Raw genomic sequence first — 57,671 nt, forward strand, 5'->3', positions numbered from 1 at the left:
GGCCACACCGCACTCGCCGGCGCCTGCCCCGCCGACCGCGTCACCAACCTCCGTGGTCAGTACAGCTAGCCGCGCCCCGTCGAGCCGACGGGGCGACGGGGTCGACGGGGGGCGGGGGGGGCACCTGGTCCCCCGGACCGCCCCGCGTGCCCCGCCGCCTCTCCTCGCCCGACCGGACGCCCCGACCGGACGCCCCGACCTTCGGTGGCCGCTCCGCCCCCGGCGGGCCCGCACGCCGCGGACCTGCCTAGGCTGCGCCGATCACCGTCGAGGGGGCCGGCGGCAGCGCCGGTGCGCGGCGGAGGAGCCACGAGGAGCAGGAGGTCCGCGGTGGACGTGCTCACGACGAGTGCCCCGGCCGACCATGCGCGCCCCGGCGCACCGGCAGGCCCCCCGGGTAGCACCCCGCCCCCGGCCGCGCCGCCCGGGGGCGCCTCCACCCACGCCCTGCGGCGCAGCGTGCAGGCCGAGCTCGACGCGACGCTGGAGCGGCAGCGGGCCGTCCTCGCCGAGGTGTCCCCGAGCAGCGAGCGGCTGGTCGACGCCGTGGCCGACCTCGTGCTCGGGGGCAAGCGCCTCCGTCCGGCGTTCTGCGCGTGGGGCTACCGCGGGGCCGGCGGCGAGGACCTGGCGGTCGAGGCGCGGGTGGGCGCGGCGCTGGAGCTGTTCCAGGCGGCGGCGCTCATCCACGACGACGTCATGGACGGCTCGGACACCCGCCGCGGCATGCCGGCCGTGCACCGCCGCTTCGCCGACCTGCACGCCGGACGTGGCTGGGCGGGCTCCTCGGAGCGCTTCGGCGAGGCAGCGGCCGTCCTGGCGGGAGACCTGTGCCTGTCGTGGAGCGACGAGGCCCTGACGTCGTGCGGCGCCGACGCCGAGCGCCTGGCCGCGGCCCGCCTCGTCTTCGACCGCATGCGCACCCAGCTCATGGCCGGCCAGTACCTCGACGTCCTGGAGCAGGCCTCGGGCGCCGACCCGCAGGGCGCCGACGAGCGCGCGCTGGCCGTCCTGCGGTGGAAGAGCGCGAAGTACACCGTCGAGCACCCGCTGCTCATCGGTGCGGCGCTCGCGGGGGCCGACGCCCCGCAGCGGGCGGCCCTGTCGGCGTACGGGCTGCCGCTCGGCGAGGCCTTCCAGCTGCGCGACGACGTGCTCGGGGTCTACGGCGACGCCGCGGTCACGGGCAAGCCGACCGGTGACGACCTGCGGGAGGGCAAGCGCACCATGCTCGTCGCGCTCGCCGCCCAGCGCGGGGCCGAGGCCGACCGCGCCCTGCTCGAGCGGCTGCTCGGCGCGCCGGACCTCGACGACGACGGGGTCGCGGCGCTGCAGGACCTCATCGACGCCACGGGAGCACGCGCCGCCGTCGAGCAGCTCATCGACGAGCTCGTCGAGAGGTCCCGCACCGCCCTGGCGCAGGCCCCCGTCACCGGGGAGGCCCGCGAGGCCCTCGGCGAGCTCGTGTCCATCGCGACGGCCCGCGCCGCCTGACCCCCGCTGTCCCGCACACGCACGCTCGGCACGGCAGCGCCCCACCGACATCCCGGAGAACCGATGAGCCCGCTCCTGACCAGCCGTGGCCGCACCGAGGGGGCAGGCGCCTCGGCCCGGCGCTGGGCCCGCTGGGCCGCGCAGGCGGCCGTCCCCGGCCGGGTGCGCACCACGTCGGGGCCCAGCGACCACGTCGTCGTCGTCGGCGCGGGCCTGGCCGGGCTGTCTGCGGCCATGCACCTGGCGGGCGCGGGGCGCCGTGTGACCCTGCTGGAGCGCGGCGCCAGCCCCGGTGGCCGCGCGGCCCGCCTGGAGCTCGAGGGCCCCACGGGCACCTACCGCTTCGACCCGGGGCCGACGGTCCTGACGATGCCGGACCTCATCGCCGACTGCTTCGACGCCCTCGGCGAGGAGATGACGGACTGGCTCACGCTCGACCCGGTCTCCCCGCTCTACCGCGCCCAGTACGCCGACGGCACCTCGATGGACGTCCACGCCGACCCGGCGGCCATGGCCGCCGAGGTGGAACGGGTCTGCGGCCCCGACGAGGCGCAGGGCTACCTGCGGTACGCCGACTACGTCGGCAAGCTCTACCGCGCGGAGATGCGCAGCTTCATCGACACCAACATCGACACCCCGCTGGACCTGGTCTCGCCCGACCTGGCCCGCCTGGCCGCCCTCGGCGGCTTCGGCAAGCTGGCCCCGCGCGTCGAGCGGTACCTGAAGGACAGCCGGACCCAGCGGGCGTTCTCCTTCCAGGCCCTCTACGCGGGCCTGTCGCCCTACGACGCGCTCGCGCTCTACGCCGTCATCGCCTACATGGACTCCGTCGCCGGCGTCTTCTTCCCCCGCGGCGGCGTCGCGGCCGTGCCGGAGGCGATGGCCGCCGCGCTGGAGAAGCACGGCGTCGACGTCCGCTGCTCCACCGAGGTGGCGCGGGTCGAGCACTCCGGCGGCCGGGCGAGCGCCGTCGTCACGACCGGCGGCGAGCGCATCGCCTGCGACGCCGTCGTGCTCAACCCCGACCTGCCGGTCGCCTTCCGCGAGCTGCTGGGCGTCGAGCACCGCTCGACCCGGCGCATCACCTACTCCCCGTCCTGCTACCTCATGCTGGCCGGCTCGACGGCGCACTACCCCGGCGCCGCGCACCACACGATCTCCTTCGGCCACGCGTGGGAGGAGGTCTTCACCGAGCTGGTGGGCGGGCGGCTCATGAGCGACCCGAGCGTGCTCGTCTCCACGCCGTCGCTGTCGGACCCGAGCGCCGCGCCGGAGGGCCGGCACACCTACTACGTCCTCTTCCCGACGCCCAACCTCCAGAGCGCGCCCGACCTGGACTGGGAGCGGACGGCGCCGCACTACCGCGAGCACGTGCTGCGCACCCTGGAGTCACGGGGCTTCCCCGGCTTCGGCGACGGCATCGAGGTCGAGGACGTGACGACGCCGCTGGACTGGCAGCGCCGCGGCATGGAGGCGGGCGCGCCGTTCGCCGCCTCGCACGCCTTCAGCCAGACGGGTCCCTTCCGCCCCGGCAACCTCTGGGGGGAGAACGTCGTCCTCACCGGCTCGGGCACCCAGCCGGGCGTGGGCGTGCCGATGGTGCTCGTCTCGGGGCGGCTGGCCGCCGAGCGCATCACGGGCAAGGTCCCCGGCTACCGGTCGCGGGCCTACCGGTGAGCGCTCCCGCCGCCGTCGCGCGCAGGACGCCCGCGCCGCGGCGCTACCGGGTCGGCGAGCGGTCCCTGGACGCAGCCGGGATCACCGACCCGGCGCTGCGCGCCGACTTCCAGGCCTGCCGGCACCTGCACGCCGAGCACGGCCGCACCTACTACCTGGCGACGGCGCTGCTGCCACCGGCCAAGCGGCCGTGGGTGTGGGCGCTCTACGGCTTCGCCCGGTACGCCGACGAGTTCGTCGACAGCCTCACCGACCCCGACCCGGCCGCGCTGCTCACCTTCGAGGAGGAGTTCTGGCGCGGGCTGGACGGCGCGCGCGCGGGCGGGACCGCGCCGGACGCCGTCAGCCGGGCCATGGCGCTGACGATGGAGCGGTGGGGCGTCCCGCGAGACCACGTCGGCGCGTTCCTGGAGTCCATGCGGATGGACATCACCGAGACCGGGTACGCCACGTGGGCCGACCTCGTGCACTACATGCACGGCTCGGCGGCCGTCATCGGGCTGCAGATGCTGCCCGTGCTGGAGCCGCTGCCCGGGCTGGAGGAGCCGGCGGCCCGCTGCGCCCGCACGCTCGGCGAGGCCTTCCAGATGTCGAACTTCATCCGCGACGTCGGCGAGGACCTCGAGCGCGGGCGGGTCTACCTGCCGGAGGAGGACCTGGTGGCCTGCGGCGTCGACCGCGACGAGCTCTGGCACTGCCGCCGCACGGCGTCGCTGACGCCGGGGGTGCGGACGCTGCTGGAGCTGGAGGTGGCGCGCACCCGCGAGCTGTACGCCCGCGCGCGCCCAGGGATCGGCATGCTGCACCCCACGAGCCGGGACGCCATCGCCTGCGCCGACGAGCTGTACGGCGGCATCCTGGGCGCCGTCGAGGACGCCGACCTGCGGGTCCTGCACCGCCGCGTCTCGGTGCCGACCCCGCGCCGGCTGCGGGTCGCCCTGCCGGCCCTGGCCCGCGCCCGTCGCGCCCGCGCCGACCAGCGCGCCTGGCGCACCACCTGACGCCGCCTCCGCCGCCCCCCTCCACGCGACGTGTGACCTTGACGCGCACCCCCTCCCGCCCACCCCTCGCTCGCGCGACCGTTCTCCGTCGTCGAGGGCCCGCCTCGCCCGCCTCGCCCGCCTCGCCTACGAGCGGACGTCGGAGGAGCGAGGCTCAGCGCCGGTGGACGGCGCCGCGGCCGTCGCGCAGCGGCCGCCCGTCGCCGCCGCGGCGCGCCGCGACCACCTCGGCGAGGACGGCGAGCGCCTGCTCGGCCGTCGTCCGCGCACCGAGGTCCAGACCGACGGGGCCGCGCACCCGCGCGGCGTCCTCAGCCGGCACGCCGAGGACGGCGAGACGCTCCAGGCGCCGGGCGTGCGTGGCCCGCGAGCCGAGAGCCCCGACGACACCGGCGCCACCGCGCAGCGCCGCGGCGACGGCCAGGGGGTCGAGGTCGTCGTCGTGGCTGAGGACGCAGACGACGGACCGCTCGTCGAGCGGGGCGCGCGCCAGCCACTCGTGCGCCAGCGCCAGCACGACGTCGGACGCCGCCGGCACCCGGGCGCCCACGGCGAAGCGCGCCCGGTGGTCGAGGACGACGACGCGGTAGCCCAGGCCCACCGCCCCCGCGGCGACCGCGGCACCCAGGTCACCGGCGCCGACGACGACGAAGAGCGGTGCGGCGTCACAGGTGTCGAGCAGGACGGGCAGCGACGCCCCGACGCCCGACCGGGTCTCGGGCTCCCCCTGCGCGCCGGCCGCGGCCGGCCGCGGGAGGTCGAGAAGACCGGGCGCCGTCCGCCCGCCCAGGTGGTCCCTGACGTCGGCGAGGTCCGCGCCCCAGGCCGACCGCAGCGCACCGGGCTCGACCTGACCGGCGGCGGCGGCGCCCTCGCCGGTCGCGACGAGGCCTCCCGCCAGCGTCGGGACCAGCGCGCCGGGCGACGCCGCCTCCGGGGCGAGCAGCACCGCGAGACCCGCGCGGCGACCGGCGGCCGCCGCCGCGAGCTCGGCCCGGGCCGCCGCGCCGTCGACGACGTGGACCAGCACCTCCACCGCGGCGTCGCAGCCGAGCGGGTGCCAGGCCCGCCCGCCCGCGGCCACCGGTGGGGCCGGCGCAGCGCCGGTCAGCGCCCGCAGGACCTGCTCGCACCGCTCCAGCGCGGCGCTCTCGACGCAGCCGGCCGACAGCCCGCCGACGACCTCACCACCCGCGGACAGCGCGAGCGACGTCGCCGGCGGCGGCCACGAGGTGCCTTCTGTCCGCAGCACCGTCGCGAGGACGAGCGGGCCCTGCGCGAGCAGCGGCAGCAGACGGCCGGCGACCTCGAGCACGCTCAGCCTCCCCGCCGCGCCGTGGGGGACGTCGACGGCGCGCCGTCGACGTCGAGCCCGCTCGCGAGGTCGCCGCACTCCACGCGCAGCACGTCGGCGCCGACGAGCAGCCGCCGCGCGCCCTCGTCCCCGGTCCCGGCGGCCGCCTGCCCCCACGACGCGCGGTCGAGCACGACGGGGTGCCCGGGGCGGCCGTCGTGCACCGCCCGCGCCAGCCCCACGCCGGGCCAGGCGCCCAGCACGCGCGCCACCTCGGCGGCGCCGAGGTCCGGCACGTCGACGGGCACGACGGCGGCGGCCGACCACCGGCCGACCACGGCCCCGCCGGCCAGCGCCGCCGCCCCGCCCCGCTCCAGGTCGCTCGCGGCGGCGAGCCCGGCGGACAGCGACGCCGACAGGCCCCTGGCCCAGCCCGGCGCGCGGACCACCTGGGCCCCCGCCGGGACGAGCGCCGCGACGTCCTCCCCCGCGGCGCCGACGACGACGAGCACCCGCGCGCAGCCTCCCTGGCCCAGCGCCCGGACCCGCGCGGCGACCCACGGCTCGCCGTCGCCGTCGCGGCGCAGCCCCTTCGGCCCGCCGGCACGGCGACCGGCCCCGGCGGCGAGGACGAGCCCGACGACGGCCCCGCGCCCGCCGTCGAGCGCGCCGTCGAGCCCGCCGTCGAGCCCGCCGTCGAGCACGGACGGCGTCAGAAGGCGAGGGCCTGGGCGCGGCGCCGGACCTCCGTCGTCCGGTGCTCGGCGCGCAGGGCCTCCACGGGCGTGCCGGGCAGGGACGGGTCGGCCGTGAAGAGCCAGCGGAGGGTCTCGGCCGGGGAGTAGCCGGCGTCCGCGAGCACCTGGGCCGTCCCGCGCAGCCTCGGCAGGGGCACGGGGACGACGAGCGCCGTCGGCACGCAGTCGGCGCGCGGGCGCCCGCGGCGGACGGCGACGAGGTCCCGGTCGGCCACGAGCCGCCGCACCTGGGACGGCGCGAGGTCCAGGTGCTCGGCGACCTGCGCGAGCGTCATCCACTCGCCGACCAGCTCCTCGAGGTCGGCCTCCGGCGACGGTGCGGCGTCGACCTGCGGCGCGGACGGCGAGGCGGGGTGCGGCTGGGAGTCAGGCGACGTGCTCACACCTCCGAGACTGCCACGCCCGTCCACCCTCGCCGGTCCTGGCCGGGCGAGTCGTCCTCCACCCGCCCACCACCGGCCTTCGCGGGGCGAGTCCTTGCCACGGCACCCCCGAGAACCCTCGCGCGCGACGACCTGACGGCGGCGCCGTCACCCACCGGGACGAGTTCCACCGCTGTAACTCACTCCGCCGCAGGAGGTGTGGGGTACGTTCCGTCACAGCAACATCACGAAGCACTCAAAGCACACCTGTCACACCACCTCCTGACCCTCCGGACCCCCGGCGCGCCCCTGCCGCCGGGTCCGGCTCCGGGCCCCGGCCCGGGACGAGACGCCGAGGACGCCATGTCGACGCCCGCCCCCGCCCCCGCACCCGACCCGACGCTCGCCGACCCGACGCCCTGGGGGCCGACCGTCCGCACCGCCCGCCCGGGCCCTGCGCGCCGTCCGCTCTCCCTGGCCCTCGCCGTCGCGCTCGGCGCCGGCACCCTGCTGCCGACGGCGGCCGCGGCCGCCGCGGCTCCCGAGCAGCGCGACGCCGGCGACGACCGGACGACCTCGTCCCGCCCGGCCGCCCCGACCTCGTCCCGCCCGGCCGCCCCGAGCCGGACCGCCCCGGGCACCTCGCCGGCGCCCGCCGTCCAGCTCGGCGCCCCCGTGGCCGTGGCCGCCGCCGCGGCCCGCAGCTACGTCGTCCAGCCCGGCGACACGGTCAGCGGCATCGCGCTGCGCAGCGGGCTGTCCCAGCAGGAGGTCATCACCGCGAACGGCCTGGACGCGCGCGGCTCGATCCGGGCCGGCCAGGTGCTCGTCCTCGACCGGGCCGCGGTGGCCGCCGCGAGCCCGGAGGGCACGTACACCGTCCAGCGCGGCGACACCGTCTCCGCCATCGCCGCCCGCACCGGCACCACCCAGCGCGCCATCGTCGAGGCCAACGGCCTCGACAGCCGCGGCTCCATCCGCGCCGGCCAGCAGCTGCGCCTCGGCGGCGCCGCCGCGCCGGCGGCCAGCCCCGCCGCGTCCTCGCGCCCCGCGCCGGCCGCCGGCGGCCCGGCGGCCACCTACACCGTCGCGCGCGGCGACACCGTCTCCGCCATCGCCGCCCGCACCGGCACCCCCCAGCGCGCCATCGTCGAGGCCAACGGCCTGGACTCCCGCGCCTTCATCCGCGAGGGCCAGGTCCTGCGCCTCGGCGGCGGCAGCGCCCCCGCCCCCAGCGCCCCGACCGCCGCTGCCCCGTCCGCCGGGAGCAGCGACGGCGCCGCGACCTACACCGTCCGCCGCGGAGACACCGTCTCGGCCATCGCCGCCCGCACCGGCACCACCCAGCGCGCCATCGTCGAGGCCAACGGCCTGGACTCGCGCGCCTTCATCCGCGAGGGCCAGGTCCTGCGCCTCGGCGGCGGCAGCGCCCCGGCGCCGGCCGCGGCACCGCAGCCTGCGCCGCAGCAGGCACCGGGCGGCAGCTACACCGTCCGCGCCGGTGACTCCCTCAGCGTCATCGCGGCGCGCCAGGGCACGACGGTCGCGGCGCTGCGGCAGGTCAACCCGGGCGTCGGCGCCGACGGCCTCATCCGCATCGGGCAGACCCTGTCCGTGCCGGGGGCCGGTGGGGCGCCCGCGAGCCCGGCGCCGTCCTCGGGCCGCGCGCCGGTGTCCTCGACCTTCCTCGGCCGCAGCTACCCGCGGTCGACGACGCAGTCGGCCACCGCCAACCGCGACACGCTGCTGGACCGGTCGGTGCCCGGGCGCGCCGAGATGCAGCAGATCGTCGTCGACACGGCCAACCGGTACGGCGTCGACCCGGCGCTCGCGCAGGCCGTCGCCTTCCAGGAGTCGGGCTTCAACATGCGGGCGGTCTCGCCCGCCAACGCCGTCGGCGTCATGCAGGTCATCCCGTCCTCGGGGCGGTGGGCCGCGGACCTCTCGGGCCAGGACATCGACCTGCTCGACCCGCAGGACAACGTGACGGCGGGCGTCGTCATCCTCCGCCAGCTGCTGCGCAGCGCCCCCGACGAGTCCAGCGCCATCGCCGGCTACTACCAGGGCCTGGGCTCCGTGCGCAGCCGCGGCATGTACAGCGACACGCGCCGCTACGTCGCCAGCGTCCAGACGCTGCGGGCCCAGTACCGGTAGGCCCCAGCACCGGTCGGCCCAGCACCGGTCGGCCCAGCACCGGTGGTCCGGGTCCGTCCGGCGCCGCGTCCCCCGGCGGGGCGCGGGGCTCCCGGGCCGGCGAGCGGCCGTCCCTACACTCCCCGCCATGGCGACCGAGGCGAGCGCGGGCGGCGACCCGCTCGTGGGCGTCGTCGTCGACGGCCGCTACCGGGTGGTCCGGCGCATCGCCCGCGGCGGCATGGCCACCGTGTACCTGGCCTCGGACACCCGGCTCGACCGGGACGTCGCGCTCAAGGTGATGCACCCCCACCTGGCGCAGGACCCGGACTTCGTCGCCCGCTTCCACCGGGAGGCCGTCGCCGCGGCCCGGGTCGCCCACCCGGGCGTCGTCGCCGTCTTCGACCAGGGACGTGACGACGGCGCCGGTCCCGACGGCCCGCGCCACGGCGTGGTCTACCTCGTGCTCGAGCACGTGCCGGGCTCGACCCTGCGGGACCTGCTCGCCGCCGAGGGCGCCCTGACGGCGGGGACGGCGCTGGCCGTCCTGGAGCCGGTGCTCGACGCGCTGGCCGCCGCGCACCGCGCCGGCGTCGTGCACCGCGACGTCAAGCCCGAGAACGTGCTGCTCACCGACGACGGGCGCGTCAAGGTCGCCGACTTCGGCCTCGCCCGCGCCGCGAGCTCCCAGACCTCCACGCACACGACGGGCGTCCTCATGGGGACGGTGGCCTACCTCTCCCCCGAGCTCGTCACCCGCGGCACCGCGGACGCGCGCAGCGACGTCTACGCCGCCGGCATCACCCTCTTCGAGATGCTCACGGGCTCCCAGCCCTTCACCGGCGAGGTGCCCATCCACGTGGCGCACCAGCACGTCACCCGCGACGTCCCGGTGCCGAGCACGCTGGTCGCGACCGTCCCGCAGGAGCTCGACGACCTCGTGCTCTGGATGACGGCGCGTGACCCGCAGGACCGCCCGACCGACGCCCGCGAGCTCGTCCACGAGGTGCGGGCGCTGCGCCGCGACCTGCCCGACGCCGTCCAGGACGCCGCGCCCCGACGCACCGGACGGGCGCCCGAGCGGGGCGCCGGCGGCGCGGTCGCCGCGGTGGCGGGGGGCGCGGCGGCAGCCGCCGTCGTGAGCCGGACGACGGCGCTGCCCGTGCGCCACGAGCACGTCGCCGCCCTGCCGGTGGGCGAGCAGGGCGCCCCGGCAGCAGGTGCCTGGGCCGGCGAGCCGGGTACCTCCTCGACGGCCGCCCTGCCCCGGCGCTCCTCGCCGACGCCGCCCGCCGGCCTCCCGGCTCCCCGGCGCCGCCGGCGTCGTGGCCGGCTCGTGGCGACCGTCGTCGGCGCCGTCGTCGTCGTCCTGCTCGCCGCCGGGGCCGCGTGGGCCGCGCTGCTCGGGCCGTGGTCGCAGGTCACGGTGCCCGCCACGCAGGGCATGGACCGTGCCAGCGCCGAGCAGGTGCTCCAGGACGAGGGGCTGGCCTCGGAGGTCTCCGAGCGCTTCGACGAGCAGGTCCCCGCCGGCACCGTCATCGGCACCAACCCGGCCGAGGGCGTCTCGGCCAGCCGCGACGCCGTCGTGCAGCTCTTCCTCTCGCGCGGGTCGGAGTTCTCCCTCGTCCCCGACCTCGTCGGCCGACCGGTGGGCGAGGCCCGCGGGGCCGTGGAGCAGGTGCAGCTCACCCTCGCCGAGCAGAGCGAGGCCTACGACGAGCAGGTGCCCGAGGGCGCCGTCGTCAGCCAGGAGCCGGCGGGCGGGCAGCAGCTGCGGCGCGGCGAGGCCGTCCAGGTGGTCGTGTCCCTGGGGCGTGAGCCGATCGACGTCCCCGACGTCGTCGGCCGCACGCGCGGCGAGGCCGTCTCGGCCCTCCAGGAGCGCGGTCTGCGCGCCGTCGTGACCGAGGAGTTCGACGACGACGTCGCGGCCGGCCGGGTCGTCCGCCAGGACCCGGACGACGACGAGACCCGCTTCCGGGGCGACGACGTCACGGTCGTCGTCTCCCTCGGGCCCGACCTCGTCGAGGTCCCCGACGTCATCGGCGACCAGGTCGACGACGCCACCGAGGAGCTGGAGGACGCCGGCTTCCAGGTCGAGGTGGACGAGGTGCTCGGGGGGCTCTTCGGCACCGTCCGCGACCAGAGCGTCGAGGCCGGGACGCAGGCCCGGCCCGGGACGACGATCACGCTCACGGTGGTCTGACCCGGGTCTGGCCCGCGTGACGCATGCCGCAGGCGGCGGGAGCGCTCAGCCGCGGCCGGGCTCCTCGGCCTCCTGGTAGGCGTAGCGCTCCTGGCGCCAGCAGTCGCCGACGGCGTGGTAGCCGCGGTCCTCCCAGAAGCCGCGCTTGACCTCGGTGAGGTACTCCCACCCGCGGAACCACTTCGGCCCCTTCCACGAGTACAGCTGGGGCAGCACGAGACGCACCGGGAAGCCGTGCTCGGGCGTCAGCGGCCGGCCGCCGCGGGAGGTGGCGAGGACGGCGCCGGGCGCGGTGAGGTCCTCCAGCCGCACCGTCGCCGAGTAGCCGTACTCGGCGTAGACGAGGGCGCACGTGACGTCTCCGGCGGGCGGGTGGGCCTCGACGAGGTCGCGGGCGAGCACGCCCTCCCACTCGTTGTCCAGCACGCTCCAGCGGGAGGCGCAGTGCAGGTCGGCCCGCACCGGCGTCGTCGGGAGCGCGCAGAAGGCCTCGTAGTCCAGGACGTGGCGCTCGCCGTCCCGGGTGGCGCCCTCGACGACGAGGGTCCAGCGCTCGGGGCGGAAGGTCGGCACGCGGCCGTAGTGCATGACGGGCAGCTCGGGCACCTCCCGCTGGCCGGGGGGCAGGGCCCGGGCGGCGCCCGGTGGCGGGACGACGTGCAGCCCCGGGCGGTCTGCGCCCCCGTCCCCCGGCGGGGCCACCCAGTCCCAGCCGTCGGGGCGACCCGCCTCGTCGGCTCCCCCGTGCGCGTCGTCGGCGGTCCCCCCTCCGCCTCCGGTCACGGCCGCTGCGCCCCCTCGCGCTCCTGCGGCAGCGCCGCGAGCAGCTCCCCGAGCACGCCCGCCGCGCGCTCGACGTCCCCGTCGTCGACGTCGAGGTGGGTGACCAGGCGCAGGACGCGCCGGCCGAGCGCCGAGACGCGCACCCCCCGGTCGGCGGCCGCGCCGGCGAGCGCCGGGGCGTCCGGGACGTCGAGCACGACGATGTTCGTGCTGACCGCCTCGGGGTCGACGCAGCCCGGGCGTGCGCGGGCGCAGGCGCGCGCGAGCGTCGCGGCGCGGGCGTGGTCCTGCGCGAGCCGCTCCACGTGGTGGTCGAGCGCGTGCAGCCCCGCGGCGGCGAGCATGCCGGTCTGCCGCATGCCACCGCCGAGGCGCTTGCGCAACACCCGGGCGCGCTCGATGCGCTCGGCGCTGCCGACGACGAGGGAGCCGACCGGCGCCCCGAGGCCCTTGGACAGGCACACGGACACCGTGTCGGCGCACGCGCCGTAGTCGGCCGGCGAGACGCCGTCGGCCACGGCGGCGTTCCACAGCCGGGCCCCGTCGAGGTGGAGCGCGACACCGGCCGCGCGCGTGCGCTCGCGCAGGTCCTGCAGGACGGCCAGCGGCTGGGTCGTGCCCCCGCCGAAGTTGTGCGTGTTCTCCACCGCGACCGCCGCGGTGGAGACGAGGTACGGGCCGGCGTCGGGCGTGAGCATGGCCTCGACGACGTCGGGGTCGACCCGGCCGACGGGGGCCCCCGGTCGGGCGAGCGCGGGCCACGTGCGCGTCGTCACGCCGCCGAGCGCGGCGTGCGCCCCCAGCTCGGCGCGCACGACGTGGGCCAGGCTGTCGCACAGCAGCTCCTCGCCCGGCTCGACGAGCAGCCGGACGCCGATGACGTTGGTCATCGACCCGCTGGGGCCGAAGAGCGCCGCCTCGTGGCCGAGCAGCTCGGCGACCCGGCGCTCCAGCGCCGTCGTCGTCGGGTCCTCGCCGTAGACGTCGTCGCCCACCTCGGCCGCCGCCATCGCCGCCCGCATCGCGGCCGTCGGGCGGGTCAGGGTGTCCGAGCGCAGGTCGACCGCGGCGTCGGGGCCTCCCGGCGCGCGCCCTGACCTCGTGGGAGCGGGGGCCGGGGCCTCGGCGGTCCGGGGAGGCCCGGCGCGCTCGCCGGCGCGAGGGGTGGGCGCACCGGCGCGCACCGCCGCCTCAGCGGCCACGGAGCATGTCCGCCGCGAGGAAGGCCAGCTCCAGGGACTGCTGGTGGTTCAGGCGCGGGTCGCACAGCGTCTCGTAGCGGGTGGCCAGGGCGGCGTCGTCGATGTCCTCGACGCCGCCGAGCACCTCCGTGACGTCGTCGCCCGTGAGCTCGATGTGCAGGCCGCCGGGCACCGTGCCGGCAGCGCGGTGGACCTCGAAGAAGCCGCGGACCTCGTCGACGACCTCGTCGAAGCGGCGGGTCTTGTAGCCCGACGCCGAGGTGAAGGTGTTGCCGTGCATGGGGTCGCACACCCACACGGGGGTGCGACCGGCGTCGGCGACCGCGCGGACGAGCCCCGGCAGCACCTCCCGGATCCGGGGGGCGCCCATCCGCGTGACGAAGGTGAGGCGGCCGGGCTCGCCGTCGGGGTCGAGGGCGTCGGCGAGCTCGAGCGCCTGCTCGGGCGTCGTCGTCGGGCCGAGCTTGACGCCGACGGGGTTGCGCACGCGCGAGAGCAGGTCGACGTGGGCGCCGTCGACGCCGCGGGTCCGCTCGCCGATCCAGAGGAAGTGGGCCGAGACGTCGTAGGGCAGCTGGGTGCGCGAGTCGATGCGGGTGAGCGCCCGCTCGTAGTCGAGCAGCAGCGCCTCGTGGGCGGCGTACATCTCCGTGGCCCGCAGCGCGTCGAAGTCGACGCCGCAGGCGGCCATGAACGCGAGGGCGCGGTCGATCTCGCCGGCGAGGTCGGCGTAGGCCGACGTCGCGCCGTTGCCGACGAAGCCGCGGTTCCACTCGTGCACGTGCCGCAGGTCGGCGAAGCCGCCGGTGGTGAAGGCCCGGATGAGGTTCAGCGTGCTCGCGGCCGTGTGGTAGGCGCGCACGAGCCGCTGCGGGTCCGGGGTGCGCGCCTCGGGCGTGAAGGCGAACCCGTTGACGGCGTCACCGCGGTAGGCGGGCAGCGTGACGTCGCCGCGGGTCTCGGTGTCGCTGCTGCGCGGCTTGGCGAACTGCCCGGCCATCCGGCCCATCTTCACGACGGGCGTGCTGGCGCCGTAGGTGAGGACGACCGCCATCTGCAGCACGGTCTTGACCCGCCGGCGGATGGCGTCGGCCGTCGCGTCGGCGAAGGTCTCGGCGCAGTCCCCGCCCTGCAGGACGAAGGCCCGGCCGGCGGCGGCCTCGGCGAGGCGGCTGCGCAGGCGGTCGACCTCACCCGCGAAGACCAGCGGCGGCAGGCTCGACAGCTCGGCGGTCGCCCGGTCGAGCGCCTGGGCGTCGGGCCAGGCGGGCTGCTGCACGCGCGGCAGGTCCCGGTGGGCGTCCAGGCCGCCGACGACGCGCGGGGCAGGCCCCTCGGTGCCGCCCGTGCCGTCGTCCTCGGGGCCCGGGTAGCCCCACGACCCGGCGGCGGCGACGGGGCGTGCGGACACGGGGGCGGACGTCGTGCTCACCCGACCAGGGTAGAGGCCCCCACCGACGGCTCCGTCCACGCCGGCGGGCGGCGCTCGCAGGGCTCGCCCCGGACGCGCGGCGGCCCCGGCGGGCGTCCCCGGAGGTCAGGGGGCGACGCGCCCATTGCGGTCGAAGGCCTCGGCGGTCACCGGCATGAGCCCCCGCCAGACCTCCTCCATGGCCTCGGCGCACATCTCGATCTCGCGCTGGGGGAAGGAGGGGAACGTCGAGCCGTCGCGCTGGGTCCGCAACGACAAGAAGTTCATGAGCGCCCGGGCGTTCATCGTCACGTACATGGAGGAGTACGTCGTCACCGGCAGGACGACGCGCGCCACCTCCCGCGCGACGCCGGCGTCGAGCATCGCCCGGTACGCCTCGTACGCGCGGGTGCTCGCCGCCCGCACCTCGCTCTCGACGAGCGCGTGCTGGTCCGCCGTGCCCGCCGTGAAGCGGTACGCGCCCGGCTTGCCCTCCTGGACGAGCCGCCGGTCGCGGGCGGGCACGTAGAACACCGGCCGCAGCTCGCGGTAGCGCCCGCTCTCCTCGTTGTAGGAGGCGATGCGGTGCCGCATGAACTCGCGGAAGACGAAGATCGGCGCCTGCACGTAGAAGGTCATCGACGTGTGCTCGAAGGGGCTGCCGTGCCGGTCGCGCATCAGGTAGTTGACGAGCCCGGCGGAGCGCCGCTGCTCGTCCTCGTCGGCCCCGGCGTCGGCGCGGCTCGCCTCGCCGCGGGTGGAGACCCGCGCGGCGAACAGGACGTCCGCGTCGCTCGCGCTGGCGCGCACGAGCTCGACGACGACGTCGCTGCGGAAGACCGGCTCGGCCACCGCGCCCGCTCCCCCGGCGCCGTCACCGGGCGCCGACACCGCAGGTCCCTGCGTCGCAGACCCGCTCTGCTGCACCGCTTCCTGGCGGGCGACCTCCTGCTCGGGGGTTCCTCCCGTGCCCACCGGCTCGGCCGCGCTCATGCCGCCACCACCGTGACGCCGTCCTCGGCGAGCAGCAGCCGCACCCGCGAGAGGTCCCGGACGACGACGTCCGCCGCCAGCTCTCCCGCCGGCGTCGTCGTCGTCACGCCGAGCGTCGCGCACCCGGCGGCCCGGGCCGCGGCGACCCCGGCGGGGGCGTCCTCCACGACGAGGCAGCGCGCCGGGTCGACGCCGAGCCGCTCGGCGGCCAGCAGGAAGGGCGCCGGGTCCGGCTTGCCGCGGACGACGTCGTCGACGGTGACGAGGACCTCCGGCGCCTGCACCTGGGCGGCCCGCAGCCGGGCCAGCGCCAGCGGCCGCGTGCAGGACGTCGCGATGGCCGCCCGGCCCGCGGGCAGGGCGGCGAGCGCCTCGAGCGCGCCGGGCAGGGGCACGATGCCGTCGGTGTCCTCCAGCTCCAGCGCGGCGATCCGGGCCGCCGCCGTCTCGACCTGCTCCGGCGGCACGAGGGCCTCGGCGATGGCGCGCGCCGGGACGCCGTGCCAACCCAGCAGCCGCTCGAGGTCGACGTCCATCTCCTGCGCCCACCGCCGCCAGCACCGCTCGACCGAGGGGGTGGAGTCCACGAGCGTGCCGTCCATGTCGAACAGGACGGCGGCGAAGGGCACCCGCCCGGGGTGCAGCACCTGCCCCGAGGGCACCGCCGGCTCCTGGGTCCCGGTCTTGTCCACGGGCTCGGGGGCCGTGCCGTCGGGCGAGCCGCCGGCCTGGTCGGTCGCCGTCGGCTGCTGAGGACCGGGAGGGGGAGGCACGGCTCGCCACCCTACGGGCGCCGGGGTGCCCGCCGGCGCCGCGCGGGCGACCGCTCCCGGCGCCCGCGCGTGCGAGCATCGCGCGGTGAGCGCCCCCTCCGCCCCGCCGGCCCGCGGTGCTCGGCTGCGCGGCCCGACCCGCCTCGTCGGCGTCGACGCGGCCCGTGGCGTCGCCCTGCTCGGGATGGTCGCCACGCACGTGCTGCCGCTCACCACCGTCGGCGCCGACGGCGCCGAGTCGGCCAGCGCGACGGCGCTCGTCGCCGCCGGCCGCGCGTCGGCGCTGTTCGCCGTGCTCGCCGGGGTCTCGCTCGCCCTGGCGGCCGGCGGCACCCGTCCGCCGACCGGCGAGGCCCTGTCCGCCGCCCGCCGCGGCGTGGCGGCCCGCGCCGCCGTCGTGGCGATCATCGGCCTGGTCCTCGGCGGCCTCGGGGCGCCCGTCGCCGTCATCCTCGTCAACTACGGGCTGCTCTTCCTCGTCGCGCTGCCCTTCCTCGGGCGCGGGCCGCGGCTGCTGGTCCCGCTGGGCGCCGCGTGGCTCGTCCTCGTGCCGGTGCTGCTGCACCCGCTGCGAGACGCCGTCGTCGGCGCCGGCGTGCTTGACGTCTCCCCCGGCTACAGCCCGACCTTCCTGGACCTGCGCGCCCCGGTCGAGCTCGTCGGGCACCTGCTGCTGACGGGCTACTACCCCGTCCTGTCGTGGGCCGGCCTCGTCCTGCTGGGGCTCGGCGTCGGGCGGCTCGACCTGCGCCGGGCGAGCACGGTCGTCGTCGTGGCGCTCGCCGGCCTGGCTGCCGCGCTGACCGCCCGCGGCGTCGCCGCAGCCCTGCTCCCCCTCGCCGCGCCCTCCCTCACGGTGCCGACCGGCTTCCCGGCGTCCGCCGACACGCTGGAGACGACCCTCGCCACCGGCTTCTACGGCACCACGCCGACGACGTCGTGGTGGTGGCTCGTCGTGCCCGCCCCGCACTCGGGGACGCCCGTCGACATGGTCTCCGTCGCCGGCAGCGCCCTCGCCGTGCTCGGCGTCGTGCTGCTGGTCGCCCGCGTCGCCCGGCCGCTGGTGTGGCCGCTCGCCGCCGTCGGGTCGATGACGCTGACGCTCTACTCCCTGCACGTGGTCTCGCTGGCGTTTCTCGGCGGCTACGAGTTTGTGACCGGCGCACTAATCCCCGAGGGCCCCCTGTTCGCCGCCCAGGTGGTCGGCCTCCTGCTGGTCGGAGGCCTCTGGCAGCTCACCGGCCGGCGCGGCCCGCTCGAAGGCCTCACCGCCGCCGCCTCCCGCGCCGCCCGGGGCCCGGGGCGCTGAGCCTGTGGACCGAGGACGCGCATGACGGCGTCCTCGGTCCACACGGCGTCGTCGTCCACAGGCCCCGCACGCCTCCGAGGCATCCGCGGCACGCTCACCCGCGTGAAGCGGCGACGAGACCTTCCCCGCGAGCTCCACCTGCTCGCCGACGACCAGGCACGCTGCCTCTCGCGGCGCCAGCTGCGACGCCACGACGTGGACGCCGACACGGTGGCGCGCCGCGTGCGCTCGGGGTCGTGGCAGCGCGCCGGACCACTCGTCGTCGTCCCCCGCCACGCGAGCCGCTCCTGCGCCTCGTGGACCCGGGTCCGGACGACGACTCGGTGCGACGCCCGCGACGTCACCTCACGGGGCGGGCTCCCGGTGCACCGGGTCGAGCGTGCTGCCCTCGACGCTGCCGCCTGGTCGAGCAGCCCCCGGACCGCCGGAGGCCTCCTCGCCGCCGTCGTGGCGCAACGGCTGACGACCGCCGAGCGACTTCTCGCCGCAGCAGAGGCCGACCCGCCGGGGCGTCACCGGCAGGAGATCACCGCGCTGCTCAGCGACATCGCCGGGGGCTCGCACTCGATGGCCGAGGTGGACCTGGTCGCCCTGTGCCGTGCCGCCTCTCTCCCGCTACCGAGACGGCAGGGCCGCCGCCGAGACGCTGCGGGGCGCGTCCGCCACCTCGACGCGCAGTGGGTGCGCCCGGACGGCTCGCGGCTCGTCGCCGAGGTCGACGGGATCGGGCACATGGACCCCGACCGCTGGTACGACGACCTCCTCCGGGCGGCGGACGTCACGGCAGACCCGCGGGACACGCTGCTCCGCCCTCCCGCTCGCGCGCTGCGTCTCGAACCCGCCCGGGTGACCTCTCTCCTCCGGTGGCACCTGCATGTGGTCGCAGGACGCGTGTGACGGCGTCCTCCATCCACGTGCCTCTACGGGTGCAGCGAGATGGCGTGGCGCGCGGCGGCGCGGGCGCGGCGGCGGTCACCGCTGGCGTCGTAGGCCAGCGACAGGCGGTACCAGCGGGCCCAGTCGTTGTCGTCCTCCTCGACCTCGGCGCGGTACCGGGTGAAGAGCCGCTCGGCGTCCTCGCGCACCACCCGGCCGGAGGGGCGACGGCGCAGGTCGTCGACCGGCAGGCCTCCCGTCGCCGCGAGCTCGTCGGCCAGGCGCTGGGAGGCCGCGCCGAAGAGGACCTCGCGGACGATCGCCCAGCCCACGAGCAGGGGCACGATGATGACGCCGACCCCGAGCAGCACGCCGACCACCTCGCCCGAGCCGAGCAGCCGTACGCCCCAGTCCGCCAGGCGCACGAGGTAGAGGACCGACAGCACCAGCAGGACGCCGACGACGACCTTCGTGCGCGCTCCCCCGCGCCGCCTCCGCGCCGGCCCGGCCCCCTCCACCGGCTGCGCCCCCACCTCAGCCGCCTACGTCCATGAGGTGCTCCAGCCCGACGAGCAGCCCCGGGTGCTGGGCGACCTGCCGGACGGCGAGCAGCACGCCCGGCATGAACGACTCCCGGTCGTAGGAGTCGTGCCGGATCGTCAGCTGCTCCCCCGGCGCCCCGAGCAGGATCTCCTCGTGCGCGACGAGGCCCCGCAGCCTCACGCTGTGCACCCGGACGCCGTCGACGTCGGCGCCGCGCGCGCCGTCCAGCTCGCTCGTCGTCGCGTCCGGCGAGGGCCCGACGCCGGCCGCGCGCCGCGCCTGCGCGATCCCCCGGGCGGTCCGCACGGCCGTGCCCGACGGCGCGTCGACCTTGTCCGGGTGGTGCAGCTCGACGACCTCGACGGACTCGTAGAAGCGCGCCGCCTGCGCCGCGAAGCGCATCGCCAGCACGGCGCCGACGGCGAAGTTGGGCGCCACGAGCACGCCCACCCGCGGGTCGGGCCCCAGGGCGTCGCGGACGGCGTCGAGGCGCTCGTCGGTCCAGCCCGTCGTCCCGACGACGGCGTGGACGCCGGAGCGCACGCACCAGTCCACCTGCGCCGGGGCGGCGTCGGGCACGGACAGCACGACGGCGACGTCCGCCCCGGCGGCGACGTCCATCGCGTCGTCGCGGTGCACGCGGGCGAACAGCTCCAGGTCGGGTGCCGCCTCGACGGCGGCGCAGGCCGCCGTGCCCATCCGGCCCCCGGCGCCGACGACGGCGACGCGCAGCGGCGCACCGCTCACGCGTGCGCCCCGGTGACCGCGGACGGCGTCGAGGGGCGGTGCGCCGCAGCGGTCCCCGACTGGGGCGCGACCTCGTCGAGGACGAGCGCGGTCGCGAGCGCGGCCTCGACGGCCTCACGACCCTTGTCCTCGCGGCTGCCGGACAGCCCGGCCCGGTCGAGCGCCTGCTCCACGGTGTCCACCGTGAGCACGCCGAAGCCGACCGGCGTGCCGGTGCGGACCGCGACGTCGGTCAGCGCCTGCGTCGCCGAGAGGCAGACGTAGTCGAAGTGCGGTGTGCCGCCGCGCACGACGACGCCGAGGGCGACGACGGCGTCGACGCGCGAGGCCAGCCGGGCGGCGGCGACGCCGAGCTCGACCGTGCCGGGCACCCGGACCGTCGTGACGTCGCGCACGCCGGCGTCGGCCAGGGCCGCCGCGGCGCCCTCGACGAGACCGTCCATGACCTCCGCGTGCCACGTCGCGGCGACGACCGCGACCCGCAGGCGGGCGGCCCCCTCCAGCGAGGGCGTCGGCGCGCCCTCGCCGCTCACGCCGCCCCCTCGGCCGGGGTGCCCGCACCCAGCGGCAGCAGGTGCCCCATGCGGTCGCGCTTGACCTCCAGGTAGCGGCGGGCCTCGGGGCCGGTGGCCACCACGAGAGGCTCTCTGCCGCAGACGACGACGCCGTGCTCGGCCACGCCTTCCTCCTTCTCCGGGTTGTTCGTGAGCAGTCGCACGCTGCGGACGCCGAGCGCCCGCAGCACCGCGGCGGGGGCGCCGTAGCGGCGCGCGTCCACGGGCAGGCCGAGGCGGACGTTGGCCTCGACGGTGTCGGCGCCGCCGTCCTGCTCGGCGTACGCGGCGATCTTGGCCGCCAGCCCGATCCCGCGCCCCTCGTGCCCGCGCACGTAGACGACGACGCCGGTGCCCCGCTGCGCGACGGCCGCGAGCGCGGCCCGCAGCTGGGGGCCGCAGTCGCAGCGCTGCGAGCCGAGGGCGTCGCCGGTGAGGCACTCGGAGTGCACGCGGACGAGGACGTCGTCCGCCGGCAGCGTCTGCACCTGCCCGCCCGGCCCCTCGGGCACGAGCGCGAGGTGCTCGGTGCCCGTGGCCGGCTCGACGAAGGCGCGGGCGGTGAAGCGCCCGAAGGCCGTCGGCAGGCTCGCCACCGCACCGGCGACGACGGCTCCCTGCTCGACCGGGGTCGCCTGCGGCGCAGCGGTGCTCGTGAGGTGGGCCGCGAGCTGGCCGATGGTCACGAGCGGCAGGCCGTGGCGGTCGGCGAAGTCGCGGCACCCCTGGCCGCGCAGCATGCCGCCCTCGGGGTCGGCGTCGTCGACGAGCTCGGCGATGAGGGCGGCCGGCGCGAGCCCGGCCAGGCGGCAGAGGTCGACCGCCGCCTCGGTGTGCCCGGCCCGCTCGCGGACGCCGCCGGCGCGGGCGCGCAGCGGCAGCACGTGCCCCGGGCGGCGCAGGTCACCCGCGGTCGAGGCGGGGTCGGCGAGGACGTGCAGCGTGCGGGCCCGGTCGGCGCCGCTGATGCCCGTCGTCGTCCCCACGGCCGCGTCCACGGTGATGGTGTACGCCGTCCCGTGGGCGTCGCCCTCCGCGCGACGGCGTCCTGCCGCCATGAGCGGCAGCTCCAGGGCGTCGGCGACCTCGGGGGCCAGCGGCGCGCAGAGCAGGCCGCTGGTCCAGCGGACGACGAAGGCGACCGTCGCGGGCGTCGCCAGGCCCGCGGCGAGCACCAGGTCCCCCTCGTCCTCGCGGTCGGCGCCGTCGAGGACGACGACCGGGCGTCCAGCGGCCAGGGCGGCGACCGCGTCCTCGACGCTGTCGATGCGCACGCCGGGCCGGTCGGGGGCCGCCTGCGGCGAGCGCACGACGTCCTCGGGCGCGAGCCCACCCGGGACCTCGGCGTCGGCGACGTGCGCGCCCCCGCTCACCGCGCACCGCCCGGCAGCGCGCCGGCGGCGGTGAGCAGGCGCTCCACGTGCTTGGCGAGGACGTCGACCTCGAGGTTCACGGCGTCCCCGACGGCGCGTCCGCCGAGCGTCGTCGCGGTCAGCGTCGTGGGGATCAGGCCGACCTCCAGCCACGAGCGCTCGGCGGAGAGGTCGAGGGTCTGCCCGCCCGCCTCCAGCGTGGCCGGGCCGTCGTCGCCGACCGCGGTGACGGTCAGGGAGACGCCGTCGACCGTGATGGAGCCCTTCTCGGCCACGTAGCGGGCGAGCGCCGAGGGCACCGAGAACCGGACGGTCTCCCAGCGCGCGGCGGGCGTGCGGGCGAGGACGTGGCCGACGCCGTCGACGTGGCCCTGGACGACGTGGCCGCCGAGCCTGGCGTCGGCGCGCAGGGCCCGCTCCAGGTTGACGGGGTCGCCGGGCCGACGGGCGCCGAGGCTGGTGCGACGCAGCGTCTCGCCCATGACGTCGACGGCGAAGACGCCGTCCACGGCCGGGCCCGTGACGGTCAGGCAGACCCCGTCGACCGAGATCGAGTCCCCGTCGGCGGCGTCCGAGACGACGAGCGGTCCACGGACGCGCAGGCGCGCGTCCTGGTCACCGCCGGCCTCGCCGGTGGTCTCCAGCGCGACGACCTCGCCGCGCTCCTCCACGATCCCCGTGAACATCGTTCCTCCTCGCCTCGGCGACGCAGCCGGGGGCGACCGGCCGGCGCGGGCCGGGGAGGACGTGCGGGGGCAGCCCCGCGGTCAGGCGGGTCGGCGGTCAGGGCGCTGCACCGTCGGCCGACGCGCGTGGCGGCAGCCGTCGGCGCGGCGCGCTGGCCACCGCGTGCTGCCTCCCCTCCGGACTGTCACCGTCGGTCCCGGAGTTCCACCGGGTCGGCCACGACCTGCACCGCACCTGGGAGGTGCGGACGAGGCCGCGGTTCGCGGACTGTCACCGCCGGTTCGGAATCTCACCGACCCCGGGAGCACGCGCTGGACGGGCGCGAGCCACGTCGAGCGGGACCATGGTGCCACCTCGCGCGCAGCGGGTGCGACGAGGCCGCCGCCTGGCAGCGGGGTCGGCCCCGCGGGACGACGTGCACCGACCCGACGCGCCCGACGTCCGGCAGTGGCGCCGCGGTCCGGCACTTCGACGACGAACTGCCGGAAAGAAGCCCCGACCACGGCACTTCGACGACGAACTGCCGGAAAAGAGCGCCGAGCGCGGCACATCGACCACGACTTGACGGAGAAGGGGGCCCGTCAGGGGGCGACGGGCACGGGGTCGGCGTCGAAGGGGCCGACGACGACGAGGGAGCGCGGCTGGTCGAGCAGGTGCTGGGCCATCGCGACGACGTCCTCGGCGGTCACCGCGGCGATCCGGGCGAGGGCCTCGTCGAGACCGGTGAAGCGGCCGTGGACGAGCTCGGCGCGGCCGAGCCGGGTCATCCGGGCGCCGGAGTCCTCCATGCCGAGGGCCAGGGAGCCCGAGAGCTGCCCCTGGCCACGCCGCAGCTCCTGCTCCCCCAGCCCCTCGCGGGCGAGCAGGGCCCACTGCTGCGCGAGCAGCTCGACCACCTGCGGCACGCGTGACGGGGAGCACCCGGCGTAGAGGCCGACGAGGCCGTCGTCGGCGTAGCTGCTGTCGAAGGCGTACGTCGAGTACGCGAGCCCTCGCTTCTCCCGGACCTCCTGGAACAGGCGCGAGCTCATGCCGCCCCCGAGCACGGCGACCATGACGCTGAGCGCCCACCGACGCTCGTCCGTCGCCGTCAGGCCGGGGCCGCCGAGCAGGACGTGCGCCTGCTCGGTGTCACGCTCGACCGTCAGCACCCCGCCCGGCCGCCCGGCGCTCGGCAGCGGCGCCCCCTGCGTGCCGGCGCGACGCGGCAGGGGCCGCGCGCCGGGGGTCGCCGGCCAGCCCGCGGCCGCGAGGGACCGCTCGACGAGCGCGCACAGACCGTCGTGGTCGACGTCGCCCGCTGCCGTGACGACGAGGCCCGCCGGGACGTAGTGCTCGGCGTAGTGGGCACGGATCGACTCGCCGGTCGCGGCCTCGATGTCGGCGGGCGTGCCGCCGATGGGCCGTCCGAGGGGGCTGTCGCCGTGCACGAGCTCGGCGAAGCGCTCGTGCACGACGTCGTCGTCGTCGTCCTCGGCGGCCGCCAGCTCCTCGAGGATCACCGCGCGCTCGGCGTCGACGTCCGTCGTGCGCAGCGTCGCCGACGTCACCATGTCCGTGACGACGTCGACGGCGACCGGCAGGTCGGCACCCCGCACGCGCGCGTAGTACGACGTCGACTCCTTGCCGGTGACGGCGTTGGCGTCGCCGCCGACCTCGTCGAGCGCGCAGGCGATGTCGAGCGCCGAGCGGCGGGCGGTGCCCTTGAACAGCAGGTGCTCGAGGAAGTGCGTCGAGCCCCGCTCGTGGTCGTCCTCGTCGCGGCTGCCGACGCCGACCCACGCGCCGAGCGTGGCCGAGCGCAGGCCCGGCACCGCCTCGGTGAGAACCCGGACGCCGCCGGGCAGGACGGTGCGGCGCACGCGCGCACCCGCCTGCCCGGCGGCGTCGAGCTCGAGCAGCCCGTCGGGCTCCTCCAGCTGGCGGAGGTCGACCGGGGCCATCAGGCCCGGGCCGGTCCGCCGGAGCTGTGCTGGTCCGGCATCAGATGTTGGCGGCCTCGGCCTGCTGGCCCTGGGCGTCGCCGCTCTCGTCGGCGCCCTCGGCGAGCACCGGCTCGAGCGACAGCTTGCCGCGCGGGTCGATCTCGGCGATCTGCACCTGGACCTTCTGGCCCACGCCGAGGACGTCCTCGACGGAGTCGATCCGCTTGCCGCCGACCATCTTGCGGATCTGGGAGATGTGCAGCAGGCCGTCCTTGCCCGGCGTCAGGGAGATGAAGGCGCCGAACGTCGTCGTCTTCACGACCGTGCCGACGAAGCGCTCGCCGACCTCCGGCATCTGCGGGTTGGCGATGGCGTTGACCATCGCCCGCGCCGCCTCCGCCGAGGGGCCGTCGGTCGCGCCGATGTAGACGGTGCCGTCGTCCTCGATGGAGATGTCGGCGCCGGTCTCGTCCTGGATCTGGTTGATCATCTTGCCCTTCGGGCCGATGACCTCGCCGATCTTGTCGACCGGCACCGTGACGGTGAGGACGCGCGGCGCGTGCGGGCTCATCTCGTCGGGCGCGTCGATGGCCTCGGCCATGACGTCGAGGATGTGCAGCCGGGCGTCGCGGGCCTGCGTCAGCGCACCGGCCAGCACCGAGGCGGGGATGCCGTCGAGCTTGGTGTCCAGCTGGATCGCCGTGACGAACTCCCGGGTGCCGGCCACCTTGAAGTCCATGTCCCCGAAGGCGTCCTCGGCCCCGAGGATATCGGTGAGCGCCGCGTAGCGGGTCTCGCCGTCGACGGTGTCGCTGATGAGCCCCATCGCGATGCCGGCGACCGGGGCGCGCAGCGGCACACCGGCGTTGAGCAGCGAGAGCGTCGAGGCGCACACCGAGCCCATCGACGTCGAGCCGTTGGAGCCGAGCGCCTCGGAGACCTGCCGGATGGCGTAGGGGAACTCCTCGCGGCTGGGCAGCACGGGCACGAGCGCCCGCTCGGCCAGCGCCCCGTGGCCGATCTCGCGCCGCTTGGGCGAGCCCACGCGCCCGGTCTCACCGGTGGAGAAGGGCGGGAAGTTGTAGTTGTGCATGTAGCGCTTGCGCGTCACCGGGCCGAGCTGGTCGATCTGCTGCTCCATCCGCAGCATGTTCAGCGTCGTGACCCCGAGGATCTGCGTCTCGCCACGCTCGAACAGCGCCGAGCCGTGCACGCGCGGCAGCACCTCGACCTCGGCGCCGAGCGTGCGGATGTCGGCGAGGCCGCGCCCGTCGATGCGGACGCCGTCGGTGAGGACCCGCTGGCGGACGAGGGCCTTGGTCAGCGAGCGGAAGGCCGCGCCGACCTCCTTCTCGCGCCCCTCGAAGGCGTCGGCGAGCTCGGAGCGCACGGCGTCCTTGACCTCGTCGACCGCCGCCTCGCGCTCCTGCTTGCCCGCGATCGTGAGCGCCTGCGCGAGCCGCTCGGAGCCGGCCTTCTCGACGGCGGCGTAGGTGTCGTCGGAGTAGTCGAGGAAGCGCGGGTATTCCTTGGTCTCCTTGCCGGCGGCGTCGGCGACCTGCTGCTGCGCGGCGCACAGCTGGGCGATGACCGGCTTGGCGGCCTCGAGCCCGGCGGCGACGACCTCCTCGGTGGGCTTCTGGGCGCCCTCGCCGACGAGGGTCCAGGAGTCCTCGGTGGCCTCGGCCTCGACCATCATGATCGCCACGTCGGCGTCGTCGCCGGAGCCGACGACGCGGCCGGCGACGACCATGTCGAAGACGGCCCGCTCCATCTGGCTGTGCTTGGGGAAGGCGACCCACTCGCCGTCGACCAGCGCCACGCGCACGCCGCCGACCGGGCCCGAGAACGGCAGGCCGGACAGCTGCGTGGACAGCGAGGCGGCGTTGATGGCGAGGACGTCGTAGGCGTCGTCGGGGTGCAGCGCCAGGACGGTGATGACGACCTGGACCTCGTTGCGCAGACCCGAGACGAACGAGGGACGCAGCGGCCGGTCGATGAGGCGGCAGGTGAGGATGGCGTCGGTGCCCGGGCGGCCCTCGCGGCGGAAGAACGAGCCGGGGATGCGGCCCGCGGCGTACATCCGCTCCTCGACGTCGACCGTCAGCGGGAAGAAGTCGAAGTGGTCCTTGGGGTTCTTGCCGGCCGTGGTGGCCGACAGGAGCATCGACTCGCCGTCGAGGTAGGCGGCGACCGAGCCGGCGGCCTGCTTGGCCAGGCGCCCGGTCTCGAAGCGGACGGTCCGCTGGCCGTGCTTGCCGTTGTCGATGACGGTCTCGACGGCGGTGGGCTCGGCGTCGACGGGTGCGGTGGTGGTGCTCATGGAGGGTCTCCGTTCGTCGGTGACGGGCCCGCGGGGGCGGGCCCTGGTCCCGGGCGGAGACGAGCCGGTGCGTGGGATCGCGGCGCCAGTTCCCGATCGAGGCCCACGGGCCGGCGCGTGCGCGCCTCCCGGGGGCCACCACCGAGGACCGGCTCTCCGGCTCGTCGACGCCCGTCGTCGCGGCGGCCACTGCGCTGCAGGGCTCGCGACGTCGAGCTGGTAGGGCTGTCGTGCGCAGCGTCCACGGGCGCCTGCGTGTTCCACGGGGCCCCGACGCAGCGACGCCGCCCCCGAGGGGGCGGCGTCGGGTGGGTCAGCGGCGGATGCCGAGGCGGCCGATCAGCTCGCGGTAGCGGTTGATGTCGTTCTTGGCCACGTACTTCAGCAGCCGGCGGCGCTGGCCGACCAGGAGCAGCAGCCCGCGGCGGCTGTGGTGGTCGTGCTTGTGCTCCTTGAGGTGCTCGGTCAGGTCCGTGATGCGCTGGGTGAGCATCGCGACCTGGACCTCGGGCGAGCCGGTGTCGCCCTCGTGCGTCGCGTACTCGGTCATGATCTTCTGCTTCGTGGCGGCGTCGAGGGGCACGGCTCTCCTTGAGGGGGTTCGTTGCGCGGCGCTCCGGGGCAGGTCCACCCGGGCTCTCTGGCTCCGCGGCCGTTCAGACGGCGTCCCGCAGGCTACCAGCGGGAAGAGGGGGGCCCGCGCCGTCCCGGCGGGCGGCTGGCCCTCAGGTCGCCGGGGACGAGGGCGACGAGCCCGGCGGCTGCAACAGGTCCGCGGCCTCCCGCACGTCGCGGGCCATCTGGTCGCAGAGCTCCTCGACGCCGTCGAAGCGCAGGGTGGGGCGCAGCCGCTCCACCAGCTCGACACGGACGTGGACGCCGTAGAGGTCCAGCGGGGCGCCGTCGGGGACGTCGAGGACGAAGGCCTCGACGCGCCGCTGCAGCCCGTCGAAGGTCGGGTTCGTGCCGATCGAGACGGCGGCTGGGCGCCGCTGCCCCGCGCGCACGCCGCTGCGGGCCGGGCCGCCGGGGCCGTCGGCGAGCGGGGTGAGCCAGCCGGCGTAGACGCCGTCGGCGGGCACGAGGCCCTCGGCGCCCGGCGCGAGGTTGGCGGTGGGGTAGCCGAGCTCGCGCCCCCGGTGGTCGCCGTGGACGACCTCGCCGACGACGCGGTGCGGACGGCCGAGCACCTCGGCGGCACCCCGGGCGTCGCCCTCGGCCAGCAGCTCGCGCACCCACGAGGAGGACCACCGGCGCCCCTGCGACGCGGCGTCGTCCAGCACGACGACGTCGACGTCCAGCGCGGCGCACAGCTCGTGCAGGACGCTGAGGTCGCCGGAGTTGCGCACCCCGAAGCGGACGTCGTGCCCGACGACGGCGACGCCCATGCCGAGGTCACGCACGAGATCCTCGGTGACCCACTCCCGCGGCGTCCGGACGGCCAGCTCCCGCGTGAAGGGCAGGACGACGACGCCGTCGAGGCCGGTGCCCTCCAGCAGCGAGAGCCGCTCCGGCAGACCCGTGAGCAGCTCGGGGGCCCGGTCGGGGTGCAGGAGCTGCAGCGGGTGGGGGTCGAAGGTCACCGCCAGCGAGCGCAGGCCCCTCGAGCGGGCCTGGGCGACGACCTCGTCGAGGAGCACACGGTGGCCGCGGTGGACGCCGTCGAAGTTGCCGACGGCGACGACGGAGCGTCCCGGCCCGGCGGGCACCGCCGACGAGCCGTACCAGCGCTCCACGCCGTGCCGACCTCCTCCTGCCCCGGGCCGCTCCCGGACGGGGCCACTGTGCCAGCCGGGCCGGCCGTCCCCGCGCGCGGCCCACGGGCCGGCCTCGCGGGGCGCTCCCGGGCGTCAGCCGACCGGGTCGGCGCCCTGGCGGCTGCGGGCGAGGGCCTGCGCCGGGTCGACGCCCATGTCCTCCAGGTCCACGCCGTTGGTCTCCGGGACCTTCGAGCGGACGAAGAAGAACGACAGCGCGGCGAAGGTCGTGTAGAGCAGGTAGGTCGCCCACAGCGAGACGTCCTGGGAGAGCACGGGGAAGGTCACGGTGATGACGAAGTTGGCCGCCCACTGGGCCGACGCGGCGACGGCGAGGGCCGCGGCGCGGATACGGTTGGGGAACATCTCCCCGAGCAGCACCCAGACCACCGGGCCCCACGACGCGCCGAAGGCGATGACGAAGAGGTTGGCGCCCACGAGCGCCACCGGGCCCCAGACGCCGCTGAGCGAGACGTCCTCGGTCCCCGGGACGACGGCGGCCTGGGTGAAGGCGACGGTCACGGCGCCGAGCCCGGCGACCATGCCGAGGGAGCCGGCCATGAGCAGCTTGCGGCGCCCGACCTTGTCGACGAAGGCGACCGCGATGAAGGTGACGAGCACGTTGAGGACGGCCGTGCCGACGGAGATGGTGAAGGAGTCGCCCTCGTCGAAGCCGACCGACTGCCACAGCGTCGTCGAGTAGTAGAAGATCACGTTGATCCCGACGAACTGCTGCAGGACCGACAGGACGATGCCCGTCCAGACGATGGGCTGCAGGCCCAGGCGCGGGCCACGCAGGTCCGCCATGGACGGGCGCTCCTCGCGCTGGAGGCTGCGGCGGACCGCCTCCACGAGCCGCTCGGGGTTGCGGGCGTGCAGGGAGTCCCGCAGCACGGCGACGGCCTTGCGGGGCTGGCCGCTCGCGACGAGGTAGCGCGGGGACTCGGGGATGAGCAGCGCGAGGACCCCGAAGACGACGGCCGGGACGGCCTCCGCCAGCAGCATCCAGCGCCACGTGTCGAGCCCTGCGAAGGTGCCCTCCGCCCCGCCGTCGGCCGCGCCGGCGAAGAAGGCGCTGGACAGCAGCGCCGCGAAGATGCCAAGGGTGATGGCGAGCTGCTGGAAGGACGCCAGCCGTCCGCGGATCTTGCTCGGGGCGATCTCGGCGATGTAGGCCGGCGCGATGACCGAGGCGATGCCGATGGCGACGCCGCCGACGACCCGCCAGACCGTGAGGTCCCACGGCGAGACGGCGAAGCCGGAGCCGAGGGCCGAGGCGAGGAAGAGCACGGCGGCGACGAGCATGACCCGCGTGCGGCCGATGCGGTCCGCGAGCGGGCCGGCGAACCAGGCGCCGACGGCCGAGCCGAGCAGGGCGATGGCCACGACGAAGCCGATGACGAAGCTGGACAGCTCGTACTGGCCCTGGATGGCCGAGACCGCCCCGTTGATGACCGAGGAGTCGAAGCCGAACAGGAAGCCGCCGACGGCCGCGGCCAGCGCGAGGGCCACCGCCTTGCCGTGGTGCTCCTGCATCTGCGCCGGTCTGGCGCCGGGCCCGCCCTGGCTGTCGGTGCTGGTCATGTGCGTCCCCTGCCGTCCCGCGGCGCCGGTGCGACGCCGCGGGACCGTTCTACGCCTCCCGGGCGGGCGCCGCAGGTCGCCCGCGGCCCCGCGCGCGCGCTCAGGCCGGCGCGAGGACGAGCGAGGGGCGGGTGCGCCCGCGCTCGTCGTGCACCAGCGCGACGAGGGTCCCGTCGGCGGCGAACGCCGCGACGGGCGCCTCGGGCGTGCCGACGACGCCGTCCTCGGCCGGTGCGAGCGGGCGCCCGTGGGCCAGGTCCTGCGCCTCCTCGGCGCTCAGGTCGCGCGCCGGGAAGGCGGCCCGTGCGGCGTCGGCGAGCGGCAGGAGCGAGAACGTCTCCTCCAGCTGCTCCAGCGTGCGCGCGACGTCGAGGCCGTAGGCGCCGACCCGGGTGCGCCGCAGCGCCACCAGGTGCCCGCCGCACCCCAGCGCGGCGCCGAGGTCGCGGGCCAGGGCGCGCACGTACGTCCCCGAGCTGACGACGCACCGCAGGTCGACGTCGACGACGGCGGCCCCCGACACCCCGACGGCCGCGCGGGACTGGCCGAGCTCGAGCGCGGAGACCTCGACCGGCCGGGCGGCGAGGGCGACCTCCTCCCCCGCCCGCACCCGTGCGTAGGCGCGGCGGCCGTCGACCTTGACCGCGCTGACGGCGCTCGGCACCTGCTCCACCCGCCCGCGCAGCGGCGCGGCGGCGGCCTCCAGCGCCGCACCGTCCACGCCCGCCGCCCCGGCGGAGGAGAGCACCTCCCCCTCGGCGTCGTCGGTCGTCGTCGCCTCCCCGAGGCGCACGACGGCGCGGTACTCCTTGTCCGCCCGCGTCAGGTGGGTGAGCAGCTTGGTGGTCCGGTCGACCCCCAGCACCAGGACCCCGGTCGCCATCGGGTCGAGCGTGCCCGCGTGCCCGACGCGACGGGTCCCGGCCAGGCGCCGGGTGCGGGCGACGACGTCGTGGCTCGTCCACCCCGCCGGCTTGTCGACGACGAGGAGACCCCCGGGCGGGGCGGGCCCGCTGCCCCGCCGGCTCACGGGCGGCTCACCGGCGACGCGCGCGGACGTCCTCGTCGAGGACGTCCTCCCCGAGCGCAGCGTCCCCGTCGTCACCGTCCTCGTCGCCACCGTCCTCGTCGTCACCGTCCTCGTCGTCACCGTCCTCGTCGCTGCCGTGCTCCTCGTCCTCCTCGGGCAGGCCGTCGACGAGCTCGGGGTCGTGCCGGTAGGGGTCGGCCTCCCCGGCCGGCTGGGCGGCGGCGGCGAGAGCGGCGACGGAGGCGTCCTGCTCGCGCGCCGCGCGCAGGAGGTCCTCGATGGCCTGGGCGTTCTCGGGGACGGCGTCCTCGACGAGCTCCAGCGTCGGGGTGAGCCGGATGCCGGTGCGGCGTCCGACCTCCGAGCGCAGGACGCCGCGGGCGCTGGCCAGCGCGGCGGCGGTCTCGGCCCTCTGCACCTCGTCGCCGAAGACGGTGTAGAAGACGGTCGCGTGCTGCAGGTCCCCCGTGACCCGCGCGGCGGTGATGGTGACGAAGCCCAGCCGCGGGTCCTTGATGCGACGCTCCAGCGTCTCGGCGACGACCACCTTGATGCGGTCGGCGAGCTTGCGGGCCCTCGCGGGGTCGGCCATCGGGTCCTCCAGGGGTCGTGCGGGTCAGGCGGTGGGTCAGGTGCGGCGGCGGCTCAGGTCGCCGACGTGGCGGCAGGAGCGGCCTACCAGTCGTCCTCGGAGCGCAGCACCTCTCGGGCGGACAGCAGCGTCACCTCGGGGCGGTCGGCGACGAGGCGCTCGGCCCGCCCCAGGACCTCGCGGCAGCGCGCTGCGCTGTCACCGACGACGGCGACGGACACCTCCGCGCGCCCGCGGGCCTCCAGGTGGCCCGTCTCGGCCGCGGAGACCTCCAGCCGCCGCAGGGCCGCCACGACGGGCCGGACGACCGAGCGCTTGGCCTTGAGCGAGGAGGTCTCCGGCGGCAGCAGCAGGTCGTAGACGCCCACCCCGACGAACACGGCTCCTCCTCCCCGGCCGAGCGGCCTGCGCGCGGGCCACGGGCCGGACGTGCCCAGGGCGGGCGCCCCGGTGGGAGCGCCCGCCCTGGTCAGACCTCAGCTGCGCGGCTTCTCGCGCATCTCGTAGGTCTCGATGACGTCGTCGACCCGGATGTCGTTGAACGACCCGAGGCCGATACCGCACTCGAAGCCCTCACGGACCTCGGTCGCGTCGTCCTTGAACCGGCGCAGCGAGTGGATCGCGAGGTCGTTGCCGTGCACGACGCCGTCGCGCAGCAGCCGTGCCCTGGCGTTGCGGCGCACCTCGCCGGTGCGCACGAGGCACCCGGCGATGTTGCCGAACTTGGAGGAGCGGAAGACCTCGCGCACCTCGGCGGTGCCGAGCTGCACCTCCTCGAACTCCGGCTTGAGCATGCCCTTGAGCGACTGCTCGACCTCGTCGATCACCGCGTAGATGACCGAGTAGAACCGCAGGTCGACGCCCTCGCGCTCGGCGAGCTCGGCCACGCGCGGGGCGGGCCGGACGTTGTAGCCGAGGATGATGGCGTTGTCCACGGTCGCGAGGTTGACGTCGTTCTGGGTGATCGCGCCGACGCCGCGGTGGATGATCCGCAGCGCGACCTCGTCGCCGACGTCGATCTTGAGCAGCGCCTCCTCCAGCGCCTCGACCGAGCCGGACCCGTCGCCCTTGAGGATGAGGTTGAGGTTCTCGACCTTGCCCTCCGCCAGGGCGGCGGTGAGGTCCTCGAGGCTGATGCGCTTGCGGCGCTTGGCCAGGAGGGCGGCCCGCTCGCTGGCCTCGCGGCGCTCGGCGATCTGGCGGGCCGTGCGGTCGTCGGCGGCGACGATGAACGTGTCGCCGGCGCCCGGGACCTGGGTCAGGCCGAGCACCTGCACCGGGCGGGAGGGCCCGGCCTCGGTCACGCTCTCGCCGCGCTCGTCGAGCATGGCCCGCACGCGGCCGTGCGCGCCGCCGGCGACGATGGCGTCGCCGACCTTGAGCGTCCCCGACTGCACGAGGACGGTCGCGACCGACCCGCGCCCCTTGTCGAGGTGCCCCTCGATGGCGACGCCGCGGGCGTCCTTGTCGGGGTTGGCGCGCAGGTCCAGCGCCGCGTCCGCCGTGAGGAGGACGGCGTCGAGCAGCCCGTCGATGTTGGTGTTCTGCCGCGCCGAGACGTCGACGAACATCGTGTCGCCGCCGTACTCCTCGGCGACGAGGTTGTACTCGGTGAGCTGCTGCTTCACCTTGTCCGGGTTCGCGCCGTCCTTGTCGATCTTGTTGACCGCCACGACGATCGGGACGCCGGCCGCCTGGGCGTGGTTGAGCGCCTCGACGGTCTGCGGCATCACGCCGTCGTCGGCCGCGACGACCAGCACGACGATGTCGGTGACGTCGGCACCGCGGGCCCGCATGGCCGTGAAGGCCTCGTGGCCCGGGGTGTCGATGAAGGTGATGGCCCGCTCGTCGCCCTCGTGGTCGGTGACGACCTGGTAGGCGCCGATGGCCTGCGTGATGCCGCCCGCCTCGCCGGAGACCACGTCGGCCTGCCGGATGGCGTCCAGCAGGCGCGTCTTGCCGTGGTCGACGTGGCCCATGACGGTGACCACCGGCGGACGGGACTCCAGGACGTCGTCGCCCTCGCCCTCGAGCTCCCCGGCCAGGTCGATGTCGAAGTCGGCGAAGAGCTCGCGCTCCTCCTCCTCCGGGGACACCAGCCGGATGTCGTAGCCGAGCTCGGAGCCGAGGACCTTGAAGGTGTCCTCGTCGAGGGACTGCGTGGCGGTCGCCATCTCGCCCAGGTGGAACAGGACGGTGACGAGGCTCGCCGGGTTGGCGTCGATCCGCTCGGCGAAGTCCGTCAGGGACGCGCCCTGGCGGATGCGCACGACGGTCGAGCCGTCGCCGCGGGGGACGGTGACGCCGCCGACGCTCGGCGCCTGCATCGCCTCGTACTCCTGGCGCTTCGCACGCTTGCTCTTGCGCCCGCGGACCGGACGGCCGCCGCTGCGGCCGAACGCGCCGGCCGTGCTGCCGCGACCGCCGCCGCGACCGCGGAAGCCGCCGCCACCACCGGCGCCGGGGGGACCTCCGGGGCCGCCGCCGCCGGGACGACCGCCGGCGCCAGGACGGCCGCCGGCGCCGGGACGCCCACGGGCCGGGGCGCCGGGGCGTCCGACCGTCGACCGGCCGGGCATCATCCCCGGGTTCGGGCGAGGCCCGCCCGGGCCGGCCGCGCCACCGGGACGCGGCGCCGGGCGGGGACCGCCGGGACGGTCGCCCGCGCTGGCACCAGCGGCACCACCAGGACGCGGCCCGCCGCTGCGCGGCATGCCCTGGCTGGTGGCGAAGGGGTTGTTGCCCGGGCGCGGTGCGCCAGGGCGGGGGCCGCCGGGGCGCTCGCCGGAGGCCGGGCGGGCACCCGCGTCACCCCGGTCGGTGGGGGCGGGGCGCTGGCCGGGCCGGGGCATGCCCTGGCTCGTCGCGAACGGGTTGTTGCCCGGGCGGTTGGTGCCGCCCGGTCGGGCGCTGCGCTCGCCGGGAGCCGGGCGACCACCGGGGCGGTCGCCGCCGCGGGCCGCCGGGGCCTGGGGGGCCTGCGGGGCCGGGCGGGCGGGGCCGGGGCGTGCGCCCGGCGTGGGCCCGTCCGAGCCCTGGCCGCTGCGGGCGGCCGGCGCCTGCGGTGCCTGCGCCGGACGGCCGGGGGCCGGGGCCGCAGGTCGCGAGGGCTCGGCCTGGCGGGCGGCGGGCGCCTGGGGCTGCGGCGCGGGGGCCGGACCCGGCGTCGGGGCGCCCGGTCGGGGGCCCGAGGCACCCGGGGACGGCGCGGCCGGCCGCTGCGCGGCGGGGCTCGCGGCTCCCGGTCGTGGGCCGGCGCCGTTGCGGCTGCCGGCGGGGGCTGGGGTGGAGCCGCCCGCGCCACCGGCGGCGGGGAAGGACTCCTTCAGGCGGCGGATGACGGGAGCCTCGACGGTCGACGACGCCGACCGCACGAACTCACCCATCTCCTGGAGCTTGGCCAGGACGACCTTGCTCTCGACGCCGAGATCCTTGGCGATCTCGTGGACCCGGGGCTTTGCCACATCTCTCCTGTCCTGGCCCGGGCCTCAGGCAGGCGCGGGCCGATCAGTGCTGGGGGGTGCTCATCGCTGGGAGCTCATCGGGTGCCCATCAGATGCTGACCCGCTCTCGATCTCGTCCGTCGTCCCGGGTGTGGTGGTGCAAGAGCTCGTGGTCCTGGTGGTGCTGGACCTGGTGGTGCTGCGCTGGCCCGCGGCCGGGAGCCCGTCGTGCGACGGGCCGAGGGAGGGGCACGACGTCGACCGGGAGTCCGACGCGCGCGCAGCCCATTGTGCCCCCTCGCGGCACGTGCGCGTCACCACCCGAGGGGCCGACCGCTCCGAAGGACCCGTCGGGACCGTCGGCGGGGGCGCGGCCGGCAGCAGCGCACCGTCGTCGGCGACACGTCTCTCAGGGCGACGGCGGCCGGGAGGCGAGGTGGTCGGCGACGGCGGTGAGGTCGAGCGGCGCGGGAGCCCGCAGCGCCCTGGGGACGGCGCGGCGGCGCTCGGCGAGCGCCAGGCACGCCGGGTCGGGGTGCAGCCACGCCCCCCGCCCGCCGAGCCGGCGACGGACGTCGACGACGACCCGCCGGACCTCCTCGACCCGGGCGTCGGCGTCCGGGGCGACGGCGTCCGGGGCGACGGCGGGTGCGTCCGGACCGGTGCGCGGACCGGGCCGGGCGGGGAGCGCCAGCCTCAGGAGGTCGCTGGCGTCCGTCGTCGTCCGGCACCCCACGCAGGTGCGCCGGGGTCCCCGCCCGCTCAGGGTCGGGACCCGCCCGGCGGACGGTCCTCACGTCGCGGGCCTCCGGACCCGCCAGGACCTCGGCCGCCTGACGTGCCGCCGCCGGCGCCACCCGGTCCGCCGGCGCGCGGGGGCCCCGACCGAGGTGGGCCGGAGCGCGCCGGCCCCGACCGCGGACCGCCCGACCGCGGGCCGCCCGAGCGCGGGCCGTCGGAGCGGGGGTCGCCAGACCGGAGGTCGGGGCGTCCGGGCCCGTTGCCCGCAGGCGTGCGCGGCCCTCCCCGCAGGGGCTCGCGCGCGGTCGCCGAGGGGTCGTACGGCGGCGGCTCGGGCGCGGTGTCGCTGCGGATGTCGATCCGCCACCCGGTCAGACGGGCGGCGAGACGGGCGTTCTGGCCCTCGCGGCCGATGGCGAGGGAGAGCTGGTAGTCGGGCACGACGACCCGGCACGCCCGCGCCTGCTCGTCGACGACCTCGACCGAGCTGACGCGCGCCGGGGACAGCGCGGCGGCCACGAAGCGGGCCGGGTCGTCCTCCCAGTCGACGATGTCGATCTTCTCCTCGCGCAGCTCGCTCATCACCGCGCGCACCCGCTGGCCCATGGGGCCGATGCAGGCGCCCTTCGGGTTGAGGCCCGCCACGCGCGAGCGCACCGCCATCTTCGTGCGGTGCCCGGCCTCCCGGGCGAGCGCCACCACCTCGACGTGGCCGTCGGCGATCTCGGGCACCTCGAGCGCGAAGAGCTGGCGCACGAGGTCGGGGTGGGTGCGCGACAGGGTGATCGACGGGCCCTTCATCCCGCGCCGCACCGACACCACGAGCGCGCGGACGCGGGAGCCGTGGGCGTAGGTCTCCCCCGGCACCTGCTCGGCCGGCGGCATGACGCCCTCGACCGGGCCGAGGTCGACGTGCACCATCGAGCGGTCCCGCCCCTGCTGCACGACGCCGGAGACGACGTCGCCCTCGCGGCCCTGGAAGTCGCCGAGCACGGCGGCGTCCTCGGCGTCGCGCAGGCGCTGGAAGATCACCTGCCGCGCCGTCGCGGTCGCGATGCGGCCGAAGCCCGTCGGGGTGTCGTCGTACTCGCGCACCGGCACCGTCGGGCCGTCGGCGGCGCCGCCCGCGCCGGACGCCCCCGGTGCGCCGTCGTCGGCCGAGCCGTCGGGCTCCGGCGCCCGCTCGGGCACCTCCTGCGCCCAGACCGTCACGTGGCCGCTCTTGCGGTCCAGCTCCACCCGGGCCCGTGCCGCTGCCCCGTCGGTGCGCTGGTAGGCGTGCAGCAGCGCGTTCTCGATCGCCGCGACCAGCACGTCCAGCGGGATCTCCCGCTCGCGCTCCAGCGCCCGCAGCGCCGTCATGTCGACGTCCATCAGGTCCGTCCCTCCTCGTCGTCCTCGTCCTCGTCGTCCTCGTCGAGGTGGTCGACGTCGTCCTCGTCGTCGCCGGCCTCGTCGTCGCCGTCCTCGTCGTCGCCGTCCTCGTCGTCAGGGCCCGTGGCACGTCGGAACTCCACCTGCACGGCCCCGCGCCCGAGGCGCTCCCAGGGCACGTGCCGGCGCTCGTCGCCCTCGCCGAGCACGACGCCGTCGTCGACCGCGACGACGCGCGCCGTCAGGGGGGTCACCCGCCCGTCCTCGTCGGTGACGTCGACGCGCACGAGCCGCGTGCGGGCGCGGCGCCAGTGCCGGCGCTCGACCAGCGGGCGGTCGACGCCGGGGCTGCCGACCTCCAGCAGGTAGGGCTGGTCGCCCAGGGCGTCGGCCTCGTCGAGCGCGCTGGAGACCTCACGGCTGACCTCGGCGACCCGCTCGTGCGGCAGCGACCCGACCTCGTCGTCTGGCAGGTCGACGCTCACGCGCACGACCCGACGCCGGCCGGCCGGGGTGACGGTGACGTCCTCGAGGACCAGCCCGGCACGGGCGACCACGGGCTCCAGGACGGCGACCAGCTCCTGCGGCCTGCTCGGCGCACTTCTCGCCACGACGTCCTCCCGTGTCCAGTTGTCCATGGTCCTGCTGCTGCCCTGCCGAGCCGTGGTCGCTCCCACGGCGCTCCGGCGGCGACGGCCTGCGGCGCGTCGGGGTCCGGACCGGCGAGCCTAGTGCGCGCCTGCGGACCGCTCGACCGCCCACCTCCGGCGTCCGCCCCGACCGACCGCGTGGCAGCATCGCCCGGTGCCGGATGCCGCTCCCGTCGCCGGCTCGCGCCCGCGCCCAGCCGGCGCGACGAGCCGGCGCCGGGTGCTGGGCCTCCTCGTCGGCGCCCCCCTGCTGGCCACCGGCGGGTGCGGCTGGTCCGGCGACGTCCGCCTCGACCGCGACTGGCCCGGCACGCCGCCCGACCCCGTCCCGGACGCCGACGAGCTGGCGCGACGACGTGCCGCGGACGCCTCGCGACGGGTTCGTGCGCAGGCGCTCTCGCTGTCGCCGACGGCAGCGACGGAGCTCGTCGTCGCGGTCGCGGGCCGACACTTCGTCGAGCTGGGCGCCACTCCCGCCGCCTCACCGGCCCCTGGGGACGGCGAGGCCGGCGCCGACCGTGCCGGCGAGGAGCCGGCCGGCGCGGCGCCCCTGCCCACCGACCTGCCCACCGACCTGCCCACCGGGCTGCCGGCCGACCCGGCGGACCTGCCGCCGGCGCCTCCCCCGACCGCCGCCGACCTCGTGGGCGCGCTGCTCGCCGGGGCGCGCGAGGCGGGCTCCGACGTCCCCGGCACCTCCGCCGGGATGGCGCGGCTCCTGGCCTCCGTCGCGGCGTCCCGCTGGACCCTCGCCGCCGCCGTCGCCGCGGACGCCGGGCTGCCCGCGCCCGAGCCGCCGCCGGCGGGCCTGCCGGCCGGCGAGGGCCCCGCCGCCACCCCGGGGCCGGCACCGGAGGAGGGGCCCACCCCGGGACCGGACGCGGGCACGTCGCGTCTCGCCGACCTCGCCACCGGTGCGCTGGCGGCCTCCCGCGGCGTCGAGGTCGCGGCGGCGTCGCTGGGAGGCGACGCCCGCGCCCGGGCGCTCGCCCTGCGGGACGGGCTCGCCGCCGAGGCCGACGCGCTGGCCCCGCTGCTGCTCGCCGCGGGGCTGCCCGCGCCCGTCCCGGCGCCCGGGTACGTGCTGCCGGCGCCGCTGGGTGGCCCCGACGACGCCGTCGCGCTCGTGGTCACGCTGCTCGACCGGCTCTCGGTGGCGGCCCTGGCGGCCGTCCCCGCCCTCCCCGGGCGGGAGCGGCTCGCGCCCGCACGGGTGCTCACCCGCACGGCGCTCGCCGCCCGCACCTGGCGCCCGGGCGGCGCGGACGAGCAGTCCGTCGCGCTGCCGGGCACGACGCCGGGGTGACGCGTCCGGCCGCGACCGGACCGGGCTCAGGCCGCCGGCGCACCTGCTCGCCTCCTCAGCCCGCCGTCAGCACGTCCGCCCCGAGCCGCAGCACCAGCGCGCCGACGACGACGAGGAAGACGACGCGCACGAAGCGGCTGCCCCGTGCGACGGCGGTGCGGGCCCCGAGGTAGCCACCCGCCACGTTGGCGACCGCCATCAGCGCGCCCAGCGCCCACAGCACGTACCCCTGCGGGACGAAGACGAGCAGCGCCCCGAGGTTGGTCGTCACGTTGACCACCTTCGCCGTCGCGGTGGCACGCAGGAACGCCATCCCCACGACGCCGACGAGCGCGAAGACCAGGAAGGTGCCCGTCCCCGGCCCCAGCAGGCCGTCGTAGCTCCCGACGACCGCACCGAGGACGCCAGCGGCCAGCACCTGCCGCACGCCGGCCAGGCGCTGGACCGACGTCTGCCCCAGCCGCGGCCGGGCCACCACGACGACGAGCACGACGACGAGCGCCCCGAGCACCAGCGGCTCCAGCGCCGCGCCCGGCAACGACGAGGCCAGCGCGGCACCCGCCGCCGCGCCACCCAGCGCCAGCAGCGCCATGGGCAGCGCGACGGCGAGCGGGGGCCGGTCCCCCACCGGCACCCGACGCAGGTAGGTGGCGGCGCTGGCCGTCGTCCCGGCGATGCCGGCGAGCTTGTTCGTCGCGAGGGCCTGCACCGGGGAGATGCCCGGCACCAGCAGCAGGGCCGGCAGCTGGACGAGCCCGCCGCCGCCCACGACGGCGTCGACCCAGCCGGCCGCGAGCGCGGCCAGCAGCAGCAGCGCGACCGTCCCCGGCGTCAGCCCGGCCGGCAGGAGGCTCTCGGCGACGGGCGCCCCCGCGCCAGCCGCCAGCGCCGCAGCCGTGGCGAGGGCCGGGCCCGTGGTCAGCGCTGGTCGCCCGAGGACGCCGGAGCGCCTGCGGCAGCGGCCTGCTCGCCGCGGACCAGGGCGAGGACGGCGCCCGTCGCGGCGCCGCCGACGGGCACCTCGGTCACCTCTCCGGACGCGCGGTCCTCCACCTCGACGACGCCCTCGGCGAGGCGGCGGCCGACGCGCACGAGCACCGGCATCCCGAGCAGCTCGGCGTCCTTGAACTTCACGCCCGGGGAGACCTTGGGCCGGTCGTCGAGCAGGACGTCGAGGCCGCTCGCGACGAGGTCGGCCGACAGCTGCTCGGCGTAGGCGAGCACCTCCTCGCCCTTGCCCGCGGCGACGACGTGCACCTGCGCCGGCGCGACGGAGACCGGCCACACCAGGCCCTTGTCGTCGGCGCCGGCCTCGGCGACCGCCGCGAGCGCGCGGCTGACGCCGATGCCGTAGGAGCCCATCGTCACGACGACCTGCTTGCCGTTCTCGTCCAGCACCGTGAGGCCGAGGGCCTGCGCGTAGCGGCGCCCGAGGGCGAAGATGTGGCCCATCTCCATGCCGCGGGCCAGCTCCAGCGGCCCCGAGCCGTCGGGCGCCGGGTCCCCGGCGCGGACCTCGGCGGCCTCGACGACACCGTCGGCGGTGAAGTCGCGGCCGGCGACGAGGTCGAGGACGTGGTGGCCGGCGGCGTCGGCCCCCGTCACCCAGCGCGTGCCGGCCACGACGCGGGGGTCGAGCAGGTAGCGGATGGTCGAGGGCGCGCGCTCGCCGTCCTCGCCCAGCGGCGCGTTGGGCCCGAGGACGCCGGGCCCGAGGTAGCCCTTGACCACCTCGGGGTGCGCGGCGAAGTCGGCGGCCTCGAAGGGCTCGACGACGGCAGGGGCCAGCGAGGCCTCCAGCCGGGTCGTGTCGACCTCGCGGTCCCCGGGCACGCCGACGGCGAGCGGCTCGCGCCGGCCGTCCGGGTGGCGCAGCACGACGAGGACGTTCTTCAGCGTGTCCGCGGCCTCCCACGCCCGGTCCGCGCGCGGGTGCGCCTCCTGCAGGTGCGCGACGAGGGTGTCGATGGTCGGCGTGCCGGGGGTGTCCTCGACGTGGGCGGCGGGCAGCCCCTCGGTCGGCAGCGGCTCCGGCGCGAGGGTCGTCACGGCCTCGACGTTCGCGGCGTACCCGCCGGGCGAGCGCACGAAGGTGTCCTCGCCGATGGGCGAGGGGTGCAGGAACTCCTCGGACCTCGAGCCGCCCATGGCGCCCGACACCGCGCTGACGACGACGACGTCCAGCCCCAGCCGCTCGAAGACCCGCAGGTACGCCTCACGCTGGCGGGCGTAGCTGCGGGCCAGGCCGTCGTCGTCGACGTCGAAGGAGTACGCGTCCTTCATGACGAACTCGCGCCCGCGCAGGAGCCCGGCGCGCGGCCTCGCCTCGTCGCGGTACTTGGTCTGCACCTGGTAGGCGAGCAGCGGCAGGTCCTTGTACGAGGAGTACAGGTCCTTGACGAGGAGGGTGAAGACCTCCTCGTGCGTGGGCGCGAGGAGGTAGTCGGCCTTCTTGCGGTCCTGCAGCCGGAAGATGCCGTCGCCGTACTCGGTCCAGCGGCCGGTCGCCTCGTACGGCTCGCGCGGCAGCAGCGCCGGGAACAGGAGCTCCTGGCCGCCGAGGGCGTCCATCTCCTCGCGCACGACGGCCTCGACGTTGCGCAGCACCCGCAGCCCGAGAGGCAGCCACGTGTAGATGCCCGGCGCCGCGCGGCGGACGTACCCGGCCCGCAGGAGCAGCCGGTGGCTGGCGACCTCGGCCTCGGCGGGTGCCTCCCGCAGGGTCCGGACGAACAGGGACGACATCCGCAGCAGCACGGCCGCGAGGCTACTGGTCGCCGCCGGCCCGCCGGCCCGGGGCGCCGTGGGGTCAGCCGACCGCCCCGGTGGGGGCTGGGCAGCGCTGGGGTCGAGCCCTAGCGTGACGACGTGCGGATCACCCACGTCGTCGGGACCGACCACTTCGCCGGTCTCGAGCGCTACGCCGTCGAGGTCGCCACGGAGCAGGCGCGCCGGGGCCATGACGTCGCGCTCGTCGGGGGCAAGCCAGACGTCGTCGCACGGCTGCTGTCCGGCAGCGGGGTCCGGCTGGCGCTGGGCAGCTCGCTGCCCGAGCTCGTCACGGCGCTGCGGACGGGACGGCGGCGCGACGTCGTCCACAGCCACCTGACGCGGGCGGACTTCGCCGCCGCCATCACGCGCCCGGCCACCCGGGCGCGGCTGGTCTCCACCCGCCACATCACCGCCCCCCGGGGCCACGGGCGTCCGGCACGAGCCGTCGCGCCGCTCGTGCGCCGCATGCTCGCCGTCGAGGTCGCGGTCTCGGAGTGGACGAGCGCGCAGCTCGACCGGCCCTCGGACGTCGTGCTGCTGAACGGGGTCCGTCGTCAGGACGACGTGACGCGGCCGCGCGAGCCGTCCGTCCTCATGGCGCACCGGCTGGCGCCCGAGAAGGACACCGCGACGGGCCTGCGCGCCTGGGCCGCGTCGGGGCTCGGCGACCGGGGCTGGCGGCTCCTCGTCGCGGGTGCCGGGCAGGACCGCACCGAGCTGGAGGCGCTGGCCGGGTCGCTCGGCGTCGGCGCCAGCACCGACTTCCTGGGCTGGGTCGCCGACGTCGGTGCCGTGTTCCGGTCGGCGGGGGTGCTGCTGGCGCCGGCGCCGACCGAGCCGTGCGGGCTCAGCATCCTGGAGGCGATGGCCCTGGGGCTGCCCGTCGTCGCCGCGGGCTCGGGAGGCAACGTGGAGACGATCGGCCAGCACCCCGCCGCGGCGCTGTTCGCCCCGGGCGACCACGAGGCCGCCGCCGGCCACCTCCGGCGGCTCGCCGACGACGAGCGAGTGCGCCAGCGGTACGGCGACGAGCTGCGCGAGCTGCAACGGCGCGAGCTCTCCCTCGACGTCCACGTCGACCGCCTGCAGGCCGTCTACGAGGGCGTCCTCGCCTGAGGTGGACCCGAGGCACCGGGGGGCCTGCGAGGTCGTCGGTCGAGCCGGTGGACGCCGGCGGGCGGGTCGCCGGCGACGTCGGCCCGCTCAGCCGCGCGCGCGCCCGGCGGCGTCGGCGAGGACGGCGAGGACGGGTCCGGGCAGGGGCTCGTCACCGCGGGCGAGCGAGAGCGTGCGCGGCAGCCGCTCCGGCCTGGTCGTCGCGACGAGGACCTCGTCGACGGGCAGCGTCGCCCCCCGGGCGAGCAGGGCCTCGGCCAGGCCGGCGGGACCCTCGAAGGCGGTGCCGGCGACGGCGTCACGCCACCTGGCGGCCAGCGTCGGCTCCTCCAGGGCGGCGGACAGGGCGCGGAGGTGGGAGCTCTCGCCGCCGAGGAGCCCGTGGCCGACCCGGGTCGTCACCGTCGCGGGCAGGGTGACCGGGGGGGACAGCGGGCCGACCTCGTGGTGGACGACCGTGAGCAGCCCTTCGCCGCGCGCCACGGCGGCGGGCGTCAGCGCCCCGCTCGTCGCGGTGCCGGCGGCTCCGACGTCGCCCTTCGCGAGCAGGTCGGCGAGGACCGCGAGCAGGGCGTCGTCGACGTCGTGCGGCGAGACCTCGTGCAGGAGCAGCCGGTCGACGCGACCGCCGAGCCGGCGCAAGGACCGCTCGACGCTGGCCCGGACGTCGTCGGCGCCGAAGCGGCCGGTCGGCCGGGTGGCCCGCCGGTCCAGCGCGGCGTCGACGAGGCCGGAGGCCCTGCCCGGCAGCACGCGCCGGGCGACGCCGGTGGCGAGCTGACGCGGGCTCCGGCGGCCCGTGCGAGGCTCGAGGCCGACCTTCGTCGTCACCGACAGCAGACCTTCGCGGCCCCGGAGGAAGGCGCCCACCTCAGGCTCGGACGCTCCGCCGCCGTACAGGGGCGCCGTGTCGAGGCGGCGCGCACCGGCCTCCCACCCGACCTCCAGCAGCTGCCGGGAGGTCGCCTCGTCGGCGAGCCCGAACAGGTGCGCGGTACCCAGGACGACGTCGGTCACGGCCTCGACCCTACGGCTGGCCGTGCCGCGCGAGGGGCGTGCTCGGGCCCTCGAGCCAGCCCTCAGCGCGTCGGCAGGGCCGCCTGCGTGGTCAGTCGCTCCGCCAGGCGCAGCGCCAGCGCCACGACCGTCAGCGTCGGGTTCGCGTAGCCCGACGTCGGGAAGACGCTCCCGCCGACGACCGAGAGGCCGCGGACGCCGTGGACCTCGAGGTCGGTGCGCACCACGCCGTCGGCCGGGTCGGGCGCCATGGCCGTCGTGCCCGCGGGGTGGGCGGCGTCGAGGACGGACCCACGCCAGGCGTCGTCATCCGTCATCGAGGGCAGCTCGCGCAGCGTCGCGATCCCGAGCCGCTCCAGGTCGGCCCCGACCCAGCGGGTCATCTGACGCGTCGTCTCCAGCTCGAGGTCCGAGCACGTCCAGCGCACCCGGGCGCGGGGCAGCCCGTGGGCGTCGAGCTCGTCGGCCAGGTAGACGCGACGCTCGGGGTCGGGCGCCTGCTCGACCCACAGCTGCAGCCACACGTGGGACGGGCGTTCCCCGATGGCCATCCCGCGCACCAGGCGCCGGTAGGCGGTGCGCGCGACGGCGGGGGCCGCGGTGGCTGCGGTCGCCACCTCCCGCACGAGGTGCTCCGGACGACGCCGGGCGCGGGCCGCGAGCGCCAGGCGTCGGCTGGCCCCCAGGCCCGGGTGGGCGTGCTCGTGCACGAAGACGGCGGTCGCCGCCAGCAGCTGGTGCTCCTCCTGCGCGCGCGCCGAGAGCCGGACCTTGGGGAAGAGCCGTCGCCCGCCGCGCCGCAGGACGACGTAGCGGTCCTGCAGCACCCGGAAGTCGGTCGGCAGCACTTCCGCGGTACGGATGATGGGGTGGTCCTGGAGGTAGCGCCCGGTGTGCTCGCGCCCGTCCCCGAGCCCGACCCCCTCGGGGTCGCTGAGCTGCAGGAGGCGTGCGTTCTCGATGGTCCCCGCGGCCAGGACCACCTCGCGCGCCGCGAGCTCGGCCCGCGTGCCGTCGGGGCGGACGACCTCGACACCGGTCGTCGCGCCCTCCTCGGTCCGCACCCGCGCGACGGTGGCGTGCAGCAGCACCTCCACCCGCGCGTGGGCCGCGAGCCGTCCGCGGTGCTCGGTGCCGAGCAGGGGCTGACGCAGGTACTCGGTGAAGTCGTGCTGGAGGTGCGCCGGGTCCCACGGGACCCGCGGGAGGCCCGGGTGCTCGGACCACCGGTCCTCCTCGTACCCCCGGCCGGAGACGTCCAACCACTCCTCGGCGCGGGCGTACCAGGGGTCGAGCTCGGCGCGCCGCACGGGCCACCCGCTGCGGTGGACCCAAGGACGCTCCTGGAGGTCGTGGTCGTGCAGGCGCATGCACTGGCCGTGCCAGAGCTGCGTCGTCCCGCCGAGGACGCGGGCCCGCCCGACGCCCAGGCCGTTGTACGGCAGGGCGTCGACGACACCGCCGTTGAGCCCGTCCCCCTCCGCCATGGCGCCCGGGTCCGCGACGTCCCCGCCGGACTCGAGCAGGAGCACCCGGCGGCCGGCGTCACCGAGGGCCAGGGCCAGCGCGAGACCTGCGGCGCCCGAGCCGACGACGACGACGGCGTCCCCCGCGTCGGCGGGGAGGGCGGCCGAGCGCAGGTCGGTCAGCACGGGAGGCACCTCACGGAGCAGTCGGGCGGCGAGGACCGGCCGGACCGGCTCCCCTCGGGCCAACGATCGTAGGGGCGGCATCACCGGGGGCGACGGCGCGCGGGCGGGTCAGCGCCGGGCTGGCGGCGCGTGCCACCCGAAGAGCGCACGAGCGGCACGCGCGCGCCGCTCCCGACCGGGCGGAGCGGCGGCTCCGGCGACCCCGTCCGGCACCGCTGCAGCAGACTGCGCCCATGAGCACCGCGTCCCCCTCCGTCGCCCTCGTCCACGAGCGCTTCACCGACTGGGCCGGCTCGGAGATGGTCGTCGAGCAGCTGGCGCACGAGTGGCCGCAGGCCCTGGTGCACGCGCCCGTCGTCCAGGCGGAGACGGTGCCGGCGCACCTGCGCCCGCGGCTGCGGCCCGGGCGGCTGTCGCCGCTGGCCCGGCCGGGGGGCGGCTACGCCCACCTCCTGCCGCTGCTGCCGGTGGCGCACGCCCGCACCCGCCTGCCCGACGTCGACGTCGTCGTCGCGAGCCACCACGCCTTCGCCACCCAGGTCGTGCACGCCACCGACGCCCCCGTCGTGGCCTACGTGCACAGCCCGGCCCGCTGGGTGTGGGACCGGGAGATGCGGCGCGGCGAGGTGGGCGGAGCGGCCGGCGAGGCGCTCCTCGGGGCCTTCTCGGCGGCCTTCCGGCCGGCGGACCGCCGGGCGGCCGGCCGGGTGCACACGCTGGTGGCGAACTCCTCGGCCGTCGCCGAGCGGGTCGAGCGCTGGTGGGGGCGGGAGTCGGTCGTCGTCCACCCGCCCGTCGACGTCGACAGCTACGCCCCCGACCCTGCGACGCCGCGCGAGGACTTCTTCCTCCTGGCCGGCCGGCTCGTGCCCTACAAGCGTCCGGAGCTGGCCGTGCGGGCGGCCACGGCGGCGGGCGTCCCACTCGTGGTCGCCGGGGACGGCCGTGCCCGCGCCGAGTGCGAGCGCGTCGCGGGGCCGACCGTCCGGTTCCTCGGCCGCACGACCGACGCCGAGCAGCTCGACCTCTACCGGCGGTGCCGGGCGCTGCTCATGCCCGGCGTCGAGGACTTCGGCATCGTGCCCGTCGAGGCCCAGGCGACCGGCGCCCCCGTCATCGCCGCCGGGGCCGGGGGAGCGCTCGACACCGTGCTGCCCGGCCGCACCGGGGCTCTCGTGCCCGAGGGCGCCGACGGCGCGGTCGAGCGCTGGGCGCAGGTGCTGGCGACCTTCGACGCCGACGTCGACCCGGCTGCGGTCCGTGCGCACGCCGAGAGCTTCTCCCGCGCCCGCTTCCGGGCCCGGATGCGTGAGGTCGTCACGGCCGTCGCCTGAGGCGGGAGGGGCCACCGCCACGCCCGGCGGGCCGCGCCCGCACCTGAGCGGTCTGCCCGAGAAGCAGCCGGACGGACCGACGACCGTCCGTCGTCCGGGTGACGCCGCGCGACGCAGGCGGTACGGCAGCGGCGGTGCGGTCCAGGGCACCCCCGGCAGCCCCCGATGCGGCGCCATGACCTCTTCCTCCGCGCACCGGCATCCCCGCCGAGCCCGCTCGCTCGTCCTCGCCCTCTCCCTCGGTCTCGGCCTCGGCCTCCTCCCGCAGGGGGCGACGCCCTTCCTCCCGGCCCCGACCGCCGCGGCGGCGAGCCTCGCCGACGTCGTCACCCCCTCCGTCGGCCGGGGCTACCAGCTCACGGTGGACGGCACGCGCCTGCACGGCACCACGCAGCCGGCCGGCACCGTCGACCTGCTCGTCACCTCCCCGCCCGCCATCCGCGCGGTGAAGGTCGTCATCGACAAGAAGGTCGTCGGCGAGTCGACCGACGTCGGCCGCGACTCCCGCGGCCAGCACGTCGCCGCCGTCCCTGTCGACCTCTCGGCCCTGGCCGGCCGGTCGACCCGGGTCCACGTGCAGCTCACCTACCTGAGCGGCTCCACCCACCGTCTCGAGGCGGCCTTCCGCGTCGCGGCCGCCGCGTCCACCCCGGCTCCTGCACCTGCCCCCGCGCCGGCTCCCGCACCCGCCCCGGCGCCCGCGCCCGCGCCCGCGCCCGTCCCGCCGCCGGTCGTCGCCCCGGCCGAGGTCGGCGTGCCGCTCACAAGCTTCGGCGCCGTCGGCGACGGCGTCACGGACGACACCGCGGCCATCCAGAAGGCCTTCAACACGGTCGCGGACGGCACGACGCTCCTCGTGCCCGCGGGCAAGACCTTCCGGCACACCAAGGTGCTCCGGCTCTCCCGCCCCGGCATCACGCTCGCCGGCAGCGGCACCCTGCTGGCCACCAACGACGCGAGCTCCTCGCTGCTCGTCCAGGGCAGCCGGACCACCATCCGCGACGTCACGCTCGCCCTCTCCTCCGCCCCGCAGCGTCGGGGCACGTGGGACGACATGAAGCTGACGGTCCTGTCGGCCGACGACGTCACCCTCGAGCGGGTCAGGGTCCGCGGCTCGGCCGCCGCCGGCGTCTACTTCTGGGGCGCCAAGCGCTTCCGCGCGACCGACCTCGACGTCCGCGGCACGAAGGCGGACGGCATCCACGTGACGGGGCCCTCCTCCGACGGCACCATCGTGCGCCCGGTCGTGCGCGACTCCGAGGACGACGGCGTCGCCGTCGTCTCCTACGCCCAGGACGGCCAGCCCGTGCGCCGCGTCACGGTCACCTCCCCCACCGTCCTCGGGACGCACTGGGGCCGAGGCGTGACGGTCGTCGGCGGCGAGGACATCACCTACACCGACATCCGCGTCGAGCGCTCCAACGCCGCGGCGGTCTACATCGCCAAGGAGCCGGGCTGGAAGACCTTCGCCCCGGTGCGCGTCAAGGTGCTCGGCGGCACCGTCGTCGAGGCCAACCAGTCGACCAAGGTCGACCACGGCGCCGTCCTCGTCTGGGACGGCTGGGCCGCCGGCCCCGGCCAGCTGCGCGACGTCGTCGTGCAGGACCTGAAGATCTCCGGCACCCGCGCCAGCGCCAGCCGCCAGGTCGGCTTCCTGCGGACCTCCGGGTCCACCGGCAGCGGTGTCCAGCTCAACCGCTTCACCATCACGGGTGGCCCGAAGAACCTGCTCACCTCCCAGGTGGGCAAGGCCGACCTGCAGGCCGACGGGTGGACCTACGACGGCCAGCCGGTCTGCGTCGTGAAGTAGGACCGCAGGTGGGCACCCGGCGCCCGTGAGGCCTGCCTCGGAGGCGTGCTCGCGTGCGCCCCTCGGGGCCTCGTCGGCCTGGCGCCGCAGGCCTGGCCCGTACCCTGGCCGCGCCCGGGCGGCGCGTGGGCGACCGGCGGAGGTGACGACGAGGGGACCCGGTGACGGCGAAGGACGAGAGGCCGGTGCAGCCGGAGGGCGAGCCCCCGCTGCCCGCCGGCGGCCTCGACGCCGCCGGTGACCCGCCCGCGGCCCCGCGCTTCGGGGGCGCGAACCGCCGTGCGGTGCTGAGCGGCGGGGTCTGGTCGGCGGCGAGCAACCTGCTGCCGATGGCCTCGACGCTCGCGCTGTCGGTCGTCATCAGCCGGGTCCTGGGCGCCGAGGTCCTGGGCGAGCAGAGCCTCGTGGCGTACGTCGCCTCGCTGATGGTCTCGGTCGTCATCTACTCCTTCACGGTGGCGAGCATCCAGCTCATCGCCTCGGCCGGCGGGGCGCAGGACCAGGCCCGCCTGGCGCACCTCGCGCGCTGGTCGATGGGCGCCCACCTCGTCGGGGGCGCCGTCGCGGTGGTCGTGCTCGTCGGCGCTGGGCTCAGCCGCGACTCCTACGCGGCCATCTGGTACCTGGCCGCCGCCACGGCCTTCGTGGACGCCGTCGGCTGGGGCCACGCCAGCCGGCACGTCGCCCGGCACGGCTGGAGCGCGACGTCGGCCCGCCGGCTCGTCGCCCAGGCGCTCACGCCGCTGCTCGGGATCGCGGCCGTGCTGCTCGGAGCGGGCGTCGAGGGCGTCTTCGCCACCCAGCTGCTCGTGGCCTCCGGCCTGCTCGTCGTGCTGCGCCGCCTCGAGCGGCGTGAGCCGCTGCCCTCGCCGGCCGGGCTGCCGGCGCCCGCCGCCGGCCCCGTCCTGCGGATCTGGTCCCTCTTCGCCGCCTCGGCCGTCGTCACCCAGGTCGTCGACCGGCGGCTCGAGGTCGTCTTCCTCGACCTCTACCGGACCAGCGTCGAGGTCGCCCAGTACTCCGTGGCCTTCAACATCGTCGGCATCGCCCTCGTCGTCGGCTCCGCCCTCGTCGGCGCCTCGGTGCCGGCCGTGGCCGCGGCGCACGGGGCCGGTGAGCACGAGCGCGTCGTCAGCGGCATGAGCCGCGCGGCCCGGGTCGTCCTCGCGACGAGCCTGCTCATGGCCGCAGGGGTCGCCTCGGTCGGGCCCGTCGTCGTCCTCGCCTTCTGGGACGACCCCGCCAACGACTACACCCAGGCCGCCGGCGTCGTGCGGATGCTCGCGCTCGGGCTGCTCGTCACCCCCGTCGGGGCCCTGTGCAACGCCTACTGGATGGGGACCGGGCGGCTGCGCCCCGTCCTGCTGGCCGGCGGCACGGGCGCCGTCATCAACCTCGCGCTCGCGACGGTGCTCATCCGCTCCATGGGCCTGGACGGAGCGGTCATCTCCACCCTCAGCGGTCAGGGCACCGCCGCGCTCCTCATCACCTTGCACACCGTGCGCACCGGGCTCCGGCTGAGGGTGCGACCCCTCGCACTGGTGCGCGTCGCGGTCGTCGCCGTCCTCGCCGGCGGTGCCGCGCTCGCCGTCGAGCAGGTGCTGGGTCCGTGGCTCGCGCTCGTCGCCGCCGTCGCCGCCTTCTCGCTCGTCGCCGCGGCGGGCCTGAAGGCCGTCGGCCTGCTCGACGCCGAGGACCAGCAGTGGCTCGAAGGTGCCCTGCCCGGTCCAGCCGCCCGGGTCCTCGCCGCCCTCTCGCCGGCGCGGGGGCGCTGACGTGCGCGTCCTCGTCGCCGGGCACACCGCCCCCGGAGGGGTCTTCACCGTCGGCAGCCACCACCTCGCCCGCGAGATGGCGGCAGCCGGGCACGACGTCGTCCACCTGTCCTCGCCCGTGTCGCTCCTGCACCTGGCGAGGGCGCGCGACCCCGAGGTCCGCCGCCGGCTGCACCTGGCCCGCGGCACCCACGAGGCTGCCCCGGGCGTGCCCGGGCTCCTGCCCCTGACGGTGCTGCCGCTCTCCGTCGGCCCGCTCGCGGTGGGACCCCTCGCGCTGCGCACGGCACTGCCCGCGCTGCGACGCAGCCTCGCGGCCGTCGGCGCCGACGACGTGGACGTGCTCCTCGTCGACCAGCCCCTGGCGTGGGGCCTGGAGCAGGTCGTGCGGTGCCGGACGATGGTCTACCGCTCCACCGACGTCGTCGAGGCACCCGCCAAGCTGGCCGGTGAGGCCCGGCTGGTGGCCAAGGCCGACGGCCTGGTCGCGACGTCGGCCTACGTCCTGGCCGGCCTGCGCCGGCACCGGGCCGACCTGCCCTCCCTCGTCCTCGACAACGGCGTCGACTTCTCCCGCTTCGCCGCCCCCGGGGGCGAGGGTCGCCGCGGGTCGGTCTACGTCGGCGCCGTCGACGACCGCTTCGACTGGGAGGCCGTCCGCTCCCTCGCCGAGGCGGCGCCCTGCGAGCCCGTGGACGTCTACGGGCCGCCGCGGGTCCCCGTGCCGCACCTGCCCGGCAACGTCGTGCTGCACGGGGAGGTCGCCTACGAGCGGACCCCCGACCTGCTGCGCGGTGCCCGTGTGGGTCTGCTCCCTTTCGCCCGCACCCCGATGAACGCCGGACGCAGCCCGATGAAGCTCTTCGAGTACCTCGCGGCCGGCCTCCAGGTGGTGACGACCATGCCGCCGTCGGTCTCCCCCGCCCCGCCGGGCGTCCACCTGCTCGACGCGGGGACGTCGGCGGTCGACGTCATGGGCCGCGCGCTGGCCGAGGGCGTCAACGCCGCAGGCCTCGACGCGGCACGGTCGATGGACTGGGCCGCCCGGGCGCAGACGCTCGTCGACTACCTGGAGGAGCTGCTCGCCTCGTCGCCGCGGCGGGCCGGGTGAGCGGCCCCGGGGGCCCGGGTGCTCGACGGCCGGCCCCGGACGTCTCCTCGGTGCCGGACGCCCCGGGCTCGGCCGGCAGCCGCCAGGTCGTCGTGGGCGGGCTGTGGCGGGTGGCCGCGACCCTGCTGCCGATGGTCTCGGCCCTGGGCCTGTCCGTCGCCGTCAGCCGGGTGCTCGGGGCCGAGGGCCTCGGGCTGCAGAGCCTGCTGTCCTACGTCCAGGGCTTCGTCCTCAACACCTTCGTGCTGTCCCTCACCCAGGCCGGCATCCAGCTGCTCTCGGCGGCGCGTGGGGCGGGCGACGAGGCGTCGCTGGGCTGGCTGCGGCGGTGGTCCTTGCAGGTCCACGCCGTCGTCGGCGGCCTGCTCTCCCTGCTGCTGCTGGGCCTCGGCGTGCTGCGCGGGGAGTCGCTCGTGCTGTGGGGGGTCATCGCCGCGACCGCCGTCGTGGACGCCCTGGCCTACGCCCTGACCGTCCGGGTCGTCACCTACGACGGCTGGGCGCGGGTGAGCCAGCGCCGGCTCTTGAGCCAGGGCCTCGGCCCGCTGCTCGGGATCGCCGCCGTCCTCGGCGGGCTCGGCCTGCAGGGCGTCTTCCTCGGCCAGCTGGTCGGCTCGTCCTACCTGCTCCTCGCCCTCCTGCTCCTGCAGCGGCGGGTCCCGCGCACCCCGGCCGCCGGCCCGAGACCGGCGCTCGGCCCGGTGGCGAAGGTCTGGCTCGGCTTCGTGCTCACCCTCGTGCTCACCCAGGTCGTCGAGCGGCGTGTCGAGCTGGTCTTCCTCGACCTCTTCGCCGGTCCTCGCGACGTCGGCCTCTTCTCGGCGGCCTTCACCCTCGTGTCCGTGGCGGTCGCGGCGAGCGCGGCCGTCACGGGCGCGGCGCTGCCGGCCGTCGCCCGCTCCTACGCCGCCGGGAGCACCCAGCAGCTGGAGGAGGTCGTCGGCCGGGCGCTGCGCGTGCTGGCCGCCGGCACCCCCGTGCTCGTGGCCGGCGTCCTGGTCGTCGGCCCGGTGGCGCTCGCGGCCCTGTACGGAGAGGACCTCGCCGAGGGCGCGCCGCTCCTGCGGGGGCTGTCCCTCGTGCTGGTGGCCGCGCCGGTGGCCGGCGCGCTCGCCGCCGTCGAGCTCGGCACCGGGCGGGTACGGCGCGTCGTGCGCGCGGGCCTGCTCGCGGCGGGCACCGACATCGGGCTGTGCCTGCTGCTCGTGCCCCCGCTGGCGGCCCCCGGTGCCGTCGTGGCCAGCGTGAGCGCCCAGCTGGTCTACGTGGGCGCGCTGCTCGTCGGCGCCCGCTCCAGCAGCGGCGTCCGGTCCCTGCGGCCGGCGCTGCTCGCCCGCCCGCTGCTCGTGGCGGTGCTCGCGGGGGCGCTCGCCGCGGTCCCGGCCGCGCTGCTGCCCGTCTGGCCCGCCGTCGTCACCGGCGGCCTGCTCTTCCTCGCGGTCGCCGGCGCCCTGGCCGTGCTGGTGCGGCCCCTGCGCGCCGACGACAGCCGGTGGTTGGCCGGAGTCGTCCCCGGGCCGATGAGGCGTGCCGTCTCGCTGCTGGGCCGGCGGGCGGGCGGGCGCTGAGCCGACCACCCGAGGAGGTGTCGTCGAGCTCCGCGCGGCGCAGGTAGCGTCGTCACCGTGACGGACCCTGGGCGGCGGCCGCGCGCCCTCGTCACCCTGCCCGACGTGGCCTGGCCGGTCGACGGGGGCAAGCGCCTGCGGTGCGCGGGGGTGCTGCGGGGGCTGTCGGAGGTCGCCGACGTCGACGTCGCCGTGCTCCACTCGCGCGCCCCGGACGACGTCCCGCCGGTCCCGCCCGACGTGCGCGTCGCGCGCTGGACGCGGGTCTCCCCCGAGCCTCTGCCCCGCCTCCGGGCGGCCCTCGCGGCGGCCCGCGGGGGGCTGCCCGTCCACGTCGCCGCCCAGCGGTGGGACGAGGTCCGCCGTCACCTGGCCGCGTGGACGGCCGGACGGCACTACGACCTCGTCTGGTTCGGCGGGCTCGACCACGCGAGCGCCCTGCACGACGACCTGCCCGCCTCGGTGCGGCTCGTCGACTGCGACGACGTCGAGACCGAGAAGTGGCGCGCGTACCTGCGCGGCCCGGCCACGGGCGTCGACCGGGTCGAGCGGCTGCAGCGGCGCGTCGAGCTCCCCCTGTGGGGGCGCGTCCAGCGGGACGTGCTGCGATGGGCCGACGTCGTCGTGGTGTGCAGCGACGTCGACGCCCGACGGCTCCGGGGCTGCGCGTCGGGGGGCAGGCCCATACGGGGCCGCGCGCACGTCGCCGTCGTGCCGAACACCTACCCCGACCCGGCCGCCGTGACAGGCACCGGCACCGGCCTCCACGCCCGCACCCGTCTCGGCCACGACACCCCGAGGCACCCCCCGAGCAACCCCGTCGCCCTCGTCGTCGCGAACTACGCGACACCGCAGAACCAGGACGCCGCCCGGGCCGCCGCCCACGGCCTGCTGCCGGAGCTGCGCGCGCGCCACCCGCACGCGGGCGTGCGCCTCGTCGGTCGCGACGCCGACCGGCTGGAGGACCTGCGCGGGCTCGACGGTCTCGACCTCGTCGGCCCCGTGCCGGCGGTGGCCGGCGAGCTCGCCGCGGCGACGGCCGTCGTCGTCCCCATGCGCTTCGGCGGCGGCACCCGCCTCAAGGTCCTCGAGGCCTTCGCCCACGGCGTGCCCGTCGTCTCGACGTCGCTCGGCTGCGAGGGCGTGGGCGCGGTGGACGGCGAGCACCTCCTGGTCGCCGACAGCGCCGCCGCCATGGCGGACGCGGTGATGACGTTGCACGCGGACCCCCTGAGGGCCCGACAGCTGGCCGGCGCGGCGCGGCGTCACTACGAGCGGCACTTCACCCCGGCCGCGTCCACGACCGCCGTTGCCGAGGTCGTCAGCTCGGCCCTGACGGCGGGCAGGCCCGCGCGCTGAGCGGTGCCGTCCGGCGGCGCGGCGGCTAGGGGCGGCGGGCCCGCACGGCGGCGACGGTCTCGGCCGCCACGTCGTCCCAGGACCGTGGCGTGCGCACCGCGCCCGCGGCGGCCCGCTCGACGTCCGCGGCCGCACGCCCGCGGCGCAGCGCGGCGACGGTGGCGGCGACCCAGGGGTCCGGGTCGTCGAAGGGCAGGTGGGGCGCCGCGTCGCCCGTCGCCTCGACGAGCGCCGGGTCGGTCGAGGTGATGACCGGTGCGCCCAGGTCCAGGCCCTCCAGCGCCGGCAGCCCGAAGCCCTCGGCCAGGCTCGGGCACAGCACGACGGCGGCCTGCTCGTAGCACCAGCGCAGCGGCGCGTCGGGCAGGCCGGTCAGCCGCACGAGGGAGCCGGCGGCCGCCAGCCGGTCGAAGTGCTGCCCGTGCACCGTCTCCCCCCAGCTGTCCGGGCCGACGACCACGAGGACCGCCCCCGGCACCTGCTCCACGACCCGCGGCCACGCGTCGACGAGCAGGGGCAAGTTCTTGCGCGGGCTCGGGTCGCCGACGACCAGCGCGAAGGAGCGCCCGGCCAGCTGCGGCAGCGGCTCGGGCACGGCGTCCAGCAGCGTGGGGGACGTCGCGAGCGGCACGACGGCGGTCCGGGTGGGGGCCTCCGGCACCCACCGCGCGACGCCCGCCGCCGTGGCGGCGCTCACCGAGGCCAGCACGTCGGCCTCGCGCAGGCTCGAGAGGTAGGGCCGGCGCAGGAGCACCCGCTTGGCCCGGTCGAAGTCGGCGGGGCGGTCGAGCAGGATCATGTCGTGCACGGTGAGCACCGTCGTGGCCCGCCCGATCCGTCGGCGCAGCGGCAGCAGGTGCTTGGTGCCCTGGACGACGTCCAGCCCGTCACGGCCCAGCGGTCCGCCACCGAGGCGCTCGACGAGGGCCGTCGCCAGCCGGGGCAGACGTGGTGCGGCGTGCACCCGCTCGGCGGGCAGCCACCCGCGGAACCACTCCTTCGCCTCGCCGGCCAGGACGTGCACCTCGACGTCGTCGCGACGCTCGAGCGCCGCCGCCAGCTGGGTCGTGTACCGCACGATGCCGCCGCCCTGGCCGCCCGGGCCCACGTGCGTGGCCATGACCAGCCAGCGCAGCGGACGCCCGTCGCCCGGTGCGCGTCCGGCTGCGGTCGAGCCGCTCACGAGCGCACCTGCCGCCGCACGGGCGTGCCCTGCTCGACGGCCCCGCCGGGAGCGCGTCCAGCCCCGCCGTCCTGCTCGGAGCCCCGGGCGCGGGCGACGTAGAGGGCGACCGCGACGACGCACAGCACGGCCGGCAGGACCCGGCCCTGGCTCCAGTAGACGTAGCGCGGCAGCTCGAAGACGCCGGTGGCGGCCACCGGGTAGAGCAGCAGGCCGACGAGGCGGCCCTCGACGAAGGCCTGGTAGGCCAGGCCGAGCAGCACCCCGGCGAGGCCGAGGTAAACCAGGCCGCCGACGACGCCGAGGTCGACCAGCGGCACCGTCAGGCCCCCCGGGTTGTTGAACTCCGGGTTGCCGTAGCGCTCCAGCAGATTCTGGGAGGCGAGCGGCGTCGCCGCCGACAGGCGGTTGTACAGGTCGAGGTCGGCGACGACCGGCGCGTCCCAGAACAGCTGCACGCTCTCGTAGGGCAGACGGCCGGCGAAGGTGCCCTCCTCCCACCGGATGGCACCGTTGTTGAAGGCGGTGGCGTAGTACCCCGAGATCCGCGCGAGCACGAAGCCCCAGAACGTCTGGTCGGTGCGGCTCTCGAAGAACTGCCAGCTGCGGGAGTACTCGAACGCCCCGAAGACCGCCACGACGAGCGGCACGAGCACCACCGGGGCCAGGGCGACCGCGCGACGGGCCACCACGGGCCCGCGGCGACGGAGCGTCATGGCCGCGACGACGGCGAGCGGCACGAGCAGCTCCAGGAGCGCCAGCCGCTCGGTGTTGACGAAGGAGCGGAAGAGCGCCAGGAGGAGCACGACCGCCAGCCGGCGCGCAGTGCGGGCGTCCCAGCGGTGCACGAGCAGGACGCTCGCCATGACGACGTAGGCCAGCCCGGCCTGCGTGAGCGTGGTGACACCCGGGACGGGCTCCAGCTGCGCCCGGAACTCCGAGCCGTAGTTGTCCTGCGCGACGAAGGCCTGGACCAGGGCGGCCGGGGACAGACCCCGGGCGGCGGCGGCGGCCGCGAAGGCGAGGTACCCGGTCGCCGTCAGCCAGAAGACGACGCTCGAGCCTCGCTCCAGCCGCCGCAGGCTCTCCGGGCCGAGCCCCGGCCACGGTCGCACCACGCGTCGTCGGGCGAGGGAGCGGACCACCGCGGCCCCGGCGAGGAAGGCGAGCGCCGCCGCCGCGGTCAGCGCCACCGTCTCGCCCGAGAGCACCTTGGGCGTGCGCCACAGCAGGCGGTAGGTGTCGTCGCCCAGCGAGGCGGCGTACCAGAGCGACACCGGCACGACGAGCGCGAGTGCGCCCACGGGCGAGATCCACCAGAGCCCTCCCGGCACCGTGGAGCGCGCGGGGCCCCCGTCGCCCACCGGTGCGGGCGCCAGCCGCCCGGCACCCCGCGCCCCGGCTCCTGGCCCGCTAGCCACGGGCGGCTCCAGGGCCCCTGGGGAGTGCCGACGCCTCGGCCCCGCCGGCAGGCCCGGCTCGCTCGCGCAGGACCCGGGGCGGCCGGTCCACCACCCCGGCGACGAGCCCGCGCACGTAGGCGGCGTCGGCACGGGCCAGGACCCGCTGGCCACGGGCGGCGCGCAGGAGCACGGCACCGCACTTGCGGACCGCGTAGTAGAGCAGCTGCGGGCGTGAGAGCCGGTGCAGGCGCCAGAGGTGGCCCATGCCGCAGCCGTAGCTGAGCATCTTGGTGACGAACCGCTCGTCGGGGTCCTCTCGAGGCTCCTCCTGGAGCACGACGATGCGGGGGTCGTAGCGCACGCGCCCACCCGCGTCCAGGACGCGCAGGACGAGGTCGGACTCCTCCCCCGCGCCGTACCAGCCGGCCGAGCCGACGCCCATCGACTCGTCGAAGTGGCCGACGGCGTCCATGTCCTCCCTGCGGAAGAACATCGTCGACATGATCGAGGTGTGGAGGAAGTTCCACCGCGTGATAGGTCCGGTCGACCGACGCCACCGCAGCATCGACGGCAGGCCGCTCTCGGTGAGCTGGCGCCCGGAGAGCCCCGCGAGGGTGCCGTCGGAGGCGAAGGTCTCGACGACGGCCCGCAAGGTCGAGGAGGTGTA

The 57,671-nt window shown here is 77.0% G+C and carries 46 protein-coding genes, 1 pseudogene and 1 riboswitch (1 of these 48 running past the window's edge); of the genes and pseudogenes, 15 read left to right on the plus strand and 32 right to left on the minus strand.

All coding sequences use genetic code 11. The features are described 5' to 3' along the window. Nucleotides 1-330 precede the first annotated feature (330 nt). The 3 genes from WDV86_RS15655 (at nucleotide 331) to WDV86_RS15665 (ending at nucleotide 4,172) form a co-directional block, all read left to right on the plus strand. A complete protein-coding gene (locus tag WDV86_RS15655) occupies nucleotides 331-1,494 on the plus strand; it encodes a polyprenyl synthetase family protein (RefSeq protein WP_339568583.1) in 1,164 nt (387 codons plus the stop codon). A 162-nt stretch (nucleotides 1,495-1,656) separates the two neighbouring features. Beyond that, nucleotides 1,657-3,171 carry a phytoene desaturase family protein gene (gene crtI / locus WDV86_RS15660; protein ID WP_445263125.1) on the plus strand — a complete coding sequence of 505 codons (1,515 nt, stop codon included), beginning with the start codon at nucleotides 1,657-1,659 and terminating at the stop codon, nucleotides 3,169-3,171. Next, complete coding sequence (locus WDV86_RS15665) at nucleotides 3,168-4,172, plus strand: phytoene/squalene synthase family protein (RefSeq protein WP_339568585.1); 1,005 nt, start codon at nucleotides 3,168-3,170, stop codon at nucleotides 4,170-4,172. Before crtI ends, WDV86_RS15665 begins: the two co-directional genes overlap by 4 nt. Before the next feature lie 154 nt (nucleotides 4,173-4,326). On the opposite strand, the gene WDV86_RS15670 is transcribed toward WDV86_RS15665, so the two are convergent. From WDV86_RS15670 to WDV86_RS15680, 3 genes are read right to left on the minus strand one after another with little or no spacing between them, the layout of a single operon-like run. Next, complete coding sequence (locus WDV86_RS15670) at nucleotides 4,327-5,487, minus strand: XdhC family protein (protein ID WP_339568586.1); 1,161 nt, start codon at nucleotides 5,485-5,487, stop codon at nucleotides 4,327-4,329. A 2-nt stretch (nucleotides 5,488-5,489) separates the two neighbouring features. Continuing rightward, complete coding sequence (locus WDV86_RS15675) at nucleotides 5,490-6,170, minus strand: nucleotidyltransferase family protein (protein ID WP_339568587.1); 681 nt, start codon at nucleotides 6,168-6,170, stop codon at nucleotides 5,490-5,492. An 8-nt stretch (nucleotides 6,171-6,178) separates the two neighbouring features. Further along, nucleotides 6,179-6,607 carry an Rv2175c family DNA-binding protein gene (locus WDV86_RS15680; RefSeq protein WP_339568588.1) on the minus strand — a complete coding sequence of 143 codons (429 nt, stop codon included), beginning with the start codon at nucleotides 6,605-6,607 and terminating at the stop codon, nucleotides 6,179-6,181. A gap of 342 nt (nucleotides 6,608-6,949) precedes the next feature. Between WDV86_RS15680 and WDV86_RS15685 the strand changes: the two genes are divergently transcribed. Together WDV86_RS15685 and pknB are read left to right on the plus strand one after the other, a co-directional pair. Further along, the gene (locus tag WDV86_RS15685; RefSeq protein WP_339568589.1) at nucleotides 6,950-8,740 is read left to right on the plus strand and encodes a LysM peptidoglycan-binding domain-containing protein; all 1,791 of its coding nucleotides are present in this window, start codon (nucleotides 6,950-6,952) and stop codon (nucleotides 8,738-8,740) included. Nucleotides 8,741-8,867: 127 nt separating this feature from the next. Beyond that, a complete protein-coding gene (gene pknB, locus WDV86_RS15690) occupies nucleotides 8,868-10,928 on the plus strand; it encodes a Stk1 family PASTA domain-containing Ser/Thr kinase (protein ID WP_339568590.1) in 2,061 nt (686 codons plus the stop codon). 45 nt (nucleotides 10,929-10,973) lie between these two features. On the opposite strand, the gene WDV86_RS15695 is transcribed toward pknB, so the two are convergent. The 5 genes from WDV86_RS15695 to WDV86_RS15715 all read right to left on the minus strand — a co-directional run bounded on the left by WDV86_RS15695 (nucleotide 10,974) and on the right by WDV86_RS15715 (nucleotide 16,090). Then, a complete protein-coding gene (locus tag WDV86_RS15695) occupies nucleotides 10,974-11,591 on the minus strand; it encodes a molybdopterin-dependent oxidoreductase (protein ID WP_445263126.1) in 618 nt (205 codons plus the stop codon). Nucleotides 11,592-11,707: 116 nt separating this feature from the next. Further along, nucleotides 11,708-12,733, minus strand: a complete 1,026-nt coding sequence (locus tag WDV86_RS15700) for a threonine aldolase family protein (protein ID WP_445263127.1) — start codon at nucleotides 12,731-12,733, stop codon at nucleotides 11,708-11,710. Between the two features lie 169 nt (nucleotides 12,734-12,902). Beyond that, on the minus strand, nucleotides 12,903-14,219 hold the full coding sequence (locus WDV86_RS15705; RefSeq protein ID WP_445263128.1) for a class II 3-deoxy-7-phosphoheptulonate synthase: 1,317 nt from the start codon (nucleotides 14,217-14,219) through the stop codon (nucleotides 12,903-12,905). A 231-nt stretch (nucleotides 14,220-14,450) separates the two neighbouring features. Further along, nucleotides 14,451-15,317: an FAD-dependent thymidylate synthase gene (gene thyX, locus WDV86_RS15710; protein WP_339568594.1), complete on the minus strand. Its 867-nt coding sequence runs from the start codon at nucleotides 15,315-15,317 to the stop codon at nucleotides 14,451-14,453. Beyond that, nucleotides 15,314-16,090, minus strand: a complete 777-nt coding sequence (locus WDV86_RS15715; protein WP_339568595.1) for an HAD-IA family hydrolase — start codon at nucleotides 16,088-16,090, stop codon at nucleotides 15,314-15,316. Before WDV86_RS15715 ends, thyX begins: the two co-directional genes overlap by 4 nt. A gap of 85 nt (nucleotides 16,091-16,175) precedes the next feature. Between WDV86_RS15715 and WDV86_RS15720 the strand changes: the two genes are divergently transcribed. Further along, nucleotides 16,176-17,399, plus strand: coding sequence for a heparan-alpha-glucosaminide N-acetyltransferase domain-containing protein (locus WDV86_RS15720; RefSeq protein WP_339568596.1), 1,224 nt, complete (start codon nucleotides 16,176-16,178; stop codon nucleotides 17,397-17,399). 102 nt (nucleotides 17,400-17,501) lie between these two features. Then, entirely contained in the window at nucleotides 17,502-18,296 is a 795-nt protein-coding gene (locus tag WDV86_RS15725; RefSeq protein WP_339568597.1) for a hypothetical protein, read from the plus strand. A gap of 23 nt (nucleotides 18,297-18,319) precedes the next feature. Here the strand turns inward: WDV86_RS15725 and WDV86_RS15730 are convergent, their stop codons facing one another. From WDV86_RS15730 to rimP, 17 genes and pseudogenes are all read right to left on the minus strand, one after another. After that, entirely contained in the window at nucleotides 18,320-18,808 is a 489-nt protein-coding gene (locus WDV86_RS15730; RefSeq protein WP_339568598.1) for a hypothetical protein, read from the minus strand. A 1-nt stretch (nucleotide 18,809) separates the two neighbouring features. Further along, nucleotides 18,810-19,565: a 4-hydroxy-tetrahydrodipicolinate reductase gene (dapB, locus tag WDV86_RS15735; protein WP_339568599.1), complete on the minus strand. Its 756-nt coding sequence runs from the start codon at nucleotides 19,563-19,565 to the stop codon at nucleotides 18,810-18,812. Further along, nucleotides 19,562-20,098 (minus strand): 6,7-dimethyl-8-ribityllumazine synthase, encoded by a 537-nt coding sequence (gene ribH / locus WDV86_RS15740; RefSeq protein ID WP_339568600.1) that lies wholly within the window; start codon nucleotides 20,096-20,098, stop codon nucleotides 19,562-19,564. The genes dapB and ribH overlap by 4 nt, the downstream gene beginning before the upstream one ends. After that, on the minus strand, nucleotides 20,095-21,492 hold the full coding sequence (gene ribA, locus WDV86_RS15745) for a GTP cyclohydrolase II (RefSeq protein WP_339568601.1): 1,398 nt from the start codon (nucleotides 21,490-21,492) through the stop codon (nucleotides 20,095-20,097). The genes ribH and ribA overlap by 4 nt, the downstream gene beginning before the upstream one ends. Further along, nucleotides 21,489-22,178, minus strand: coding sequence for a riboflavin synthase (locus WDV86_RS15750; RefSeq protein WP_339568602.1), 690 nt, complete (start codon nucleotides 22,176-22,178; stop codon nucleotides 21,489-21,491). Before WDV86_RS15750 ends, ribA begins: the two co-directional genes overlap by 4 nt. 161 nt (nucleotides 22,179-22,339) lie before the next feature. Continuing rightward, a riboswitch (FMN riboswitch) is annotated at nucleotides 22,340-22,489 on the minus strand. A gap of 271 nt (nucleotides 22,490-22,760) precedes the next feature. Next, entirely contained in the window at nucleotides 22,761-24,122 is a 1,362-nt protein-coding gene (locus WDV86_RS15755) for a M16 family metallopeptidase (RefSeq protein ID WP_339568603.1), read from the minus strand. Between the two features lie 40 nt (nucleotides 24,123-24,162). Then, entirely contained in the window at nucleotides 24,163-26,427 is a 2,265-nt protein-coding gene (locus WDV86_RS15760) for a polyribonucleotide nucleotidyltransferase (protein ID WP_339568604.1), read from the minus strand. A 313-nt stretch (nucleotides 26,428-26,740) separates the two neighbouring features. Next, complete coding sequence (rpsO, locus tag WDV86_RS15765) at nucleotides 26,741-27,010, minus strand: 30S ribosomal protein S15 (protein ID WP_339568605.1); 270 nt, start codon at nucleotides 27,008-27,010, stop codon at nucleotides 26,741-26,743. A gap of 142 nt (nucleotides 27,011-27,152) precedes the next feature. Continuing rightward, nucleotides 27,153-28,163, minus strand: coding sequence for a bifunctional riboflavin kinase/FAD synthetase (locus WDV86_RS15770; protein WP_339568606.1), 1,011 nt, complete (start codon nucleotides 28,161-28,163; stop codon nucleotides 27,153-27,155). Nucleotides 28,164-28,277: 114 nt separating this feature from the next. Then, nucleotides 28,278-29,768 (minus strand): sugar porter family MFS transporter, encoded by a 1,491-nt coding sequence (locus WDV86_RS15775; RefSeq protein ID WP_339568607.1) that lies wholly within the window; start codon nucleotides 29,766-29,768, stop codon nucleotides 28,278-28,280. 100 nt (nucleotides 29,769-29,868) lie between these two features. Further along, nucleotides 29,869-30,798: a tRNA pseudouridine(55) synthase TruB gene (gene truB / locus WDV86_RS15780; RefSeq protein WP_445263129.1), complete on the minus strand. Its 930-nt coding sequence runs from the start codon at nucleotides 30,796-30,798 to the stop codon at nucleotides 29,869-29,871. 7 nt (nucleotides 30,799-30,805) lie between these two features. Further along, nucleotides 30,806-31,390 carry a 30S ribosome-binding factor RbfA gene (gene rbfA / locus WDV86_RS15785; protein WP_339568609.1) on the minus strand — a complete coding sequence of 195 codons (585 nt, stop codon included), beginning with the start codon at nucleotides 31,388-31,390 and terminating at the stop codon, nucleotides 30,806-30,808. Nucleotides 31,391-31,473: 83 nt separating this feature from the next. After that, nucleotides 31,474-31,770, minus strand: coding sequence for a DUF503 domain-containing protein (locus WDV86_RS15790; protein ID WP_339568610.1), 297 nt, complete (start codon nucleotides 31,768-31,770; stop codon nucleotides 31,474-31,476). A 96-nt stretch (nucleotides 31,771-31,866) separates the two neighbouring features. Beyond that, nucleotides 31,867-34,854 carry a translation initiation factor IF-2 gene (gene infB, locus WDV86_RS15795; protein WP_339568611.1) on the minus strand — a complete coding sequence of 996 codons (2,988 nt, stop codon included), beginning with the start codon at nucleotides 34,852-34,854 and terminating at the stop codon, nucleotides 31,867-31,869. A 388-nt stretch (nucleotides 34,855-35,242) separates the two neighbouring features. After that, nucleotides 35,243-35,569: a YlxR family protein gene (locus WDV86_RS15800; RefSeq protein ID WP_339568612.1), complete on the minus strand. Its 327-nt coding sequence runs from the start codon at nucleotides 35,567-35,569 to the stop codon at nucleotides 35,243-35,245. A gap of 302 nt (nucleotides 35,570-35,871) precedes the next feature. Beyond that, a pseudogene (nusA, locus tag WDV86_RS15805) lies at nucleotides 35,872-36,948 on the minus strand (transcription termination factor NusA); the annotation flags it as partial. Beyond that, the gene (gene rimP / locus WDV86_RS15810) at nucleotides 36,948-37,586 is read right to left on the minus strand and encodes a ribosome maturation factor RimP (protein ID WP_339568614.1); all 639 of its coding nucleotides are present in this window, start codon (nucleotides 37,584-37,586) and stop codon (nucleotides 36,948-36,950) included. The gene rimP and the pseudogene nusA, both read right to left, overlap by 1 nt. Nucleotides 37,587-37,752: 166 nt before the next feature. Here rimP and WDV86_RS15815 point away from each other — a divergent pair, with 166 nt between their 5' ends. After that, nucleotides 37,753-38,904 carry a DUF4439 domain-containing protein gene (locus tag WDV86_RS15815; protein ID WP_339568615.1) on the plus strand — a complete coding sequence of 384 codons (1,152 nt, stop codon included), beginning with the start codon at nucleotides 37,753-37,755 and terminating at the stop codon, nucleotides 38,902-38,904. A gap of 55 nt (nucleotides 38,905-38,959) precedes the next feature. On the opposite strand, the gene WDV86_RS15820 is transcribed toward WDV86_RS15815, so the two are convergent. Continuing rightward, nucleotides 38,960-39,751, minus strand: a complete 792-nt coding sequence (locus tag WDV86_RS15820; protein WP_445263130.1) for a TSUP family transporter — start codon at nucleotides 39,749-39,751, stop codon at nucleotides 38,960-38,962. Nucleotides 39,752-39,822: 71 nt separating this feature from the next. Beyond that, on the minus strand, nucleotides 39,823-41,661 hold the full coding sequence (locus WDV86_RS15825) for a proline--tRNA ligase (RefSeq protein ID WP_339568616.1): 1,839 nt from the start codon (nucleotides 41,659-41,661) through the stop codon (nucleotides 39,823-39,825). A gap of 111 nt (nucleotides 41,662-41,772) precedes the next feature. Here WDV86_RS15825 and WDV86_RS15830 point away from each other — a divergent pair, with 111 nt between their 5' ends. Next, nucleotides 41,773-42,792 carry a glycosyltransferase family 4 protein gene (locus tag WDV86_RS15830; RefSeq protein WP_339568617.1) on the plus strand — a complete coding sequence of 340 codons (1,020 nt, stop codon included), beginning with the start codon at nucleotides 41,773-41,775 and terminating at the stop codon, nucleotides 42,790-42,792. An 87-nt stretch (nucleotides 42,793-42,879) separates the two neighbouring features. On the opposite strand, the gene WDV86_RS15835 is transcribed toward WDV86_RS15830, so the two are convergent. After that, the gene (locus tag WDV86_RS15835; protein WP_339568618.1) at nucleotides 42,880-43,809 is read right to left on the minus strand and encodes an aldo/keto reductase; all 930 of its coding nucleotides are present in this window, start codon (nucleotides 43,807-43,809) and stop codon (nucleotides 42,880-42,882) included. Between the two features lie 62 nt (nucleotides 43,810-43,871). Next, entirely contained in the window at nucleotides 43,872-45,461 is a 1,590-nt protein-coding gene (locus WDV86_RS15840) for a GMC family oxidoreductase (protein ID WP_339568619.1), read from the minus strand. Nucleotides 45,462-45,694: 233 nt separating this feature from the next. Between WDV86_RS15840 and WDV86_RS15845 the strand changes: the two genes are divergently transcribed. From WDV86_RS15845 to WDV86_RS15870, 6 genes are all read left to right on the plus strand, one after another. Further along, the gene (locus tag WDV86_RS15845) at nucleotides 45,695-46,795 is read left to right on the plus strand and encodes a glycosyltransferase (protein ID WP_339568620.1); all 1,101 of its coding nucleotides are present in this window, start codon (nucleotides 45,695-45,697) and stop codon (nucleotides 46,793-46,795) included. Nucleotides 46,796-46,970: 175 nt separating this feature from the next. Then, nucleotides 46,971-48,605, plus strand: a complete 1,635-nt coding sequence (locus tag WDV86_RS15850) for a glycosyl hydrolase family 28-related protein (protein ID WP_339568621.1) — start codon at nucleotides 46,971-46,973, stop codon at nucleotides 48,603-48,605. Between the two features lie 161 nt (nucleotides 48,606-48,766). Further along, nucleotides 48,767-50,380, plus strand: a complete 1,614-nt coding sequence (locus WDV86_RS15855; protein ID WP_339568622.1) for a lipopolysaccharide biosynthesis protein — start codon at nucleotides 48,767-48,769, stop codon at nucleotides 50,378-50,380. A 1-nt stretch (nucleotide 50,381) separates the two neighbouring features. After that, nucleotides 50,382-51,491: a glycosyltransferase family protein gene (locus WDV86_RS15860; RefSeq protein WP_339568623.1), complete on the plus strand. Its 1,110-nt coding sequence runs from the start codon at nucleotides 50,382-50,384 to the stop codon at nucleotides 51,489-51,491. A gap of 50 nt (nucleotides 51,492-51,541) precedes the next feature. Further along, nucleotides 51,542-53,059 carry a lipopolysaccharide biosynthesis protein gene (locus WDV86_RS15865; protein ID WP_339568624.1) on the plus strand — a complete coding sequence of 506 codons (1,518 nt, stop codon included), beginning with the start codon at nucleotides 51,542-51,544 and terminating at the stop codon, nucleotides 53,057-53,059. Between the two features lie 57 nt (nucleotides 53,060-53,116). Beyond that, nucleotides 53,117-54,418, plus strand: coding sequence for a glycosyltransferase (locus WDV86_RS15870; protein ID WP_339568625.1), 1,302 nt, complete (start codon nucleotides 53,117-53,119; stop codon nucleotides 54,416-54,418). Between the two features lie 25 nt (nucleotides 54,419-54,443). On the opposite strand, the gene WDV86_RS15875 is transcribed toward WDV86_RS15870, so the two are convergent. The 3 genes from WDV86_RS15875 to WDV86_RS15885 form a co-directional block, all read right to left on the minus strand. Next, nucleotides 54,444-55,601, minus strand: a complete 1,158-nt coding sequence (locus WDV86_RS15875) for a glycosyltransferase family 4 protein (RefSeq protein ID WP_339568626.1) — start codon at nucleotides 55,599-55,601, stop codon at nucleotides 54,444-54,446. Then, a complete protein-coding gene (locus tag WDV86_RS15880; RefSeq protein ID WP_339568627.1) occupies nucleotides 55,598-56,905 on the minus strand; it encodes a hypothetical protein in 1,308 nt (435 codons plus the stop codon). Before WDV86_RS15880 ends, WDV86_RS15875 begins: the two co-directional genes overlap by 4 nt. A gap of 109 nt (nucleotides 56,906-57,014) precedes the next feature. Further along, nucleotides 57,015-57,671, minus strand: the 3' portion of a protein-coding gene (locus WDV86_RS15885) for a glycosyltransferase (protein WP_339568628.1). 300 nt of this gene lie beyond the right edge of the window; the window shows 657 of its 957 coding nt (coding positions 301-957); its start codon lies off the right edge, out of view — the gene reads right to left on this strand; the stop codon is at nucleotides 57,015-57,017.

Source organism: Pseudokineococcus sp. 1T1Z-3, from assembly GCF_037482365.1.
In the GTDB taxonomy this organism is placed as follows: Bacteria; Actinomycetota; Actinomycetes; order Actinomycetales; family Quadrisphaeraceae; genus Pseudokineococcus.

Excerpts from the sequence above, each read along its gene's own strand:
- WDV86_RS15685 (WP_339568589.1), top strand. The coding sequence starts at position 6,950 with ATGTCGACGCCCGCCCCCGCCCCCGCACCCGACCCGACGCTCGCCGAC.
- pknB (WP_339568590.1), top strand. The coding sequence starts at position 8,868 with ATGGCGACCGAGGCGAGCGCGGGCGGCGACCCGCTCGTGGGCGTCGTC.
- WDV86_RS15700 (WP_445263127.1), bottom strand. The coding sequence starts at position 12,733 with ATGCGGGCGGCGATGGCGGCGGCCGAGGTGGGCGACGACGTCTACGGC.
- thyX (WP_339568594.1), bottom strand. The coding sequence starts at position 15,317 with ATGAGCGCGGCCGAGCCGGTGGGCACGGGAGGAACCCCCGAGCAGGAG.
- WDV86_RS15750 (WP_339568602.1), bottom strand. The coding sequence starts at position 22,178 with ATGTTCACGGGGATCGTGGAGGAGCGCGGCGAGGTCGTCGCGCTGGAG.
- WDV86_RS15755 (WP_339568603.1), bottom strand. The coding sequence starts at position 24,122 with ATGGCCCCGGTCGACCTCCGCCAGCTGGAGGAGCCCGACGGGCTGCTC.
- WDV86_RS15760 (WP_339568604.1), bottom strand. The coding sequence starts at position 26,427 with ATGAGCACCACCACCGCACCCGTCGACGCCGAGCCCACCGCCGTCGAG.
- WDV86_RS15775 (WP_339568607.1), bottom strand. The coding sequence starts at position 29,768 with ATGACCAGCACCGACAGCCAGGGCGGGCCCGGCGCCAGACCGGCGCAG.
- rbfA (WP_339568609.1), bottom strand. The coding sequence starts at position 31,390 with ATGGCCGACCCCGCGAGGGCCCGCAAGCTCGCCGACCGCATCAAGGTG.
- rimP (WP_339568614.1), bottom strand. The coding sequence starts at position 37,586 with ATGGACAACTGGACACGGGAGGACGTCGTGGCGAGAAGTGCGCCGAGC.
- WDV86_RS15845 (WP_339568620.1), top strand. The coding sequence starts at position 45,695 with ATGAGCACCGCGTCCCCCTCCGTCGCCCTCGTCCACGAGCGCTTCACC.
- WDV86_RS15850 (WP_339568621.1), top strand. The coding sequence starts at position 46,971 with ATGACCTCTTCCTCCGCGCACCGGCATCCCCGCCGAGCCCGCTCGCTC.